Source organism: Helicobacter pullorum NCTC 12824, assembly GCF_017979475.1.
Lineage (GTDB): Bacteria > Campylobacterota > Campylobacteria > Campylobacterales > Helicobacteraceae > Helicobacter_D > Helicobacter_D pullorum.
In genome coordinates this window covers 1-57,671 of sequence record NZ_JAERIT010000003.1, presented here as the reverse complement: position 1 = coordinate 57,671, position 57,671 = coordinate 1, and the positions used below count along the sequence as shown (strand labels likewise).

Annotated in this window: 54 protein-coding genes, 1 tRNA gene and 4 pseudogenes (1 of these 59 running past the window's edge); 32 read left to right on the top strand and 27 right to left on the bottom strand. The window is 35.2% G+C overall.

Annotation, left to right across the window (positions count from 1 at the left end; all coding sequences use genetic code 11):
* From JJQ98_RS02935 to JJQ98_RS02920, 4 genes and pseudogenes are all read right to left on the bottom strand, one after another.
* Nucleotides 1-112: the start of a methyl-accepting chemotaxis protein gene (locus JJQ98_RS02935; RefSeq protein ID WP_151104888.1), read on the bottom strand. Its footprint begins 1,679 nt before the window's first position; only the first 112 of its 1,791 coding nucleotides appear in the window; the start codon lies at nt 110-112; its stop codon lies off the left edge, out of view.
* On the bottom strand, nt 96-1,022 hold the full coding sequence (locus JJQ98_RS02930; protein ID WP_054195380.1) for a cytochrome-c peroxidase: 927 nt from the start codon (nt 1,020-1,022) through the stop codon (nt 96-98). The genes JJQ98_RS02935 and JJQ98_RS02930 overlap by 17 nt, the downstream gene beginning before the upstream one ends.
* Before the next feature lie 99 nt (nt 1,023-1,121).
* Nucleotides 1,122-1,565 (bottom strand): annotated as a pseudogene (locus JJQ98_RS02925) (serine O-acetyltransferase); the annotation flags it as partial.
* Nucleotides 1,516-1,746, bottom strand: a complete 231-nt coding sequence (locus JJQ98_RS02920; protein WP_247596667.1) for a bacteriohemerythrin — start codon at nt 1,744-1,746, stop codon at nt 1,516-1,518. The pseudogene JJQ98_RS02925 and the gene JJQ98_RS02920, both read right to left, overlap by 50 nt.
* Nucleotides 1,747-1,996: 250 nt before the next feature.
* Here JJQ98_RS02920 and JJQ98_RS02915 point away from each other — a divergent pair, with 250 nt between their 5' ends.
* Together JJQ98_RS02915 and JJQ98_RS02910 are read left to right on the top strand one after the other, a co-directional pair.
* Nucleotides 1,997-3,421: a catalase gene (locus JJQ98_RS02915; RefSeq protein WP_054198111.1), complete on the top strand. Its 1,425-nt coding sequence runs from the start codon at nt 1,997-1,999 to the stop codon at nt 3,419-3,421.
* Nucleotides 3,422-3,507: 86 nt separating this feature from the next.
* On the top strand, nt 3,508-3,963 hold the full coding sequence (locus tag JJQ98_RS02910; protein ID WP_151104886.1) for a Cj1386 family hemin-binding protein: 456 nt from the start codon (nt 3,508-3,510) through the stop codon (nt 3,961-3,963).
* Here JJQ98_RS02910 and cysE read toward each other — a convergent pair.
* From cysE to JJQ98_RS02880, 6 genes are all read right to left on the bottom strand, one after another.
* Nucleotides 3,949-4,650, bottom strand: a complete 702-nt coding sequence (gene cysE, locus JJQ98_RS02905; RefSeq protein ID WP_151104885.1) for a serine O-acetyltransferase — start codon at nt 4,648-4,650, stop codon at nt 3,949-3,951. The two genes, JJQ98_RS02910 and cysE, sit on opposite strands and share 15 nt — an antisense overlap.
* Nucleotide 4,651: 1 nt before the next feature.
* The gene (speA, locus tag JJQ98_RS02900; RefSeq protein WP_005021966.1) at nt 4,652-6,505 is read right to left on the bottom strand and encodes an arginine decarboxylase; all 1,854 of its coding nucleotides are present in this window, start codon (nt 6,503-6,505) and stop codon (nt 4,652-4,654) included.
* A 105-nt stretch (nt 6,506-6,610) separates the two neighbouring features.
* Nucleotides 6,611-6,835, bottom strand: coding sequence for a flagellar basal body rod C-terminal domain-containing protein (locus JJQ98_RS02895; protein ID WP_054198107.1), 225 nt, complete (start codon nt 6,833-6,835; stop codon nt 6,611-6,613).
* A gap of 84 nt (nt 6,836-6,919) precedes the next feature.
* On the bottom strand, nt 6,920-9,973 hold the full coding sequence (locus tag JJQ98_RS02890) for an efflux RND transporter permease subunit (protein ID WP_151104884.1): 3,054 nt from the start codon (nt 9,971-9,973) through the stop codon (nt 6,920-6,922).
* Nucleotides 9,973-10,725 (bottom strand): efflux RND transporter periplasmic adaptor subunit, encoded by a 753-nt coding sequence (locus JJQ98_RS02885; RefSeq protein ID WP_054198105.1) that lies wholly within the window; start codon nt 10,723-10,725, stop codon nt 9,973-9,975. Before JJQ98_RS02885 ends, JJQ98_RS02890 begins: the two co-directional genes overlap by 1 nt.
* Complete coding sequence (locus JJQ98_RS02880) at nt 10,722-11,975, bottom strand: TolC family protein (RefSeq protein WP_151104883.1); 1,254 nt, start codon at nt 11,973-11,975, stop codon at nt 10,722-10,724. Before JJQ98_RS02880 ends, JJQ98_RS02885 begins: the two co-directional genes overlap by 4 nt.
* Before the next feature lie 296 nt (nt 11,976-12,271).
* Between JJQ98_RS02880 and JJQ98_RS02875 the strand changes: the two genes are divergently transcribed.
* The 3 genes from JJQ98_RS02875 to JJQ98_RS02865 all read left to right on the top strand — a co-directional run bounded on the left by JJQ98_RS02875 (nt 12,272) and on the right by JJQ98_RS02865 (nt 15,994).
* Nucleotides 12,272-14,287, top strand: a complete 2,016-nt coding sequence (locus JJQ98_RS02875; protein WP_345719224.1) for a TonB-dependent receptor domain-containing protein — start codon at nt 12,272-12,274, stop codon at nt 14,285-14,287.
* A gap of 515 nt (nt 14,288-14,802) precedes the next feature.
* Nucleotides 14,803-14,991 (top strand): hypothetical protein, encoded by a 189-nt coding sequence (locus tag JJQ98_RS02870; RefSeq protein ID WP_060662999.1) that lies wholly within the window; start codon nt 14,803-14,805, stop codon nt 14,989-14,991.
* A gap of 19 nt (nt 14,992-15,010) precedes the next feature.
* Nucleotides 15,011-15,994, top strand: coding sequence for a hypothetical protein (locus JJQ98_RS02865; RefSeq protein WP_151104882.1), 984 nt, complete (start codon nt 15,011-15,013; stop codon nt 15,992-15,994).
* Between the two features lie 21 nt (nt 15,995-16,015).
* Here the strand turns inward: JJQ98_RS02865 and JJQ98_RS02860 are convergent, their stop codons facing one another.
* The 3 genes from JJQ98_RS02860 to tgt all read right to left on the bottom strand — a co-directional run bounded on the left by JJQ98_RS02860 (nt 16,016) and on the right by tgt (nt 19,660).
* Nucleotides 16,016-17,761 (bottom strand): flagellar assembly protein A, encoded by a 1,746-nt coding sequence (locus JJQ98_RS02860; protein WP_151104881.1) that lies wholly within the window; start codon nt 17,759-17,761, stop codon nt 16,016-16,018.
* Nucleotides 17,762-17,773: 12 nt separating this feature from the next.
* Nucleotides 17,774-18,430, bottom strand: a complete 657-nt coding sequence (locus tag JJQ98_RS02855; RefSeq protein ID WP_054198099.1) for a bacteriohemerythrin — start codon at nt 18,428-18,430, stop codon at nt 17,774-17,776.
* Nucleotides 18,431-18,526: 96 nt separating this feature from the next.
* A complete protein-coding gene (gene tgt / locus JJQ98_RS02850; RefSeq protein ID WP_151104880.1) occupies nt 18,527-19,660 on the bottom strand; it encodes a tRNA guanosine(34) transglycosylase Tgt in 1,134 nt (377 codons plus the stop codon).
* Nucleotides 19,661-19,711: 51 nt separating this feature from the next.
* Between tgt and JJQ98_RS02845 the strand changes: the two genes are divergently transcribed.
* A complete protein-coding gene (locus JJQ98_RS02845; RefSeq protein WP_054198097.1) occupies nt 19,712-21,118 on the top strand; it encodes a COG3400 family protein in 1,407 nt (468 codons plus the stop codon).
* On the opposite strand, the gene pseF is transcribed toward JJQ98_RS02845, so the two are convergent.
* Genes pseF through pseB form a run of 3 tightly spaced genes read right to left on the bottom strand, consistent with a single transcriptional unit; the run spans nt 21,099 to nt 23,922 of the window.
* Nucleotides 21,099-21,779 (bottom strand): pseudaminic acid cytidylyltransferase, encoded by a 681-nt coding sequence (gene pseF / locus JJQ98_RS02840; protein WP_151104879.1) that lies wholly within the window; start codon nt 21,777-21,779, stop codon nt 21,099-21,101. The two genes, JJQ98_RS02845 and pseF, sit on opposite strands and share 20 nt — an antisense overlap.
* Nucleotides 21,770-22,930: a UDP-4-amino-4,6-dideoxy-N-acetyl-beta-L-altrosamine transaminase gene (gene pseC, locus JJQ98_RS02835; RefSeq protein ID WP_065828692.1), complete on the bottom strand. Its 1,161-nt coding sequence runs from the start codon at nt 22,928-22,930 to the stop codon at nt 21,770-21,772. The genes pseF and pseC overlap by 10 nt, the downstream gene beginning before the upstream one ends.
* Nucleotides 22,927-23,922, bottom strand: coding sequence for a UDP-N-acetylglucosamine 4,6-dehydratase (inverting) (gene pseB, locus JJQ98_RS02830; RefSeq protein ID WP_065827609.1), 996 nt, complete (start codon nt 23,920-23,922; stop codon nt 22,927-22,929). The genes pseC and pseB overlap by 4 nt, the downstream gene beginning before the upstream one ends.
* 189 nt (nt 23,923-24,111) lie before the next feature.
* Here pseB and JJQ98_RS02825 point away from each other — a divergent pair, with 189 nt between their 5' ends.
* From JJQ98_RS02825 to flgE, 18 genes are all read left to right on the top strand, one after another.
* Nucleotides 24,112-24,354: an HP0268 family nuclease gene (locus tag JJQ98_RS02825; RefSeq protein ID WP_005021944.1), complete on the top strand. Its 243-nt coding sequence runs from the start codon at nt 24,112-24,114 to the stop codon at nt 24,352-24,354.
* A 21-nt stretch (nt 24,355-24,375) separates the two neighbouring features.
* Nucleotides 24,376-25,692: a tRNA (N6-isopentenyl adenosine(37)-C2)-methylthiotransferase MiaB gene (gene miaB / locus JJQ98_RS02820; protein WP_115057145.1), complete on the top strand. Its 1,317-nt coding sequence runs from the start codon at nt 24,376-24,378 to the stop codon at nt 25,690-25,692.
* Nucleotides 25,676-26,332, top strand: coding sequence for a lysophospholipid acyltransferase family protein (locus JJQ98_RS02815; RefSeq protein WP_247596666.1), 657 nt, complete (start codon nt 25,676-25,678; stop codon nt 26,330-26,332). Before miaB ends, JJQ98_RS02815 begins: the two co-directional genes overlap by 17 nt.
* Nucleotides 26,333-26,797 (top strand): hypothetical protein, encoded by a 465-nt coding sequence (locus JJQ98_RS02810; RefSeq protein ID WP_054198091.1) that lies wholly within the window; start codon nt 26,333-26,335, stop codon nt 26,795-26,797.
* Nucleotides 26,798-26,898: 101 nt separating this feature from the next.
* A complete protein-coding gene (locus tag JJQ98_RS02805) occupies nt 26,899-27,972 on the top strand; it encodes a lytic transglycosylase domain-containing protein (RefSeq protein ID WP_151104878.1) in 1,074 nt (357 codons plus the stop codon).
* A gap of 4 nt (nt 27,973-27,976) precedes the next feature.
* Entirely contained in the window at nt 27,977-28,789 is an 813-nt protein-coding gene (locus JJQ98_RS02800; protein ID WP_151104877.1) for a septal ring lytic transglycosylase RlpA family protein, read from the top strand.
* A gap of 3 nt (nt 28,790-28,792) precedes the next feature.
* The gene (hisB, locus tag JJQ98_RS02795) at nt 28,793-29,365 is read left to right on the top strand and encodes an imidazoleglycerol-phosphate dehydratase HisB (protein ID WP_151104876.1); all 573 of its coding nucleotides are present in this window, start codon (nt 28,793-28,795) and stop codon (nt 29,363-29,365) included.
* The gene (locus JJQ98_RS02790; protein ID WP_054198088.1) at nt 29,362-29,856 is read left to right on the top strand and encodes a KdsC family phosphatase; all 495 of its coding nucleotides are present in this window, start codon (nt 29,362-29,364) and stop codon (nt 29,854-29,856) included. The genes hisB and JJQ98_RS02790 overlap by 4 nt, the downstream gene beginning before the upstream one ends.
* The gene (locus JJQ98_RS02785; protein WP_005021936.1) at nt 29,840-30,412 is read left to right on the top strand and encodes a hypothetical protein; all 573 of its coding nucleotides are present in this window, start codon (nt 29,840-29,842) and stop codon (nt 30,410-30,412) included. Before JJQ98_RS02790 ends, JJQ98_RS02785 begins: the two co-directional genes overlap by 17 nt.
* Nucleotides 30,409-30,876, top strand: coding sequence for a lipopolysaccharide transport periplasmic protein LptA (gene lptA / locus JJQ98_RS02780; RefSeq protein ID WP_054198087.1), 468 nt, complete (start codon nt 30,409-30,411; stop codon nt 30,874-30,876). Before JJQ98_RS02785 ends, lptA begins: the two co-directional genes overlap by 4 nt.
* Nucleotides 30,873-31,493, top strand: a complete 621-nt coding sequence (yihA, locus tag JJQ98_RS02775; protein ID WP_005021934.1) for a ribosome biogenesis GTP-binding protein YihA/YsxC — start codon at nt 30,873-30,875, stop codon at nt 31,491-31,493. The genes lptA and yihA overlap by 4 nt, the downstream gene beginning before the upstream one ends.
* Nucleotides 31,490-32,011 carry an N-acetyltransferase gene (locus JJQ98_RS02770; RefSeq protein WP_060661458.1) on the top strand — a complete coding sequence of 174 codons (522 nt, stop codon included), beginning with the start codon at nt 31,490-31,492 and terminating at the stop codon, nt 32,009-32,011. The genes yihA and JJQ98_RS02770 overlap by 4 nt, the downstream gene beginning before the upstream one ends.
* Nucleotides 31,960-32,442: a hypothetical protein gene (locus JJQ98_RS02765; protein ID WP_054195345.1), complete on the top strand. Its 483-nt coding sequence runs from the start codon at nt 31,960-31,962 to the stop codon at nt 32,440-32,442. The genes JJQ98_RS02770 and JJQ98_RS02765 overlap by 52 nt, the downstream gene beginning before the upstream one ends.
* On the top strand, nt 32,430-34,271 hold the full coding sequence (mrdA, locus tag JJQ98_RS02760; protein WP_210670774.1) for a penicillin-binding protein 2: 1,842 nt from the start codon (nt 32,430-32,432) through the stop codon (nt 34,269-34,271). Before JJQ98_RS02765 ends, mrdA begins: the two co-directional genes overlap by 13 nt.
* Complete coding sequence (coaBC, locus tag JJQ98_RS02755) at nt 34,268-35,485, top strand: bifunctional phosphopantothenoylcysteine decarboxylase/phosphopantothenate--cysteine ligase CoaBC (RefSeq protein WP_065838075.1); 1,218 nt, start codon at nt 34,268-34,270, stop codon at nt 35,483-35,485. Before mrdA ends, coaBC begins: the two co-directional genes overlap by 4 nt.
* On the top strand, nt 35,482-36,243 hold the full coding sequence (locus JJQ98_RS02750) for a hypothetical protein (protein WP_104719520.1): 762 nt from the start codon (nt 35,482-35,484) through the stop codon (nt 36,241-36,243). Before coaBC ends, JJQ98_RS02750 begins: the two co-directional genes overlap by 4 nt.
* A complete protein-coding gene (locus JJQ98_RS02745; protein WP_060662985.1) occupies nt 36,244-36,918 on the top strand; it encodes a di-trans,poly-cis-decaprenylcistransferase in 675 nt (224 codons plus the stop codon). It begins immediately after the preceding gene.
* A gap of 144 nt (nt 36,919-37,062) precedes the next feature.
* A complete protein-coding gene (gene flgE / locus JJQ98_RS02740) occupies nt 37,063-39,306 on the top strand; it encodes a flagellar hook protein FlgE (protein WP_151104875.1) in 2,244 nt (747 codons plus the stop codon).
* 159 nt (nt 39,307-39,465) lie between these two features.
* On the opposite strand, the gene JJQ98_RS02735 is transcribed toward flgE, so the two are convergent.
* Nucleotides 39,466-40,029 carry a Crp/Fnr family transcriptional regulator gene (locus tag JJQ98_RS02735; RefSeq protein WP_040499872.1) on the bottom strand — a complete coding sequence of 188 codons (564 nt, stop codon included), beginning with the start codon at nt 40,027-40,029 and terminating at the stop codon, nt 39,466-39,468.
* A 105-nt stretch (nt 40,030-40,134) separates the two neighbouring features.
* On the opposite strand from JJQ98_RS02735, the gene JJQ98_RS02730 reads away from it, so the two are divergent.
* Together JJQ98_RS02730 and JJQ98_RS02725 are read left to right on the top strand one after the other, a co-directional pair.
* Complete coding sequence (locus tag JJQ98_RS02730) at nt 40,135-40,575, top strand: copper resistance protein CopD (protein ID WP_065828683.1); 441 nt, start codon at nt 40,135-40,137, stop codon at nt 40,573-40,575.
* Nucleotides 40,576-40,584: 9 nt separating this feature from the next.
* The gene (locus JJQ98_RS02725; protein ID WP_054198081.1) at nt 40,585-40,968 is read left to right on the top strand and encodes a group III truncated hemoglobin; all 384 of its coding nucleotides are present in this window, start codon (nt 40,585-40,587) and stop codon (nt 40,966-40,968) included.
* A gap of 290 nt (nt 40,969-41,258) precedes the next feature.
* Here the strand turns inward: JJQ98_RS02725 and queC are convergent, their stop codons facing one another.
* The 4 genes from queC to JJQ98_RS02705 form a co-directional block, all read right to left on the bottom strand.
* Entirely contained in the window at nt 41,259-41,930 is a 672-nt protein-coding gene (gene queC / locus JJQ98_RS02720; RefSeq protein WP_151104874.1) for a 7-cyano-7-deazaguanine synthase QueC, read from the bottom strand.
* Between the two features lie 86 nt (nt 41,931-42,016).
* Nucleotides 42,017-42,664 (bottom strand): LutC/YkgG family protein, encoded by a 648-nt coding sequence (locus JJQ98_RS02715; RefSeq protein ID WP_065830009.1) that lies wholly within the window; start codon nt 42,662-42,664, stop codon nt 42,017-42,019.
* Nucleotides 42,657-44,096, bottom strand: coding sequence for a LutB/LldF family L-lactate oxidation iron-sulfur protein (locus tag JJQ98_RS02710; RefSeq protein WP_151104873.1), 1,440 nt, complete (start codon nt 44,094-44,096; stop codon nt 42,657-42,659). The genes JJQ98_RS02715 and JJQ98_RS02710 overlap by 8 nt, the downstream gene beginning before the upstream one ends.
* 10 nt (nt 44,097-44,106) lie before the next feature.
* Nucleotides 44,107-44,832, bottom strand: coding sequence for a (Fe-S)-binding protein (locus JJQ98_RS02705; protein ID WP_151104872.1), 726 nt, complete (start codon nt 44,830-44,832; stop codon nt 44,107-44,109).
* Between the two features lie 249 nt (nt 44,833-45,081).
* Here JJQ98_RS02705 and JJQ98_RS02700 point away from each other — a divergent pair, with 249 nt between their 5' ends.
* A complete protein-coding gene (locus tag JJQ98_RS02700; protein ID WP_005021913.1) occupies nt 45,082-46,716 on the top strand; it encodes a lactate permease LctP family transporter in 1,635 nt (544 codons plus the stop codon).
* A 48-nt stretch (nt 46,717-46,764) separates the two neighbouring features.
* Here the strand turns inward: JJQ98_RS02700 and JJQ98_RS02695 are convergent, their stop codons facing one another.
* Nucleotides 46,765-47,463, bottom strand: coding sequence for an MBL fold metallo-hydrolase (locus tag JJQ98_RS02695; protein WP_104719527.1), 699 nt, complete (start codon nt 47,461-47,463; stop codon nt 46,765-46,767).
* A gap of 90 nt (nt 47,464-47,553) precedes the next feature.
* Between JJQ98_RS02695 and JJQ98_RS02690 the strand changes: the two genes are divergently transcribed.
* Nucleotides 47,554-48,642: a deoxyguanosinetriphosphate triphosphohydrolase family protein gene (locus tag JJQ98_RS02690; protein WP_054195333.1), complete on the top strand. Its 1,089-nt coding sequence runs from the start codon at nt 47,554-47,556 to the stop codon at nt 48,640-48,642.
* 718 nt (nt 48,643-49,360) lie between these two features.
* Here JJQ98_RS02690 and JJQ98_RS02685 read toward each other — a convergent pair.
* The 5 genes and pseudogenes from JJQ98_RS02685 to moaA all read right to left on the bottom strand — a co-directional run bounded on the left by JJQ98_RS02685 (nt 49,361) and on the right by moaA (nt 53,684).
* Nucleotides 49,361-50,125 (bottom strand): complement resistance protein TraT, encoded by a 765-nt coding sequence (locus JJQ98_RS02685; RefSeq protein WP_054195331.1) that lies wholly within the window; start codon nt 50,123-50,125, stop codon nt 49,361-49,363.
* Between the two features lie 141 nt (nt 50,126-50,266).
* The gene (locus JJQ98_RS02680; protein ID WP_065826467.1) at nt 50,267-50,704 is read right to left on the bottom strand and encodes a Dps family protein; all 438 of its coding nucleotides are present in this window, start codon (nt 50,702-50,704) and stop codon (nt 50,267-50,269) included.
* A 102-nt stretch (nt 50,705-50,806) separates the two neighbouring features.
* Nucleotides 50,807-51,171 (bottom strand): annotated as a pseudogene (locus JJQ98_RS02675) (diacylglycerol kinase).
* Between the two features lie 14 nt (nt 51,172-51,185).
* Nucleotides 51,186-52,607 (bottom strand): annotated as a pseudogene (locus JJQ98_RS02670) (phosphoethanolamine transferase).
* 111 nt (nt 52,608-52,718) lie between these two features.
* Nucleotides 52,719-53,684, bottom strand: a complete 966-nt coding sequence (moaA, locus tag JJQ98_RS02665; protein WP_151104871.1) for a GTP 3',8-cyclase MoaA — start codon at nt 53,682-53,684, stop codon at nt 52,719-52,721.
* Between the two features lie 102 nt (nt 53,685-53,786).
* Between moaA and JJQ98_RS02660 the strand changes: the two genes are divergently transcribed.
* The 4 genes and pseudogenes from JJQ98_RS02660 to JJQ98_RS02645 all read left to right on the top strand — a co-directional run.
* A complete protein-coding gene (locus JJQ98_RS02660) occupies nt 53,787-54,350 on the top strand; it encodes a molybdenum cofactor guanylyltransferase (RefSeq protein ID WP_199770030.1) in 564 nt (187 codons plus the stop codon).
* A complete protein-coding gene (gene flhB, locus JJQ98_RS02655) occupies nt 54,343-55,407 on the top strand; it encodes a flagellar biosynthesis protein FlhB (protein WP_054195327.1) in 1,065 nt (354 codons plus the stop codon). The genes JJQ98_RS02660 and flhB overlap by 8 nt, the downstream gene beginning before the upstream one ends.
* A gap of 112 nt (nt 55,408-55,519) precedes the next feature.
* A tRNA-Sec gene (locus JJQ98_RS02650) sits at nt 55,520-55,618 on the top strand.
* A gap of 153 nt (nt 55,619-55,771) precedes the next feature.
* Nucleotides 55,772-57,671: pseudogene (locus tag JJQ98_RS02645) on the top strand (hypothetical protein); the annotation flags it as partial.

Here is a 57,671-nt window from a genome sequence, read left to right as displayed (position 1 = left end):
CATGAGTATTAAAAATAATAAAAAGCAAAAGCAACATAAAAATAAGGACAAAAGCCGATAAGCTAATAAATTGATAAAGGAATGAAAAAGTTTTTTTATTGGAGCTTGTCATTGTATTCTCCTGTAAGACTCTCTAAAAATGCTGTAATATCTTGCACTGTATCATTATTGAGGAATTTTCCTAATTGATAAAATGCCATTAATTGAACTGCAACTTCTAAAGTCTCTACGCTACCATCGTGAAAATAAGGGGCAGTTTTAGCAATATTTCGCAAAGATGGGACTTTAAAGACTAACTTATCTTCTTCTTCTTTTGTTACTCCATATCTGCCGGGATTTCCAGTTGCAGCATAAGGCTCAAAGATACCTATTTTTTGGTACATATTGCCGCCGATATTTTGACCTTGATGGCATGCGATGCAACCATTTGAACGAAATGCTTGAAAACCTCTCTTTGCAGCTGGAGATATAGCATTTTCATCTCCCTTTAACCATCTATCAAAAGGTGAATTTGGCGTAATTAATGTTTTTTCAAACTCCGCAATCGCATCTGTAATATTCTCAAAAGTAATCTCCCCATAAATTTCTTTAAAGGATTCTACATATTCCAAATTACCCTTCACAGCCTCGATGACTTCATCTTCTGTCATACCATGTTCTACTGGATTCAACAAAGGACCGCCTGCTTGCTCCTGCAAATCTTTGGCTCTACCATCCCAAAATTGCACAAAATTAAAAACTGCATTGAAACTAGTTGGGGAATTAGTCGCACCATTTGTAGCGCCTCCAACGCCAAATGAAAAGCGTTCATTATCCACACCATAGCCTGTAAGATGATGACAGGAATTGCAAGAAATAGTTTTATCTTTTGAGAGATTAGTATCCATATATAACATTTTGCCAAGTCTAGCTTTTTGCTCATCAAAAGGCAAAGAATCTGGAATAGGCTCGATACCAATTTCAACAAAATCTGCGGCTTTCATATTTATCAATAGACACAAAAGCATCAAAATGATTCTCATTATATTTTCCTTATTTATGATTAACTAAAAATAAGTGCGGATTTTATTATAAAAAAGTTAAATGTTTCTTTATATATTATAAATTTATATTATTAATAATTAATATTTATTTGTAAGAAACTCTTGATACATTTGGTTGAGTTTTTCAAGGTTTTTGAGTGAATTTTCAGAATAAACCACTTCACTTTCTAATAATTCTAAGCGTTTTTGCAAATATGTAAAAAGCTGTGATTGAATATCTGGAATCTTGTTTAAATCATTACTTTTGCCCTTGATGATTGTCCTTGCTGGAATACCAACAGCAGTAGAATTTGGCGGAACAGAAGCAATTACAACAGAATTTGCTCCGATTTTAGAATTTACTCCAATAGTGATATTGCCCAAAATTTTTGCTCCTGCTCCGATGATGACATTATCTTCTATGGTTGGATGGCGTTTGGTTTTCTCCAAGCTCACTCCGCCCAAACTCACACCTTGATAAATTGTTACTTCATTACCAACTTCTGCAGTCTCCCCAATCACAACTCCAATCCCGCGGATAATAGATAGATTCCATATAGGCTTCTTCATCTTTAAAATGCTCTTGCGTATAGTTTAATAATTCCCTAAGAATAGTGATAATTTCTTCTTTTGTGGCTTTTTTGTTAGTTAGTGCGTAAGCTCTTCCAGCAATTTCAAATAATTTTTTATGTTGCTCATCAATTGCTTCATTATGGACGCTCAACTCTTTGCTCCAAGATGGTAGTATTAGTCCTCCTCTTTCCTAACTTATTTATTTTGACTACCTCACTAAAAACCCTGAAAACATTAAATATTATATACTTTAAAAACAAAAAGGAAACTAAAAACTGCTTAAAAAAATATTTTTGATACTTTATATTAAATAATAAATTTTATTATTTAATATTATTTTTATTTTATATAAGATATTATTTCCTTGTTAATAAATTTTATTTAAAGGATAGGTAATCTTTATGAAAAAACTTACAAATGACTTTGGAAATATAGTAGCAGACAATCAAAATTCACTTTCTGCTGGACCAAAAGGACCTTTACTATTACAAGACTATATCCTACTTGAAAAACTTGCTCATCAAAATAGAGAAAGGATACCTGAAAGAGTAGTGCATGCCAAAGGAAGCGGTGCTTATGGAGAATTAAAAATCACAGCTGATATTTCACAATTTACTAAGGCTAAAGTTTTGCAAAAAGGAGAAGTTACTCCACTTTTCTTGAGATTTTCAACTGTAGCTGGAGAATCCGGTGCAGCTGATGCAGAAAGAGATGTAAGAGGTTTTGCAATTAAGTTTTACACCAAAGAAGGCAATTGGGATTTAGTTGGAAACAACACGCCAACTTTCTTTATAAGAGATCCTTACAAATTTCCTGATTTTATCCACACCCAAAAAAGAGATCCAAGAACAAATTTAAGAAACGCAAATGCAGCCTGGGATTTTTGGACATTATGCCCTGAAGCCTTACACCAAATTACAATTTTAATGAGTGATAGGGGAATTCCAGCAAGTTATCGACATATGCACGGCTTTGGAAGCCATACTTATAGTCTCATCAACGATAAAGGAGAAAGGTTTTGGGTAAAATTCCATTTTAAAACTCAACAAGGCATTAAAAATTTAACCAACAAAGAAGCTGAAGAAATTATTGCCAAAGATAGAGAATCTCACCAAAGAGATTTATATAATAGTATCGAAAAAGGGGATTTCCCTAAATGGACATTCCAAGTGCAGATTTTGCCTGAAAATGAAGTGGATAAATTAGGATTCAATCCCTTTGATTTGACAAAAGTATGGCCCCATAGCATCGTGCCTTTGATGGATATTGGAGAAATGATTCTTAATAAAAATCCACAAAATTACTTTAACGAAGTAGAACAAGCCGCCTTTAGCCCAAGCAATATCGTGCCTGGAATTGGCTTTAGTCCTGATAAAATGCTCCAAGGCAGAATCTTTAGCTATCCTGATGCGCACCGATATAGAGTAGGAACTAACTATCATCTCTTGCCTATTAATAGAGCAAGAAGTGAGGTTAATACCTATAATGTTGCTGGAGCTATGAATTTTGATGAGTATAAAAACAAATCAGCTTACTATGAACCAAATAGCTATGATGATAGCCCAAAAGAAGATAAAAATTATTTGGAACCAGATTTGAATTTAGAAGCTGCAGCACAACGATATGCGCCATTGGATAATGATTTTTACACCCAACCAAAAGCCCTATTTGACATAATGAATGATTCTCAAAAAGAACAACTCTTTAATAATATTGCCTCATCAATGGAAGGTGTTGAACAAAAAATCATAGACAAAGCTCTAATGCATTTTGAAAAAATTAGCAAAGAATATGCAGAGGGTGTTAAAAAAGCGTTGAGTAAATAACTTTTAGAGTGAGAATTCTCACTCTAAAATCATAGCTATTAAAAATCAATTTTTAGATTGACTAATAGATAAACAAGGATAAAATGATGAATGAAATTTCTTTAGAAGAAGAAAAACGATTTGGAGAGCTTTGCAATATGGCTTTTAATTTTGCTAGAAATAATGAATTTGAAAATCTAAGGATTATGATAGAAGCTGGATTAAATGTTAATCTAAAAACACATAGAGGTGATACTCTACTTATGTTAGCAGCTTATAATAATTCTTTAGAAACTGCTAAAATGTTGCTTGAAAAAGGCGCTAAAGTGGATGAAAAAAATGATAGAGGACAAACCCCATTAGCTGGAGTTTGCTTTAAAGGATATCTGGATATGGCAAAATTATTAGTAAGCAATGGTGCAAATATTGATGAAAATAATGGCTTAGGAATGACTCCTTTTTCTTTTGCTATTATGTTTGGGCGTAAAGATGTCGCAAGATACCTTATGATACACTCCAAGCAAAGCCTCTTTAAAAAAATAATCATTTTATTCTCTTCTTGACTTTAGAAATTCATAATATATAAGATTGAGTTTTTCTATACTTGCTTGCAATTCTTCAGAATGAGGAATTTGCGATTCTAATAATTCTAAACGTTTTTGCAAATATGTAAAAAGCTGCAATTGAATATCTGGAATCTTGTTTAAATCATTACTTTTACCCTTGATGATTGTCCTTGCTGGGATACCAACGGCAGTAGAATTTGGCGGAACAGAAGCAATTACAACAGAATTTGCTCCGATTTTAGAATTTACTCCAATAGTGATATTGCCCAAAATTTTTGCTCCTGCTCCGATGATGACATTATCTTCTATGGTTGGATGGCGTTTGGTTTTCTCCAAGCTCACTCCGCCCAAACTCACACCTTGATAAATTGTTACTTCATTACCAACTTCTGCAGTCTCCCCAATCACAACTCCAATCCCATGGTCAATAAAAACTCTATGCCCAATTTTACAAGCTGGGTGAATATCGATATTTGTAATCCATTGCGTGAATCCCATTAAGATTCTTGCTAAAACCCTAAAGCCTTTTAAGTGCAACTTATGTGCTATTCGATAATGCACCAAAGCAATCAAGCCCGGATAATTAAAGAATAATTCAATTTTAGAATTAATGGCTGGATCTTTTTGCAAAATAACGCCAAAATCCTCTTTAATCGTCCCAAAAAGGCTATTAGCGTAATTCAAATTAAACTTCCCCTTGACTTTTGAAGACTGTGCGTAAATAGCCATTTTCACTTAACATCACATAAAGTTGCCCCAAAACCTCCTTTTTCTCATCTTGAGGAATCTCTTCACTCTCATCAAGCTTCTGTTTTAGTCGCCTTTCAATCTCTTTGGTATCAAAATCCAAATCATCTAATACATCTAAAATCGTTTGTGCTTCTAAAAGATTCTCAATCTCAAAACTCCCCTCTTCTTGATTAAAAACAACACTCAATTCAGTTGGGTGCGTAAATAAATTATGACGCATTCCCAAAACCTCTTGGTATGCACCAACCAAAAAGAATCCCAAAAAGTATTCTTCACTATTCACATCAATATCATGCAAAAACAAAGGATAATTTTTATCAAACGCAATTTCTCCATCACTATCACAAGTAATATCCCATAAACTCGCACTTCTTGTAGGTCTTTTATTTAATCTATCAAGAGGAATGACAGGAAAATTCTGTTTTAACCCCCAATAATCTGGCAAACTCTGAAAAAAGCTACAATTTAGCAAATAACGCTCTTGCACCTGCTCTTGAATCCGAATAATATCACTATGATTTTTATGCTTTAAAATCTTAATCACTTTTTTAATAATTAAATGCACCAAAACTTCTGTATTACTTCTATCTTGCAAATCAATATAACCCAAATCAAAAAGCGTCAAAAGCGATTCCATATGCTCTAAGCTATCATGCAAATATTCAATAGCTGAACGCTCATCAATGGTGTTATACAAATCCAAAAGCTCCTCCACAAGCGGCGGATTTTTTTCCTTTAAATGCAACGCCTTTTCATCATATTCTTGTGAAAACAATTCCAAAACAGGACTAATCAAAACCGCATGATTTGCAGAAACATAACGCCCCGATTCAATAAAAATATTTGGCTCTGGCTCTTTTTTGTTTTTGGCAATTTCTTTGAGGGTAAAAATAACATTGCCGCTAAATTCTCCCAAGGTATAATTGCGATTTTGATGAGCTTCATGCTGCGTGTATTCGACTGCCAAACCACCACCAATATTGACATTATTGAGATTCTTTGCACCCATTTTACGCAACTCTGCATAAATATTTCCTGCTTCTCTTAATGCCTTTTTAAGCGGTGCAATATCGCTAATTTGGCTACCAATATGAAAATGAATCATTGTAAATTTATCCAAAAGCTTGTTTTTCTTAAGCAAATAAATCGCCTCTACAAGCTCTGTTGCAGTTAAACCAAACTTAGAATTAATCCCGCCACTTTTTGCCCAGATTCCAACGCCTGTGCTATGAAGACGGATTCGTAATCCGATATTTGGATAAGGTTTGCCCATAGACTTTGAAACTTCTATAATCGTTTCTAATTCATTTAAACCTTCAATGGTTAGAGTAATATCATGCCCCATTTTTGCAGCAATAAATCCCAAAGAAATCATTTCTTTATCTTTAAAGCCATTTACTGTAATGGGGGCATTTTCATTAGTATAAGCCATAGCAATGATAAGCTCTGATTTACTCCCAGCCTCTAGCCCATAGCAACGATTCTGCGTTTGCTCCATAAGAGGCAAAATAAAATTAGGAAAATGATTGACTTTGATAGGAAAAACCGCTTTAAACTTGCCTTTATAATGATATTCTTTAATCGAATTTTCAAAATGAGAAAAAATCTTTTCAACCTGCTTTTTAATCAAATGCGGAAAACGAACAAGCAAAGGACCGCGATAACCTTCTTCTCGCACTTGTTTGACTATATCAATCAAAGCAGGTTTATTGCAAAAATTAACCTTAACCTTGCCATCTTCAATGATAAAATCATCATTTGCCCAATAATTAATACCATAATCAACCATTTTATACCTTTTGTTTAAGGATTAAAATAAGAAAAATTGTAGCATAAGTCTATAAAAATTTGCAGTAATTAATGCGGAAGTTTTTAAAAACTTCCAAAAGAGAGATTAAGCAAGAATATCTAATGCACTTTGCATCATTGAATCTGCAGTTTGAATTGTTTGTGCATTTGCCTCCACACCATTTTGTGCATTCATAGTATTTACCGTGCTTTGTGCAATATCTGTATTAGAAGTCTCCAAAGTCGCGCTACGCATATTTGCATCAATCCCGCTTTGAGCATTTGAAAATGCATCATACCCATAATAAGTACTACCTGAAATAGGATTCATATGATCCTCCTTGTTTATAAATTCTAGTTATATTATACTATGAATCCAAAAAAGATTCCTTAAAAAATTTCATTTTATAAATTTTCATTGATAATAACTTCTCATTTTATCATCTATGGATGCCAAAAGGCTATAAAATGCCGGCACAATAAGCAAGCTAAGAATCATAGAAACCAGCAATCCCCCTATCATCGCAATTCCCATAGGGGATTTTATCCCACTGCCTGCTCCCCCTGCTAATGCCAAAGGCAGCATTCCAAAAATCATTGCAATAGTTGTCATCAAAATGGGGCGTAGCCGAGATTCTCCAGCCTCCAAAATAGCCCTTTTTAGTTCTATCCCCTCTTGCCTTTTTGCATTAGCCACATCAATAATCAATGTAGCATTTTTGCCTACTAGTCCCATTAAAAGCATTAGCCCCATAATGCTAAAAAGACTTAGAGATTCGCCACTTAAAAACAATGCCAAAAAAGCCCCTGTAAAGCTCAAAGGCAATGCAACCATAATAATAAAAGGCTGTATTAAAGATTCATAGAGTGCTGCTAAAATAAAATAAATCAACACAAATGCCATTATCATCGCAGTAACAAAAGCCGCATTCGTTTCTTGCATATATTTAGCATAACCTTCTATTTTATAATGCACACTTTCGCCAAGCCAAGAATCGCGATTGCTTTCCAAAAGATTCGTAGCCTCGCCCAAGCTTACGCCATTTGTCAAGTTAGCATATACCATTACGCTTTTTTGCCTATCATAATGCCTAATAGAAGTTACAGCATCAATCTCTTTTATCTCAACCATTCCTTCTAAAAATATATTTTCGCCCCTTGCATTACGCAATGTAAGCTTCTTTAAATCCTCAATACTTCTTCTTTGTGGCGTCAATAAAACAATATCATACTCTCTTCCATTTTCCCTATAATACGAGATTTCTTGCATTCCGCTAAAAGCACTATTAATAGCAAGAGCGATTTCTTGCGCACTCAATCCATATTGATTTGCTAATGCTCGATTAATGCTTAACCTAAGTTGCGGGGTTGGTGGTTTAATGTTGGTATGAATATCTCGGAATTTTCCGCTTTGTTCCATAAAGCCTATGATTCTCTCCACGCTCTTTTGCAATGCACCATTATCCAACGCATAAAGTGCTAATTGCAAAGGCGAGTCATCTTCTCCCAAACTAATTTGTGGAATCTCAATCAATGCAATCTCTAAACCAAATTTCTCCGCATAAGGCTTATAAACCTCTCTCAAAAATTCTATAATTTCTTGCAAACTCCTCTCTCTTTTATTATAAGGGGATAATCTCACATATATCTTACCTTCATACACTTTTTGTTCAGAAGTATAGCCAATATTCAGCAAACTATACTCCACTTCACTTTCTTGATTTAACCTCTCTTGAATCGCCAATGTTTGGTATTGCATCTCTTCCAATGAGATTCCGGGTTTGGCTGTAAGCTTAATATCAAATTCCGCCTTATCCTCAGAGGGCAAAAATTCTACCCCAAGACGCATAACAAGCAACAAAGAAGCAACAAAAATACCCAAAATAGAAATAACAACAAAAACTCTATGGGCTAATACCCACTCCAAAATACGCACATAAAAAGATTCTAAACCCTTAAAATATTTTTCTGTTTGCAAGTAAAAATTACTTTGTTTTCTTTGAGCGATTCTAGAGCTTAGCATCGGAATGAAAGTAATTACTACAAAATAAGAAATAATAATCGAAGCAGCAAGTGTCAATCCAAATGATACGAAGAATCTCCCTGTAATTCCACTCATATTTGCAATCGGAATAAATACAGATAAAAGCATTGCAGAAATTGCAATGAGTGCAAAACCAATCTCTTGCACTCCCATTAATGCAGCCTCTCTCATTGAGATTCCCATTTCAAGTTTTTTATAAATATTTTCAATCACCACAATAGCATCATCGATAATAATCCCAATAGCTAGGGTAATAGCAATCATTGTAGCAAGATTCAAAGTCATACCAAAAATATACATAAAAGCAAAAGCTCCCATAATAGAAGCTGGGATACTAAGGCTAGAAACCAAAGTAATCGAAACATTCCGCAAAAAGAAAAACACTACAAAAACTGCCAAAAATGCACCCAAAATCAAATCAAATTCCACTGCATCAATCGTATCTTGAATATAAGTTGTCGTATCGCGTAAAAGTGTAAGATGATATTTTGGGCTAATTTGCTCCAAATAGGGCATAATTTCCTTAATGGCTTTTGTGATTTCTATTTCATTTGCACCAGTAATCTTTTGAATCTCTAATAAAATTCCCCCACTTTGAATATCTTTAGAATGCAAATAAGAAAAACTTCTCTGCTCTTGCATAGCATCTTCAATCACTGCAATATCGCTTAATTTAATACCTTTGGCTATCAGCAAATCCCCTAATTCTTGTATATTTTCTGCATCTGCTTTGGTTAGGATTGTCCATTCTTGTTTAGAATCTATAATCCTTCCGCCATCGATTTCTATATTTTGTGCTTTTATGGCTTGAGCCACATCTAAATAACTAAGATTGTATTTACTCAGCATAGTAGGATTAGGCAAGATTCGTATTTCCCTCTCTAAAAACCCTACCAAATTCACCTTTCCAACCCCAGCAATTCTTTGCAATAATGGTTTAATATTCAAATCTGTGTGTGTATTTAACTCCAAAAGCTCTTTGGTACTAGATATTGGAGTTTTAGAAGATACAAAAAGAGAAATTATAGGAGTTCCGCCTACATCAAATTTTTCAATAATGGGAGATTTTACTTCACTCCCAAAACTAATTGTAGAAACCTTATCTCTAACATCATTTGCAGCAATTTCAATAGACTTTTCTAATTCAAACTCGGCTACCACCACACTGACATTTTGACTGCTTGTAGAAGTGATTTTCTTTAACGCATCAATCCCACTAATAGCTTCTTCAATCTTTTCTGTCACTTTGCTTTCGACAATTTCTGGATTTGCCCCCGGATAAAAAGTAGTAATGGTAATAATTGGAATATCAACATTAGGATACAAAGATACACTTAACCGCTTCAAAGCATCTATTCCAAAAAACACTAATGCCAAAACAAACATCAAAGTGGCAATGGGGCGAGAAATTGCAATTTTAGACATTATTCCCTCACAATCAAGCCATCTCCAAAGATTCCAGAAGGTAAATCAATATTTTCAAAAACCGCTTCTGCCTTTGCCTTTTTGGTATCCTTATCAATACTTGGATAAATCTTTGTCAAAACAAGAGGGATTTTTTGTTCTTGATTTTGAATCTTATACAAAAACTTATCCCCCACTTTTACTTGATTAAAATACTGCGAATCAAACTCAATAATTGCCTTTTTTTGCTTAGATTCTAGCACAAAAAGCCTACTTGAAATCGCCCCTACCCCATCACCAACCTCGACAAATTTATCTACAATCACTCCATTAAAAGGTGCATACAAAATAGTTTTATCCAAAAGTTCTTTTTGCAATTGATAATGAGCCTTAGCTTTTTTAAGCCCAAAAACACTGGATTGATATTGAGTTTGGATTTTTTCAAAAGTATTTTTATCAATAACATTTTGAGAATGTTTATAGCGTTGATATTGTGCCTCCAAAAATGAATGTTCTGCTTTGGCACTCTCTAAAGTCGCTAAAGCAATCTTTACATTTTCTTGCAAATCTTTTGCTTTCAATTCTAAAAGCTTTTGACCCTTTTTGACATTGTCTCCAATTTCTACAAAAACAGATTCTACCACTCCACTACTTGCAAGGCTCAAAGTCGCACTTTGCACTGCTTTGATACTAAAAGTAGCATAGATTCCCTCCCCAAAAAGAGAAACACCAAAAATACACAAAGCCATTAGGCTTTTAGCTATCTTTCTCACAAAAACTCCTCCAAATTCTCTCCATTATTGTATAAAAATTCTGCTTTTTTAATCTCATATTCAAAAAGAGATTCATCATAAAAGGATTGAGCCTCAAAAAAAGTCGTCAATGCCCCCAAATATTGCGTGTAATCAATGAGTTGTGCATTAAATTTATCTTTGGCATAGGCATAAGCAATGGATGCAGAAGTCAGGGCAGAATCTGCCCATTTGATTTTTTCTTTTGCTGTGTTTAGGGCATTTTTTGCGATAATTTGTTCGCGTCTTTGAGAATCTTTTTGATAAGAGTATTCAAAATTTGCTGCCAAAGCTTGTAAATGTGCAGCTTCCTTAGCCCTATATGTAGCAAAAGTATCAAACAAAGTCAAAGACACGCTAATCCCAAAAATATTTTGATATTTAGGGTTATCTATAGAAAAGGGAAAGGGGAGCGTTGGGATATTCCTATCATGGTATTCATAGTGCATATAGCGATTACTTAGGGCAATGGTTGGCAAATAAGAATGTTGCATAGGCACACTCTCCAAACTCTTTACATAATGAAATTGTGCCTGCAAATCCGCCCTATCTTTTGGCTTGGTTTGCAAATCTATTTCTTTTATTTTGGTGTATTCTTCCAAACTAGGATTTTCTATCCCGCTTAATAAGCTTAGTTGCTCTTTATAAGATTCTAAAGCAAGTTCTATATTTTCTATTTGATAAGAATTTTGTGCATATTGTGCTTTGATAGCTTCTAGGGTATCTTGGGTTGCAAGCCCTGAATGATAAAGCGTTTCATATTTTGTAATACTTTGTTGTAATTCCTCTTGCTGCCTCAAAACCGCTTTTTTTCGCGACTGCAAACTAAGAGCACCAAAATACTTTTGAATAACTTGCAAAATCAATTGTTGTTGGGTGCTTTGTATTGCAAATTCAGAGGACTTGATTCTATCATTTTGTGCTTTTAGTTTTCCCTCTCTTTTTAATCCATCAAACAAAAGCCAAGTTGCCTCCACAAAGGGACCATTAACATTTGCAGGATAAAAAATATCTGGATTATGTGTATTTTGATAAGCATAGCCCACTTCCACTTTGGGAAGATAAAGGGCATAAAGCCCCTTTTTTTCTTCGTGTAAAGATTGTTTTTGATAAATTTTGGCATTTAACAGAGGGTTGTTTTTGATATTTTCAACCAAAAACTTCAAACTCTCTGCATAACCACTCAATGCAAAACAGCACAAAAACAATAAAATTCTTATGCCTCTTCTCATTTTTTCTCCAAGTAATTTTTATTATTTTCTCAAAAATGAACTTAAAAAGACAACTATAACTTCTCAAGTGAGTTTAAAGATTCTACCAATATTTCAAATTCAATCCAATAAAAACAATGGGTAAAAACATCTTTGTAACATTTCACATAAAATAAATAATATTCATTATTATTTTTATTTATTTTTAAACAAATAGTAAATAGAATTCAATCTTATTATTATTTTTATTATCAAAAGGATTTTAGAATGAAAGTCAAAAAGAACATTAGCTATGTTTCTGTGGCTCTATCTTTAATGTGGAGTGGAATCTATGCCAACGAGCCGAACAATACCTGCTTGATACTTCTGTTGTAAGTGCCAGCGGTTTTGCTCAAGATGTCAAGGACGCTCCTGCTAGTATTTCAGTGATTACCAAAGAAGAGTTAGAGAGTCGCCCAGTGCAAGATATTGCTGATGCAATTAGCGATATTCCCGGCGTAAATATCACAAAAGGCAAAACAGGAACTTATGATTTTACCATTCGTGGGTTTGGGACAGGATACACACTTGTGCTTGTTGATGGCAAGCGTCAAAATACTGTTAATGGATTCCACGAAAATGGATTTAGCGGAGTAGATAATAGCTATTTACCACCTATTTCAATGATTGAAAGAATCGAAGTTATCAAAGGACCTGCTTCTACACTTTATGGTGGCGATGCAATCGGTGGGGTTGTCAATATCATCACAAAGAAAAATCCAGATAAATTCACCGGTTCAATATCTATTGAGACTCAAGCCCAACAACACTATAATCTTTATGGACATGGGAGAGGCGTTACAGGCTACATGGCTTTTCCACTAATCAAAGATAAGCTCTCTCTTGCTTTAAGAGGAAAATATTATGGCAAAGACCATAGCAACTTAAAATGGCCTGCTAAAAACCTCACCAATCCTTATGCTAGCCACAGCCCCGGTGAGTATAAAATCGGAAATGTTGGAGCGAGGCTAAATTGGACGATTAATGATCAAAACAATCTTTACTTAGATGGCGAACACTATTATCAATACTCCGATACAATGAATACAAGTGGAAGACAAGTGCGTTCTACTTCCTCATATAATCGCGATGGGCTTATTTTAAACCATGATGGCTACTACACTTGGGGGACAACAAACACTTATGCCCAATACCAATACACCGACCAAACAAGCAAATCAGGCACGCCAGTAGCTAATGAAAGCACTGTTTATGTGGTGGAGAGCAAAGCTGTGATGCCCTTTGACTTTAATACTTTTGGAAGTGTTATGCTAAGCACTGGTGTGCAATATCAGTGGGAGGGCTTCAGAAACGATAATAAGAACAATATTGATAAAGGAAAAACTTTAGAACAAAATATTATCGCCCCTTATGCCGAAGCGGAATACTCTATCACAGAAGATTTGATTTTAACAGGTGGCTTACGCTACACTTATAGTGATTTATTTGAAGGTGAGATTATCCCTAGAGGCTATTTAGTCTATCACCTAACAGACTGGGTTACCCTAAAAGGCGGTGTTGCAAAAGGTTACAAAACACCTCAAGCAAAACAACTAAGCGATGGAGTATATCGTGTAGATAAGGGCGATATTCATGGGAATTCCAAACTCAATCCCGAAACAAGCACCAACTACGAAATAGGAGCAATTTTTGATGTTTGGGATTATGGAAATCTTAGCATTACTGCTTTCCAAACTGATTTTAAAAATTCCATAGACCAAGATTCTTATGCCGATGGAGAATCTATGCCCAATGGACAAATTTGTAGTGGAGGGGCTGATGGTTGTAAGCTTGTCGTAAATCGTGGAAAAGATAGAGCAAGGGGCGTTGAAGTAGGAATGGATACAGCCACTTGGAATGGATTTAGCGCTAATGTATCTTATACTTATATGGAAAAACACGACAAATCAGGGGATTATACATTTTCTCCTTATGGACGCTATGCTAATCTCCCCCGCCATGTTGCAGTTGTCAAGCTCAACTACACTAAGGGCAAATTTAGCTCATTCTTAAAAGCCACAGGGCGTTATGACACTCTAGCCCAAAGCAAAGGTGGTGGTGGAAATGCGATTCCGGGTATGATGAAATATAAAGATTTCTATATTTTGGATTTAGGATTTAGTTACAAAATGACGAAAAATTCTACAATTAACTTTGTAATCAACAACTTATTAGATAAAGATTTCTTTGAACCTTATCGTTATGAGGGTAGCAAAGGCACAAGCTATGCAAACAGATTCCAAGACTACACTGAGGGTAGAAACTTCTGGATTAACTACAAACTAGATTTTTAAGGCTATCATTGCTAAAGTCTTTTGACTTTGGCATCAATCTTCTTAAATTTAAAAATTTCATTCACTCCAAAAGCTAGATTCAATCTAGCTTTCTCCTTGATTTGTCCCATTTTACAAACACATCTTAAAGCGTAGCATTTGCCAAGCCCTAGCTATTTTGCAGATTCTACCCATTCAAACCAACACTTGCCAAACCCAAAATGAAAATTTACAAAGAGTAAAATCTCTACAAACCAACATTAGCAGGCTTTCATACTGCTTGAAATTATTAAACAATCCAAAGTGCCAAATTCCACCTGTATTTTAGCGTATTATCTCTATTTCCCTATTTTCTAATCTCTCCACACTATCAAGCATAATCCAAAGACACATACGCCTTTTTACTGCGATAATCTTGAGATAAACGCATTGTTTTGCCCCTTTTTGGTTGATTAAAACTGCTCAAATTAATTTTAAATTGCCTTAAGTAATTTTTGCATAAAATAAGAATCAATATTATATTTAAGGAATAAATTATGAAAGCAATATTTTTTACAATTTTATTATTAGCAAACCTTTTAAATGCTGCCCAAATCACAAATAAAACAACCAAATCCACATTATCTAATCATCAAACACACTTAGAAACTTCAAAAATTATCTACCCTAGCCAACCAAGATGCGTCAAAATGAAACTAGGTGCAGTTGTATGCTTCCCAAAATAAAGGATTATAGGAGTGCAAAATGCTTATCCACAATGCCGATAAAATCCTCTTTAGAAAAATCTACTTCGCAGCCAACAATCACAAAGAATCTGCCCTAGCCCAAGAGGAAATACAAAACCTCAAGCCAAACCAAGAATCCCCACAAGATTCCACCAAAATTTCTATCAAAAATAAACTTACCAATGATTCTAGCTATCAGCTTGTAATGTTTGAAGATGGCATCAGTGGCGACAAAGTCCAAGCTCTACTTTCCAAAGAAAATATCCAAAGATTACAAGAAAAGTTTGACAAAAGCGATTTTTATACCCGCGATGATGGCATTTTGCGTCTGAGTGGCAAAGCAGAATCCTATGTCAGTGGCTGGTATGGCGAAATTGCTTACAATATGGGAGCTTTCAATGCAGATTTAAATAAAGATGGAAAATTCTCTCCACAAGAAAATGCCCTCATCAAAGATGATTACACCTTTTTAACAGCAGAAAAAAACACTATTTATGGAGATTCAATCAACATTTATGGAGTGGAGAGCTACATTGCTAAGCCACCTACCAACCAACAAACCAAAACCCTTGATGATTTGCTTGATGGGCTAATTAGTGCAGATATGGATTTAAATGGCAAAGTAACCCTCAAAGAACACCTCAAAAGCACAGAAGGTAGCCTTTATACAGCTATCAAAGAAATTTTAAATTCCCAAGTCAATCCCCTAGAAAACCTTAATCCAACACAAGAAATCAAAACTCCCAAACAAAGAGTTTTAGAAGAAATTTCCAAACAAGAGGCAATGGCGCTTTTAGCCAAAATTAAACAAAATGGCAATCTTGAATCTCTCTCTCCAAAAGAAAAAGAAGCACTGCAAAAATATTTTTCTAACGAAATGCAAAGAATCAAACAAGAAAAAAATGATTTAGAAACTACCAATAAACATCTCAATGAGGCGATTCAAAATTTTAGCGAACAAATCCTCTCCAAAGAGAGCTTAATTTTTGAAACCAAAGCCTAAGTGCTTGTGACTTTAGTTTATTCAAAAACTATTCTTCTCATTTTCTCTAGGAAAAAACTCCGAAATCCAATCGCAATATTTTGGATTGTATTCAGATGAGTTTGCAACGCTAAAGCGACCATCTTTACTAGTAACCTCAAACAAACGATACAAATTCTGTTGATTTAAAGTTGCTTTTAGCGTTTTTTGCACACTATTGCCCTCATAAAGATTAAATCTAATAAGAGATTCTCCATTTGGGAAATTACCACGAATGATAATCCTAGCCCCCAAAGCCATTTCATCAATACTTTTTAATCGCGTTTTATTAGCATAATTAAGATTGACAATATCGCTATATTCTAATAGAAGTTTTTGATAAGTATTCAAAGATTTTTCATACTGTTCAACAACACTTCGGAGATTCTTAGGAAGTTGCTCAATAGAATTATCTTGCAAAATCTTATGCACTTTGCCTTGTGAAATTAGCAAATAAGTATAAATTTCATCCATTCTTTTTCGTAAATGCTTAATTTTTATCTGCAATTGTTTTTCTAGCATCATATATTCCACTCTATCCTTTTTGGCAAATGCGATTCTAGAAGGGTTACACTCAAAAATATTATGCTCCCCTGCTACATTATCTATCACCAAACATTTACGAAAATAAATTTCATTATAAGAGTGTAAATTTTTGATATAAACATAATCTGCGATAATCTTGCCTCCAAGAGAACTATTAATATATGCCACCTTAGCTTCTACTGCTCCTCTCTCCAAAACATCAATCACTACTTTTTGGGCTTGAATATTTCCTCTATGGGAGCCAATATAAGCAATATCTGCTTGAATCTTAGAATCAGAATGCGTAAGACCATCGATATTAAGCACCTTTATAGAATTATCTACTTCTCTCTTCTTAGCATCCAATTCATCATCAACAATAAAAGAATAAGGGCGTATTTCCTTGAGGAATCCATCTTTTCTTGCGTGAAATTTAATATTTGAAATCCCCTCTAATGCCACAATGCTAGAATCCACTTGAATATCATGAATGCTCACGGGTGCAATAGGCAAAATATTGCCTTTTAAATCCCTCCCAATATGCCCTTTGGTTGGTTTAATATAATCAAACAGCAAATCCCCTTTACGCACGACCTTAGTAGATACTTTGGGGATAAATCCTTCACTTTTTTGATGATTAAAATTTATATCTTGCATTGTATGATAAATCTTTAATTCTTCGCTTTTGCCCTCTTGATTTGCAACACCAGACCCAATATCCAAAAAAACGCGGTATGTCGGGTTGTTTTCTTTGATATTGCGGACAAATAAATCAATTTGGGAAGATAATTTATTGTATTCTCTAATCCCAATAAAATACCCTTCTAAAATCATAGTTTTATAAAGCTCTTGGTAAATATCAAACTTCATTCCCTCATAATAAGCAATTCCCCCTCTACATTCCAAACTCGCCCTCAAAAGCGTATCTTGCTGCTCAATGAGTTGAAAACTAAAAGGGCTTTTTTCTTTATCTTTTTTCCTGCAAATCTCTATTTTATAAACCTGCTTAATATCAATATTAGCAATATAGTTGGAATTTTTATTAAAAACATTGTTGTTGTGAACATATTTAAATTGATTTTCATTATGCTTGCTATAGAATGTCTCATAAGCCAATAAATAAAAATCTATCTCTTCGCCATAAACTTCTTTTTGCTCTTCCAAAAGCTGCGAGATATTAGAGACATTTTCAAAAATTTCATATCCTCTTGAAACAAATACCATACATACTCCATATTAATGAAAATATTTTTTCGCTAAGGCATCAAAATGTTTTTCATCATCAAGTTTTATATCTTTAAACACCAAAGGTTGTTTGCATGTTTTGCATCGCAAAAGAGTTTGATTAATTTGCATACTTTTATGAAGAGTATCACAGACTTCAAATTCCTTTAAAGGACAAAGACAAATATAAATATGTTGCTGCTCTTGCTGAACATTATAAGTTTGCGCAAGAATCTGCGTTTGTTGCTCAAGAGTATAAGGTATTTCATTAATATCAATCAAACGACTGCGATATGCTTCGATTTTCTTATCTTCTTGCAAAATATGCTTCAAAAGCCAATTTTTCAAAAAACTATAAACTTCTATGCTATCTTTTTGACTATCCCCCAAATTAGCCCTAATCTTGTGGATAGTGGCAATCATTTTTTGATGAGATTCTTTGTGTTTTTTCAACAAAGGATAATTAATGCGTTGCATATAACTTTCTTCATCTCTAAAATGCTCTTTAGAATACTCTAAAATTTTGTTAATTAGAAGTAATAGAGATTCTTTATTTTTTACACCATTTTTAGTGAGGTTATAAGCATCAGCAACATATTGAAAAAGCTGTTTGTGCTGATTGTCCAAATATGCGTTCTTTACGCTAAATTCATTGCTCCATTCTAGCATAACGCCCCTCCCCACAGCATAATATATAAAATATATTTCAGGTTAAAGAATTTTTATAATTGTAATATTTTATTTTTTAATTTTATTTTAAATAATTTAGTTTTCTAAATCGCTATAAAATCTCTTATAAAATTCTATAAATTTTCCTTGCAGTATCGCCTCTCTAGCCTCTCTTACCAAATCAAGATAATACGCAAGATTATGAATGCTTGCCAATCTAAAATAACTCATCTCCCCTGCCCTAAATAAATGATGCAAATAGGCTCTTGAGAAATTTTGACAAGTGTAGCAATGGCATTTGCAATCTAAGGGATTTGTATCCAGCCTAAATCTTGATGATTTAATGGAGAGTTTTCCAAAATGACTAAAAATCGTCCCATTTCTTGCATTTCTTGTCGGCATTACACAATCAAACATATCCACTCCCCTTGCAATTGCTTCTACAATATCTTGTGGTGTGCCAACTCCCATTAAATAACGCGGTTTATCTCTAGGCAAAAGCGGGGTGGTGAAGTCTAATGTCTCATACATTTGCTTATTTGGCTCCCCCACTGCTAAACCACCTATAGCATACCCATCAAAATCCCCCATAGAAGTCAAATCCCTAGCGCTTGCCTCCCTAAATTCCCTATCTGTCCCACCTTGATTAATGGCAAAAATATTATTAGTTAGCTTTACTCCAGATTCTTTGGCTTGAATCTTTTTAAAATTATGATAAGAAATTGCCTCTCTTGCCCATTGTGTCGTGCGGTTAATGGATTGCTTAATCCTCTCTTTGCTTGCTGGTAAGCCCACCAAATCATCTAAAATCATCATAATATCGCTATTTAAATGATATTGAATATCCAAAACCTTTTTGGGCGTAAAAAAGTGCTTGCTTCCATCAATATGGCTTTTAAACAAGATTCCATCTTCAGAAACTTTTACATTATCACTCAAACTAAAAGCTTGGAATCCGCCGCTATCTGTCAAAAAATTTCTAGGAAATTTGCTAAAATTATGCAATCCCCCTAATTCCCCTATAATCTCCGCACCCGGTCGCAGATATAAATGATAGGTATTTGCCAAAATAATTGGAGCATCTAAAGCAAGTAAATCCGCAAAATCCAACGCCTTCACACAAGCTTGTGTCCCAACGGGCATAAAAATTGGAGTTTGCACCTCTCCGTGTGCTAATTTCAAGATTCCAGCTCTAGCATTTCCATCATTTTTTTGTAAATTAAATTCCATTTTCAACCTTTTTTTGTTACATTTCTAAAATTTTTTATTTAGGGCTTATAGATGCGAAAAGTGCTTTTAATTTTAGATGGAATTGTAGCAAAAGAATTTGCAAGCACCATTACAAATAAATATTTTAATAAAAATTATTATATTTTTGTATCCTTAGATAAGAATCTTTTGCCCACCAACCAAACAGAATACTATGAAACTTATCAATTTGACCCTTGTTCTTCACGCAAGCTAAAAGAGATTCTAAGCCCACAAATCACTGATTGTTATATTATTACAGACCAAAAAGAAGATAGAGAAATTATTTATAACATTATCCGCTCTTATAGCAAAAATATTCAAATCACTATGCTTGGGGAATTTTCGCCACTTACAGAAGACAAACAGCTCAATATGATATGCGAATACAATGTATTGAGTGCAAAACTTTTTGAAAAATTCCCCAATGTCCCACGCACCGCCAAATATATTGGATTAGGGCAAGGGGAGATTATGCAAATTAGCGTTCCTTTTGGAAGTCCTTATGCTTATCGGAGCGTAGGGGCTATTAAACAAAAAAAATGGAAAATCGCCGCTATTTATCGAAACAATGAAATGATTTTACCCAAATACTCCACTACTATTTTTCCAAATGATTCTTTGCTTTTGGTTGGGGACCCAACAACCCTTTGGGATATTTACCATCGCATAAAAGAAGAAATCGGGCAATTTCCAACACCTTTTGGAAGAGATGTTGTTTTTTATTTTGATCTTACGCAATCTGCTTCTTTGGATTCTTACATTATGCAAACTCTATGGCTTTTTGACAATTTCAAAAACAAACGATTGCATCTATGCTTTTTTAACCCCTCATCTTTTGAAGATATTGAAAAAATCAAAAACCTTCCACAATTAGATAAAAAAAATATTTCATGGCATATTGAATTTTATGAAACCTCACTAAAAAACATCATCAATAAAGATAAAAATAGCAAAAATATCGGATTAATTTTGCTAGATAATTTTCTTTTTGACCATCACAAAGGCTTTCTTTTTGACTTAGGAATCCCTTTGCTTAAATTTGGTAATTCCTCATTACAAAACCTTACTCATAGTGTAGTTATCCTGCCCAAAAACCTAGAAGAAGCCGAAAAAATCTCTTCGGTTGTTTTTGATTTTTCAACACAACTTGGATTAAAAATTAGACTTTATGATTTTGACCCTGATTCACACTATCACGAACAAGCCATTGATTATTACCGCCATATTGAAAAAGTATTTGAAAAAAAGGTAGAATTAATCCAATCTGATACAATCAATCCTATTATTTGGCTAAATCGACAAGAACACACTCTACAAATCCTACCGCTCAAAAAAGAAGTTTTGCAAAAATCCCTTTGGTTTTCTCTCACAGAAGTGGAAAACCTAAGCATGCGTCTCTCTAATATACCTCAACTTTTCATTCCTCTTTCTGTTTAAGTAGCTGATACTTCAGCTCTGCCTCATGCCAATCTTGCAAAGTATCTATATCTTGCACTTCTTGTGAGGGTAGCAAAAAACTCTTAGAATCTTCAAAAATATTTTCCCTTTCTTCCCAAATCTTAGCCCTAGCAAAATAAAATTGTCCAGCATCATGATAAACTTTCTCTAAATCTTGAGAACGCTTCATAAAATGCTCTGCAAAAAGCATTTTATTTCTTCCCCCCTCAATCCTAAATGCCCTAAAGGGCGAATAGCTATACTCTAGCGCTGATAAAAGATAGCAAGAATCATCTCTTCGCAAAAACGCTTCTTGCAATCGTGCAGCCTTCAAAAGCGGTGCTGTCGCATAAAGACAACAAACCCATTCCTCTTTGAGATTCAACTCTTTAATACAATGTATTATCACTTCCCTTGTCCCTACAAAATCTCCACTAAGAGATTTTGGACGCTTGAGGGGCAATACGCCTAACTCCTTAGCTATTTGCAAAATTTCCTCATCATCACTAGAAACATAAATTTTGGAAAAAATTTTGCTTTTTTTTGCATTTTCTATACTATAAGCAATAATGGGTTTTCCCAAAAAATCCTTTAGATTCTTTCTTGGGATTCTTTTGCTACCTCCACGCGCAGGAATAATACAAATACAATCTACTTGCATGCAAGATTACTTCTTAATACTTCAATGACTTTGTTTTGTTCTTCTTGTGATAATGTCGGATATAAAGGAAGTGTTAGGGTGTTTTTATAATATTTTTCTGCATTTTTGAAATCTCCCTTTTTAAAACCAAACCTCGCATAAAAAGGTTGCAAATGAATGGGAATATAATGCACTTGAGGGGCAATCCCCGCTTCAATAAGCTTTTGATAAAGCTCTCTTTGCTTGATGCCAGACTTTTTATTGAGCAAAATCACATACAAATGAAATGCACTATAATTATAAGTTTCTACAAAAGGTAGAGTAATCTCCAAATCTTTTAGATTTTTAGAATAAATCTTGGCTAACTCATTACGCCTTTGAATATAAGAATCCAACCTCTTAAGCTGAGAGATTCCCAAAGCTGCATGCAATTCACTCAAACGATAATTATAACCCAAAATCTGCTGTTCATAATACCATGGGCTTGGCTTTTTTTTGTTTTCAAAATCTATGACTTCTTTTGTGATTCCATGGCTTTTTAGCATTTGCATTTTCTTTGCATATTTGGGATTGTTTGTCGTTGCTACTCCCCCTTCTGCTGTTGTGATAATTTTCACAGGATGAAAACTAAAAATCGTAATATCGCTAAACTTGCAATTCCCTATGGGGTAAGTGCGGTATTTCCCTCCCAAAGCATGTGAAGCATCTTCAATCACCTTAAACCCATATTTTTTAGAAAGCTCCCAAATCTTCTCCATATCACAACTTTGTCCCCCAAAATGCACTGCAACTAATACTTTTGGCAATTTATGCTTTTTGGTTCTTTTGAGCTTTTCCTCTAATAACTCCACACTTAAATTATAGGTTTTTTTATCAATATCTACAAAATCCACCTTTGCACCACAATAAAGCCCACAATTACTTGAAGCTACAAAACTAATAGGCGTCGTCCAAAGCCACTCCCCCTCCCTTAATCCAAGTGCCAATACCGCACAATGCAAAGCAGAAGTAGCACTATTAAAACTTACAGCATATTTAGCATCAACTTTTGTGGCTATTTTTTCTTCAAATTCTATGGCTTTTGGTCCTTGAGTAATCAATGGGGATTGTAATACTTCTACTACGCTATCAATATCTTCTTTTAAAATTTCTTGTTTGCCATAAGGTATCATTCAATTTCCTTTGTAAGCTCTAAAAATTCTTCTTTGCTTAGCCACTCTGTATTAGAACCAGAATTATATTCAAAACCTCTTTGAACTAACTTCCCGCTTTCTCCTAGGGCATTTACACTAAAATCTGTAATAAAACTAAACTGAATAGTTGGTGCAATTACGAAATAATCTGCAAACTCATAAGTAATATGGCTATCATCACTAGGACACATTGTTTCATGAATCTTCTCTCCGGGGCGGATTCCTATAATTTTATGTGGAAGATTTGGAGCAAGTGCATTTGCTACATCTATGATTTTCATCGAAGGGATTTTGGGGATAAAAGTCTCGCCCCCTTTCATTCTTTCAAAATTCTTCAAAACAAAATCCACCCCTTGCTGCAAAGTTATCATAAAGCGTGTCATTTCTATATCTGTAATAGGAATCTCCCTAGCTCCCTCTTTAATCAATTTCTTAAAAAATGGCACAACCGAACCTCTTGAACCAATCACATTTCCATAACGCACCACCGAAAAACGCGTTTTTCTACTCCCTGCCATATTATTTGCCGCTACAAATAATTTATCGCTTGCCAATTTTGTTGCCCCATAGAGGTTGATAGGATTTGCTGCTTTATCTGTGGAGAGTGCAATAACCTTTTCTACTCCATTTGCCAAAGCCGCCGCAATCACATTTTGTGCTCCATAAATATTAGTCTTAATACATTCAGTTGGATTATATTCTGCTGCTGGCACCTGTTTTAGTGCTGCTGCATGGATAATATAATCAATCCCATTAGTTGCCTCTTTGAGTCTTGATTCATCTCTAACATCTCCCAAAAAATACCGCATACATGGCTGATTATAAACTTGCGCCATTTCATATTGTTTGAGTTCATCACGCGAAAAAATAACAATCTTTTGTGGTTTATATCGCTCCAACAAAGTTTTGGTGTATTGTTTGCCAAAACTGCCTGTCCCACCTGTAATTAGAATATTTTTACCATTAAACATAATTTTCTCCACTAAAAATTACTTAAAATTGTGCCATAAATATCTTTAATTAAGTAAAGAAATTTAAATTTTATCAAGCTTTATTTTGCATTGAGTTTAAATCATAAATATAATTTTATAAATGATTATTTAAGTAAAAAACATATATAATTACCTATTTTTCTAAAAAGTTTCTTAAGGGCAAAAGTTATGGATATTAAATTAGTTCGCGAACACATTAATGACAAACCTCAAAAAATTGCAATCAAAAAATTAGAGGAAATGCTAGAAAGCAAAAAGGGAGATATTTTCTATTGTGACAAAGAAAATTCCCACAAAGATATGATGGCATTGATAGAATATTTCGAAAAAAAGGGCAAACATGTTTATTTTAGAGAAGTTCGCTATGGCTTAGATGAGGGCGACTATATGTATGAATTTCATATTTTATAAATTCGCCACAAAGATTCCATTTTGAGCAAAAAACTCTTTATTGAAACTCTAGGTTGTGCGATGAATGAACGCGATAGCGAGCATATCATTGCCGAATTAGAGGATAAGGAAAATTACACCTTAACACAAAATCCTAAAGAAGCCGATTTGATACTCATTAATACCTGCAGTGTGCGAGAAAAGCCAGAAAAAAAGCTTTTTTCTGAGATAGGGCAATATGCAAAAATCAAAAAAGAAAATGCAAAAATTGGGATTTGTGGTTGCACAGCCAGCCATTTAGGGGAAAATATCCTAAAACGCTCCAAAGCGGTTGATTTTGTGCTTGGTGCAAGAAATGTCTCCAAAATCTCACAGATTCTCCATCAAGGACGAGTTGCGTGGGTAGATATTGATTATGATGATAGCACTTATGTTTTTAGCAACAAACAAAATTCTAGCCTAAAAGGCATGATTAATATCTCCATTGGTTGCGATAAACAATGCACCTATTGCATTGTCCCACATACTAGAGGCAATGAAATCTCAATCCCCGCACATTTAATCTTAGATGAAGCAAAAAAGCTTGCAGATAAAGGCACGAAAGAAATTCTACTCTTAGGGCAAAATGTCAATAACTATGGCAGAAGATTCTCCAGCCCTCATCGCAAAATCAATTTTACCCAGCTTTTACGCGAGATTTCAGAGATTGATGGGATACAAAGAATCCGCTTTACTTCCCCACACCCTTTGCATATGGATGATGAATTTATTGAAGAGGTTGCCAAAAATCCCAAAATTTGCAAGGCTATCCATATGCCTTTGCAAAGCGGCTCTACCAAAATCCTACAAAAAATGAAACGAGGTTATTCCAAAGAATGGTTTTTAAATCGCGTTGAAAAAATGCGCTCTTTGATTCCGCATTTAAGTATTAGCACAGATATTATCGTGGGATTCCCAACAGAAAGCGAAGAAGATTTTTTGGAAACTTTAGATGTTTTAGAAAAAGTCCGCTTTGATACAATGTATAGCTTCATCTATTCTACTCGCCCACACACACAAGCTGCCACTTGGCTAGAAAATAACGAAATTTCTCTTGTTGATGAAGAAATTGCAAAAAATCGTTTAGCCATTTTAAAAGACAGGCACAAAGAGATTCTTACACAAGATAATGCCAAACAAATAGGCAAAATCCATTCCGTGCTTTTTGAAAGCTATGATGCACAAAATATGCTATTAGAGGGCAGAAGTGATACAAATAAACTAATAAGAGTAAAAGCAGGTAGAAATCTTATTGGGGAAATCCACTCCATTAGAATTTCAGAAACAAAGGGAGCGCAACTCATTGGCGAACTTCTTTAAAAATCGTATGAAAATTTTAACCCGCAAGATTCTCCTTGCTCTTGCCCCACCTTTGATATTTCTTCTTATTAAAACACTTTATTTTTCTTGCAAAATCAAATATGAAATCCCAAAAAAAACTTCCGACTTAATCACTTCTAATCAAAATTTCATTATTGCTTTTTGGCACGGAAAGCTTTTAATGCAGCCTTGCCTCTTTTCAAAACTGCTCAAAAAAAAACAAAGAAAAACCTATGTGCTAATTAGCCAACATTTTGATGGAGATATTATTAACCAAACTATGCGATACTTTAAAATCGATTCATTGCGTGGTTCTAGCTCCAAAGGAAATGTCAAAGTCTTGCTCTCTAGCATTAGAAAATTACAAGAAAATAATTTTGTAGCCATTACTCCAGATGGACCAAGAGGACCTTATCATAGTATTGCTGATGGAATTATTGTGCTTTCCCAAAAATCAAAAAAACCAATTGTAATCTCTCAAATTATCTATCATAATGCTTGGCAGCTCAAAAGTTGGGATAAATTTGAAATTCCAAAGCCATTTAGCAAAATCACATATGTCCTAAAAGAACCTCTTTGGGTAAAAGATTTGGATTTAGAAAATGCAAAAAAATACATCCACAATCAAATGGAATCTTGAATGAAAAAATGGCTATTTTTCGTTGTTTGCAGTCTTATTCTCATTTGGGCATATTTTCAATTCTCCCCCTCTTATAGCTTAAGTAGAAAAGCCAAAGAAGAATTTGCCAAAGGCAATTATCAAGAATCTTATCACCTAGCCAATCTAGCTTTAGAAAAAAACCTTTACAACAAAGCTGCTTTTAGTGTTGCTAATCAATCCAAACAAAGATTAAACATTCAAAATTTTCTCAACAAAACCAAAGAAAACTACAATATTCTTATCCAAATTCTCCAAAAACCCAAACTCTCCCCGCAAGAGTTTTTGCAGATTCAATGGATTTATGAAGCTTTTATTAGAGAATACCAAACCCTTTTTTTCTTTAATCACCCCACCAAACAAGAAAAAGAAGAAATTGAATCTTATGCACAATGGTTTAAACAACTCAAGCTAAAAATAGATTCAGCAAAAGCAATCAAACACTAAGAAAGCCTAAATTTTAAGCAGAATCACGATAAAATTTTGCTAAAATCTAAAACTATACTTTTAGCTAAAGAAAAATTACTTTATTTCCAAGGTTTAATTGAATGAAAATATTTTTTGCATTATTGCTTTTTTGCTCTTTTGCTTTTGCACAATTTGATTCTATTTCCTATGATACAAAGAGCGAGGAAGTTTTAAAAACTTTTGATGTAGAGCCAGATTTCTTAAACAACTCGCATTTTATTGATGTTAAAAATACCTTTTTAAACGATATACAACAAAATTATTTAATGCAAAAATTCAAAAACGGCTATGAATTTATCCCCACCCTAAAAGAAATGTTTCTCAAAGCCGGCATTCCTCAAGAGTTTTTATATCTTGCTATGATTGAATCAGGATTCTCACTTTCTGCAAAATCCAATAAACGCGCAATAGGAATGTGGCAATTTATGCCAAAAACCGCTAAAGCTTTGGGGCTAGACATTAATTCACAAATCGATGAACGCAAAGACCCTATTAAATCCACAAAAGCCGCTATAATCTATCTTAAAGACTTAAAAGAAAGATTTGGCAAATGGTATTTAGCAGCCATTGCTTATAATTGCGGGGAAGGCAAATTAAAAAAGGCAATCAAAGAAGCAGGGAGCGATTCTTTGAGTGTGCTTTTGGACGCAGATAAAAAATACATTCCTTTTGAAAGCCGAATGTATATCCGCAAGATTCTTTCTGTTTCTTTATTGTTTCATAATATCAATATGCTAAAAACCAATGATTATGATTACTTTTTAAATAGAGGTGCAACTTCACTTTTGGCAACTATTGAAGTAACCCCTGCAACTCCTCTTGCAAAGATTGCCAATCAAGCCAATTTAAGTCTAAAAAAACTCAAAGAATACAATCCTCAATTTAAACGCAATATCACTCCCACTTATGCAAAAATCTATTCAGTTTATTTGCCCTATCAATTTTTAGCAACTTACAAAGAAAAAAACCTCAATCAAACCAATCTTCACACCAAATCCTACCTACTACACCGCGTTAGCAAAGGCGATACCCTCTATTCTATTTCCAAGAGATATGGCATTTCATCTAAGAAGATTACACAATACAATGCTATTAAAAACGCTCATGCTCTCTCTATTAACCAAGAAATAGTTATCCCCTTAGAAAAAGGCTAAAACAATGAAAAAATATTTTATTTTTACAGCAAGTTTTTTACTTTTAATCCTTAGCGGTTGTAGCAACAAAGCAAGCAATTCTTACTACTATAGCAGCAAAACACCTAATTATGGCTCTATGAATAATAGCCAACAAGCACATAAAGCCACTATGCGCCCCTATCAAATCAATGGCAAATGGTATTATCCAACCATGGTAGCATTAGGCGAAACATCAGATGGGATTGCAAGTTGGTATGGACCAAATTTCCATGGCAAAAAAACTTCTAATGGCGAAACTTATAGTATGTATGCCCACACTGCTGCACACAAAACTCTACCCATGAATACAATCGTGCGTGTAACAAGCAAAGAAAATGGAAAATCAACCATTGTAAGAATCAACGACAGAGGACCTTTTGTAAGCGGTAGAATCATAGATTTATCTAATAGTGCTGCAAGGGATATTGATATGATTGCCAAAGGCACAGCAAATGTCCGCATAGAAGTAATTGGATTTAATGGTTCAATTTCAAGCTCTATGCCTCTCACCAAAGAAGCTTTGGCAAAAAGTGAATACAAAGTAGCCAACACGCAAACTAGTATGCAACTTTCAAGATTCTTAGTCCAAATTGGTGCTTTTAGGAAGAAAGAAGGGGCGCAAAAATACCAACAAATGCATTCCACTTCCCATGGTTATCAAGCCATTATTAAAGAATATATGCTAAATGGATACCCTATTTATCGCGTTATGCTTAGCGGATTTAAAAGTGAAGCAGAAGCAAGAGATTTCATCACAACACAAAAAGTTACAGGCGCATTTATCGCCACGGAGTAAAATATGGAAACAATCACTAGAAATACAAAAGAAACACAAATTCAAGCAAGCCTAGAAGTCTATGGCAAAGGCACAGCAAAAATCCAAACAGGAATTGGATTTTTTAACCATATGTTAGAATCTCTTTGCAAACACGCTTATTGGGATTTAACGCTAGAATGCAAAGGGGATTTGGAAGTGGATTATCACCATAGTGTAGAAGATTGTGGTATCGTCATTGGCGAACTTCTCAAAAAAAATCTTTTCCCTATCCAAAAAATTGAAAGATTTGGCAATAGTGCAGTGGTAATGGACGAATCTTGCGTAGAGTGTGATTTGGATATTAGCAATCGTCCTTTTTTGGTTTTTGAAGTGGATTTAAAAGGCAAAGTGGGAGAATTTGATTGCGAGCTTGTAGAAGAGTTTTTTAGAGCACTTGTTTTTAATGCGGGATTATCCACTCACCTTATCCAAAAAAGAGGCAAGAATCAACATCATCTTATTGAAGCAACCTTCAAAGCCTTTGGTGTAGCTTTACGCAGGGCTTGCGTCAAAAATGATACAATAGAGATTCCAAGCACAAAAGGCATTTTATGATACAACTTATCATACTTGATGTTGATGGCACCCTCACTAATGGACAAATCATTTATGGAAATGATGGCAATGAAATCAAAAGCTTCAATGTCAAAGACGGATTAGGAATAGCAGCATGGATCAAACTAGGCAAAAAAGTCGCCATTATCACAGGCAGACAAAGCAAGATTGTAGAAAATAGAGCTAGAGAACTCAATATTACTTATATCAAACAAGGCATTAGCAACAAAGCAGAAGCACTCAAAGAAATTTTAGAAGAATCCCAAATCCCTCTTAATGAAGTGGCTGTTATCGGCGATGATTTAAATGATCTATCAATGTTTAAAATGGTGCATTATTCTTTTGCACCCAAAGATTCAGCAAAAGAAATCAAAAAACATGCCAAAAAAGTTCTCAAAAACAAAGGTGGCGAAGGCGTTGTAAGAGAGATGATTGATTATCTTATCAAAAAAGAAAAATTACAGGCAAAACTCTATGAGATTTTCCTCTAACTCCAAAAAATCCTTTGCCTCTAACCTCAAAAAGGGAAATATCGTTGTTTATTTTTTTCTTTTTTTAATGATCTTTAGCATTTTAATGGTTCTTTCTCTAAGCCATTATCAAGAATCCAAAAGGCAGATGAATGCCAATGTTTCTCGTTTTGAAATGTTAGATTTTGAATATTACAAAATCTCCCCTCTTGGTGTTGAAACCTTTGTAATTGGCAAAAATGCAAGAGAAATAGGAAAGGATGCGGGACAATTAGAGCACATTAATGTTACTCATTATTTATTTGATGAATCCACCAAAGAATTTTTGCAATCTAGCCTTGCATTTTATGATGGAACAAAAGTCATTTTTCCAAATGGCATCAATTATTCACGCGATTCTATTAAATTTTGGAGTGAGCAAGCCAACTATTACCCTGATAGCAAAGAGATTCTAGGTCAAGGAGATTTTATGATTTTTAGTGATAATTACAACATAAAAGGCAAAAATATTCTCTATAAAAATGGTAAAATTTACGCAAAAAATATTGATGGAAATCTAAAAACGGATAAAAAATGAAATATTTATTTTTAATATTGTTTTTTGTTTTGCACCCATTATTTGCTGATGAAATTGTAGTCAATGCTCAAGAGCTTATTGCCGATGAAAAAAGCAAAATCACACAATTAAAAGGCAATGTCCAAGTAATACGCGGGGATGATAAATTAGAGTGCGATGAAGCCTACATTTACCTTGATAAAAACAATCGTCCAGAAAAAATGCACGCCATAGGAAAGGTCCATTTTTGGCTCACATTAAAAGACAATAGAAAGATTCAAGGAAATTCTGATGAAGTGATTTATCTACCCAATACGCAAGAATATCAAATCATCGGCAATGCCTTTGTGGAAGAACCTGCAAAAAACAACAAAGTAAAGGGCGACAAAATCATTATACGCTATGAAGATGGCTATATTAATGTATTAGGGAATGATAATTCTCCAGCGCGCCTTATTTTTAAATTAGAAAAAGAAAAGCAATGATTGATTTTACACTCTCTAAAGCCTCTTTTTTTGTCTCGGCACAAAACCTCTCTCAATGCCCTCCTCCGCTATTAAGCGAAATTGCATTTCTTGGGCGCAGCAATGTGGGCAAAAGCACCTTTATCAATCTACTATGCAACCAAAAAAACCTTGCCAAAAGCTCACAAACACCGGGCAAAACTCAATTAATCAATTTTTTTATAACTCACTGGAAACAAAAATCTACTCAAGAAACTTCACAGATTTATTTAGTTGATTTGCCCGGATTTGGCTATGCAAAAGTTTCCAAAACACAAAAAAAATTATGGGATAAGAATCTCGTAGAATTCCTCCAAAAACGCGACAATATACGATTGTTTGTGCATTTAGTGGATAGTCGCCACCCTCATTTGCAAACCGATAAAAATCTCATAGATTTTATTCATCAATTTCTAAGAAAAGACCAAAGACTCCTAAGAATCTTTACCAAATTTGATAAACTCAATGCAAGTGAGCAAACCAAACTCAAAAAAGAATTCCCAAAAGCACTCTTTTCTAGCTCTCTTCAAAAATCTAATCACAGCTTAATAGGGGATTTTCTCATTAAAAACACACTTGGGATAGGAGATATGCAATGATTATTACCCAACCTACACTCAAAGATATTCCAAAAATGCGTGAGATTCTAAAACCAGAAGTAGAAAGGGGCGTTATTTTAGAGAGACCTTTAGATACAATGGCAAATATGATTCGCTCTTACCATTTGGCATGGGAAGAAGAAGATTTGCTTAATTCGCAAAACAAACTCACCTTAGAAAACAAAAGCATACAAGATTTAAAAAACCCTGTTTTACTTGGTTTTTGCGCTCTCCATATCCATTCTTTAGATTTAGCAGAGATACGCAGCCTCATTGTCTCACCCTTTGCACAAAGAAAAGGAGTAGCCACACAACTTATTTTGGATTGTATAAAAGAAGCAGGTTTTTTAGGCATTAGTGAAGTTTTGGTTTTGACCTACAAAAGAATATTATTTGAAAAACTAGGCTTTCATGAAATTAGCAAAGAAAATATTCCTAATCAAAAAATTTGGGCGGATTGTATCTTATGCAAACATTTTCCTCTATGCGACGAAATAGCACTGATAAAAAAAATTTAACAATTTTTTTTATTGTTATTGGCATTGTTGTTTATGTCTCTATTAGCGATATTTTCTATCTTTTACCTCCGCTTTTTGGGGTTGCTTATATATTAACACAAGAAAAATACGAATCTGGAGATTTTGGAGCATTTTATTTTTTAGTTCCCTTTTTTATCTTTTTTGAAGCAAGCAAAGGTTTGCCTTTTTTAAGCACTATCCTTTTTATGGCGTTTTCTTTCAAAGTTATCTTACCAAAATTCCGAAAATTCTTTGGTTATAGTCGGATTTTGACTCCTTTGTTTATTTTATATGGTTATTTTGGCTATTTTGCTTTTTTAAATTTTTTTGGAGCAATCTTTGATTATAATGTCCCTGAATTTTCATGGATACTAGGCTTTTATGCCTTGATTGAAATTATTCTTGTTTGGCTATTTTTATGGATAATATAATCAATAAGCGTCTTATTTTTATTTTTTGTATTTTTGTGCTTTTTTGGCTTATTTTACTAGTGCGTATTTTTAATCTTAGCATCATTGATAATAAACACTACCAAGAACAAGCCACAAAAAATGTTTTAAGAGATGAAGTGATTGCACCCATTAGGGGGCAGATTTTTGACCGCAATGGAGAACCATTAGCAACCAACAATATAGGATTCTCCCTCACTTTTCCTCCGCGACTTTCTTTGCCTGCTAATTTGCCAATTTTAGAACAAGAAATACAAAAACTCATAGAATTTTTTCCTCAATACACCAAAGAAGAACTGATTGCAAAATATAAACAAAAAGATACCTCTTATAACCACGATTTAATTTCTGTTATTGACTTTGTAGAACACAGCCTTATCCTCAAATACTATCCCCAACTATCCCAAAGTGAATTTTTAAGAATCACACCTCTAGCAAGACGCTACTATCCTCACAATCAAAGTGCCTCACACATTATAGGCTATATAGGCAAAGCTAATTCACAAGACATTGACAAACAACCCATCACAAAATACACCAAAAACATTGGCAAAGAAGGGCTAGAGAGACAATATGATATATTTTTGCAAGGACAACTTGGAAATCGTATCGTAAAAATGGACGCTCTCAATAGAGAAATAGATATCATATCCCACAAAGAAGCCATTGAAGGCTCCAACATAACCACCACATTAGATATCCAACTTCAAAAATCAATGGATAAAATCTTTGAAGGCAAAAATGGTGCAGCAATCATTATGGACGCCACTAATGGAGAAATTTTAGCCGCAGGAAGTTACCCAGAATACAATCTCAATCACTTTGTAGGCGGAATCTCTTATAAAAACTGGAATGCCTTGCGTGATAGCCCCTATAAGCCACTTATCAATAAAATCATCAATGGGTTATATCCGCCGGGTTCTGTTGTTAAAATGGGAATGGGACTAGCGTTTTTGGAATATGCCAAAATTGATGAAAATGAAGAGATTATAACACCCGCTTTTATCGAATCTGGTGGAAGAAAATTCCGCGATTGGAAAAAAGAAGGGCATGGCAAATCAAATCTCTACAAAGCCATTAAACGCAGTGTAGATGTATATTTTTATCTCTTATCACAAAAAGTTGATTTTGAAAATGTAGCTGATGTCCTTAAGCAAATGGGATTAGGCGAAAAAACCGGGGTGGATTTACCCAACGAATCCAGAGGCATCGTCCCTTCACCTAGTTACAAAATGCAACGCTTAAAACAAAAATGGTATGATGGGGATAGCATTATAAGCTCCATAGGACAGGGAATGTTTTTAACAACCCCTTTACAAATTGCAAATTACACCGCACTCATTGCTTCAGGCAAACTTCCTACACCGCATTTTGCAAAACAAATTGGAAATGACAAACTCAAATACTCCCCAAAAGATGTTCTAAATGACTTCCAAAAAACAAAAATGGAAGTTTTAAGAGAAGGTATGAGGCAGGTTTGTAGTCAAAGTGGTGGGACAGCCTATTATGCCACAATGGAAAGCAAGGCGTATTTGGCTTGCAAAACAGGAACTGCACAAGTAGTTGGAATCTCTCAAGAAGATAAAGAGCGAATCAAAGAAGAAGAAATGGATTATTTTCATCGCTCACAAGCGTGGATTACAGGATTCTTGCCCGCAGATAATCCAAAATATGTTATTACTCTTTTGGTTGAACATGGAGGAAGTGGCTCTGGCACCGGCGGTCCCATTTTGGCAAAACTTGCCAACGCTATGGTTGATTTAGGCTATGTTCCAAACAAAAATACAACACAAAAAAAGGAAACGCGATGAATCCAAATCTTCCGCCTTTATTAAAAGATAAAAAAATTGCCCTTGGAGTTTGTGGAAGTATTGCTATTTACAAATCCATAGAAATTTTGCGTAACCTTCAAAAGCTAGGTGCTAAAGTGCGTATTGTAATGAGTGATAAGTCTCAAGATTTTATCCGCCCGCTTTTATTTGAAACACTCTCTAATTATGAAGTTTTATGCTCCCAAACACAAAAATGGTCTCAATCTCCAAACAATCACATTGAAATTGCAAGTTGGGCAGATTTATTCCTTATTGCCCCATGCACTGCAAATTCTATCAACAAAATCGCCTATGGAATTGCGGATAATATTCTTTTGGAAAGTTTTTTGGCTTTTGACAAAACAAAACTCATTGCCCCAGCTGCCAACACCAAAATGCTAGAAAACCACGCCACTTTAGAATCTTTAGAAATCCTCAAACAAAGGGGAATTAGCATTATAAACCCCCAAAGCAAAGAATTAGCTTGCAAGCAAATAGGCAATGGTGCATTAGCAGAACCTTTGGAAATCACTTATCAAGTGATACGCGCATTTTATCAAAAAGATTTTTGGCAAGATAGGCAAATAGGCATTAGCAGTGGGGGAAGTAGAGAAAAAATCGATAGTGTGCGTTATCTCTCCAACTATTCTAGTGGCAAAATGGGGGCTTCTTTAGCCTTAGCAAGCTATTTTTTGGGGGCTAATGTTACTTACATAGGTAGCCTTTTGCCTTATACACTTCCCCTTGCAATCCAAACAATCCATACAGAAACTTCACAAGATTTTCTACAATCTATACAAAAATGGCAAAATTCTAGCACCTCCAACAAACGCCCTTTTTTGTTTATGAGTGCTGCTATTAGCGATTATATCCCCAAAAATCCCCTTAATTACAAACTCAAAAAAGAACAAATCGGCAAAGATTGGAATCTTGCTTTGAAAAAAAATATTGATATTTTACAAAGCCTCTCCCCCAAACAATACACCATAGGTTTCAAACTCGAAAGCCAAAATGGAATCCAAAATGCTACAAAAGCCTTACAAGAAAAACACTTGGATGCAATTTGCTTAAATGAAATCACACAAGACTTTACCCCCCTTAATTCACAAAAAAATCACATTGTTTGGATTGACAAAACAGGCAAAAAAGATTTGGGGGAATGCGATAAGTTTTCTTTGGCACTAAAAATCTTACAAGAGGCAGAAAACCTATGATTAAACAAATGGGACAAATCGCTCAAGTGCAAAACCAACTCCAAAATGCTGCAAGCAAACCCACGCAATTTAATGCTGCCTTGCCTATGCGTTTAGAAGTAATGGAAAAGCTCCAAGGTATCCGCTATATGATAAAGGTTGGCAACATTGCAATGGAAACCAAAAGTATCAAAGAATTAGAAATCGGAGGTAAATACTGGGCGATGATGGGCAAAAACTCTAGCGGTTCTATCACGCTTTCAAATCTCATCAAACAACCTCATCTACTCAAAGATCAAAATATGCCATTGAAATTAAGCTCTGAAGTTTTACAGGAATTTTTGCAAGATGGGACAAATCCCTTTGATACAATGAAAAACTTTCTTAGCGATAGATTAGCCAATGCAGAAAGCAAATGGGAATTTACCTTTCTAAGCCATATGCTAATGTCCTTAAGGCACAAAGTTTTAACACTTCCCCTACATTATGATGACGAAAAAAAAGATGGTTTAATGCAACTACGCAAAAAAAAATTCGAAAACCAAAATGCACTTGAATTTTATTCTGTATTTGCCAACCTAGGTGCTACTTGGGGAATCTTAAGAAATATTGAGGGCGAAATTAGACTTGATATTAGTGTAATGTATGAAAGTGTTGCAAGACTTCTCAAAAATAATCTACACGAACTTGCCTTTATCTCTCAAGCCCATATTAATGTAGATAGCAAAATCGCTCCACTTTATGATTTCAATGATTTTTTGCTAGATTTAGAGGGTTAAATGCTAAAACATCTTGCAATTATTATGGACGGCAATGGAAGATGGGCAAAGAATAGATTTAAACCGAGATTCTTTGGACATCAAGAAGGTGCAAAAACAATCCATTCTATCACAGAAACTTGTGCAAAAAAAGGCATTAGCTATCTAACTCTTTATGCCTTTTCCACAGAAAACTGGAATCGCCCCAAAAGCGAGATTGATTTTTTGATGAATCTTTTAGACAAATACCTCCAAGAACAAGAGCAAACCTATTTAGATTCAAATATTCGCTTCAAAGTCATCGGCGATATTTCTACATTTTCGCCAAAATTACAAGAAAAAATCCACTATCTACAATCCATTACCCAAGAAAAATGCAATGGACTTACTCAAATTCTTGCATTAAATTATGGCTCCAAAGATGAACTAAGACGCACTTTTTTAAAAATACAAGCCCAAAAACTAGAAATCACTCAAGAAACTATCTCCCAAAATCTCGATACCGCGACAATCCCAGAAGTAGATATGCTAATTCGCACAGGAGGGGAACAAAGACTTTCTAACTTCTTACTTTGGCAAAGCGCCTATGCAGAATTATTTTTCACCAAAACCTTATGGCCAGACTTTTGCCCCGCAGAATTAGAGCAAATGCTACAAGAGTTCTCACTGCGTCAAAGGCGTTTTGGGGGAATCTAAATCTTATTAGCTTCAAATTATTTCAATTCCTTTAGCTTTGCAAAATCATTAAGCCATTAAATTACTTACCAAAATGTATGATTATCAAAAGTGGAATAATATTTGCTTTACATAAAACAAATATTTCTTAATAAAGGATTACAAATGCTAAGATCTTTATGGTCAGGTGTAAGCGGTATGCAAGCTCATCAAGTCGCTCTTGATGTTGAATCAAACAATATTGCAAATGTTAATACCAATGGTTTTAAATATTCTCGTGCAGATTTTTCTACAATGGTTAGCCAAACCAAACGCTCAGCTACGATTCCTTATGCAGGATATGGAGGAGTGAATGATTATTCTGTTGGACTTGGAACGGGGATTGAAACTACTACAAAAGTATTCTCACAAGGTTCTTTGCAAAACACCGATAGAAAAGCCGATTTAGCCCTAGAGGGCAATGGTATGTTTGTTGTAAGCAACAATGGTGGTTTTACTAATATGTATACAAGAGATGGTGCATTTAGTTTTGATGCAGTAGGAAATCTTGTAACAACAAGCGGTTATATTGTGCAAGGTTGGGTAAGAGACTTATCTCAACTTAATTGTAATTGCGGAAGTGGAAATATCAACCGCGTAGATTCCACAGGACCTGTTGGAAATATCACAATCGATCCTCGCCTTACTATCCCAGCAAAAGCCACTTCAAGCGTAACAGGAAATATCAACCTCACAAGCGGAACCAAAACAGAAAACACAACTTGTCCAAGTCCGCTTGATACTGCAGCGGATAATAACTATATCGCTGGAGGATTAGATAGAATCTATGATACTACCGACAAACAAATCGAAGTTGCTCAAGATATGGGGGTAATGTTTAATGATGCGGGTGAAGCCTTGCAACTCCAAGAAGGACAAGGGATTTGGGTAAGCTACCAAACTGCTACCACAGAACCATTACAAATTGATGCAACCCATAATGGAACTTCAAGCATTACGATTAATGGAGTAACTATCACATGGACAAATGACCCAAATACTTCAGGATCTTCCAACCTCTTAGCTGCTCAAGTAGCAATTAACAATTTCAAAGACACCACAGGGGTAGAAGCTCTCACAAGAGGGGATACACTTATTTTGCAAAACACCAACCAACTGGATGGAGATGGAAGCAATAAAAATATCCGCGTTACAGGTAGAAGTGGTGCTGCACTAGGATTTGGTGAAAACCCCAATCAACTTGATAGTGCTGTTACAGTTACTACAGCTTTTAAATACACTTACACACTCCAAACCGATGCTGATTCTACTTCTGGACAATTTAGAACGACAGAAGATTTGCGTGCGTTATTGCAACAAGATGCTAATAAAGTCAAAGAGTTTGGCGGAGATTCTGCTGCAGCTGCTAATGGTATGCAAGGTGCAGGTGCAACATTCCTCCAAAGTAACTACACTGTAAGCGTTAAACTAAATAGCACAGGGCAATTTGAAATCAACAACAAAGATGATGGAGTAAATGTAGCAAATGGCGTGCAAGGTGCAGCCTTTGATAATCTCAATATCTTTGTTTCAGCATACAATGACGATTTAACCACCACCAATGTGCTTTTCAAAAACCAAATGAAAGCAATGAATACAGGTGTTTTGGTAGAAGGTGGAAATGTAACAAGCACAGCGGGCTTACGAATGGCAACTTACGCACAAACACTTGATATTTATGATAGTTTGGGGAATAAGCATGAATTTTCTATTGAATTTACCAAAGTTGCTAGCAATCAATGGGATTGGCGTATCATCGTGCCAGAGCCAGCAGAAATTATCGGTGCAAGCGCACAAAGACCTAATATCTTAGAGGGCGGAAGCGTAACCTTTGGGGAGCAAGGGGAGATTCTAGGATTTAACCCTTCTACCATTCAATTTAAACCCAATAATGGAGCGGCATTCCCACAAAGCATTGATTTAGACTTTGGGACAAGCGGAGGATATGACGGACTAACAAGCACCGCAGCAGAATCTCAAGCTAATAAAGTTACGGGTGATGGTTATGCCTCTGGCATGCTACAAGATTTCTATTTTGATGCCACAGGGACAATGATAGGGAAGTTTGACAATGGGCAAAATCTTGCTTTAGCTCAAGTAGCAGTAGCAACCTTTGCTAACTATGAAGGTTTGCAAGAATCTGGAAGCAACCTCTACTCCGAATCACCAAACTCTGGTCAAGCAACTATCGGAACTGCAGGGACAGGGGGAAGAGCAAATATTCAAGCTTCTAAACTAGAGATGAGTAACACCGACTTAAGCCGCGGTTTAACACAACTCATCGTAGTGCAAAGAGGTTTCCAAGCAAGCTCCAAATCCATTACGACTTCTGACCAGATTCTAAACACTCTTCTTGGATTGAAACAATAATAATCCAAATGCCCTTTGGGGCATTAATGAATTTATAGAAGTATAAATCCACTTGATAAACCCTCCAAAATTACAAATCTTTTAATAACCACAGCAACGAAATTCCAAAAACTATTATGTGGTACCAAATCTCACTTTATCGGTTTTGATTTTGCCTCATCAAACTATGATGATTTTCCCTTTTTGTGTTTTGATGAAACCTGCGTTTTTAAGCTCTTTTAGGATTCTTGAAAGTGATTCTGGGCTTGTATTGAGTTTTTGTGCGATTTGTCTTTGGGTGAGCTTTTGTAATTCTTCTTTGTTTTCTAACGCAAACTTTTTAACTCTTTCTTTGAGGCTTTGAGAGTTTTTTGAAATGTGATTTTCCAAAATTTTGATTTTTTGACAAAGGGAGGCAATAAAAGGGAGACAAAAATCCACATTCCCTATGCACTGCTTTTTAAAAATTTCTAAATCAATCTCTAATATTTCACATTCATTCATACAAACTGCACTTGCAGGATATGGAATCTGCAAAAAACTAGGCATTTCAGCGATAAAATTAAGAGGTTCTATATAATGCAAAGTTTCTTCTTTGTTTTGTGTGGTTTTATAGATTCTTACCTTTCCTTTTAAAATTACTAAAATTTTCTTAGGAATCTCCCCTTCAAAAAATAAAATTTCATTTTTGTTATAAAAGCGTTTATAGCCAAGCCCATAAAGCATTTTAAAATAATCTTGCATTTCCAAAATCCTAACCATTTTCTTGAAGTATAGCAAAACTTAACATATATCAATATTTATTTTTATGGCTTATGCTATCCTTTTGCTAAATTTTAAAGGATTCTTATGGATATGCTTTACCCTTATTTTTTAACAATACACTTGATTTGCGCTATTATTTTTTTGGGTTTTATCTTTGTTGATGTAGTGCTATTAACCCCCATTAGAAAGATTCTAGGCGATGAATTTGCTAACCAAATGTGGAGTGTGATTAGCAAGAGAGGGGGCAAAATTATGCCTTTTTGTTTGCTTGTTTTGGTGCTTAGTGGTGGGGCAATGATAAGTCGGTATATAGGAAGTGAAATAGGATATTGGAATACAACTTTGCAACAACTTCTAGTGATAAAAGCCTTTTTGGCTTTGTTGATTTTCTTTGCGGTGCTTGTTTCGCTCACTTTTCATTATCTTTTAAAAAAGTCAAATCCGCTAGCAAAGATTATTCATCCTCTAGCATTGATTTTGGGGCTTTTTATTGTGATTTTAGCAAAATTCGCATTTTATTTATAAGGAGATTTTATGCAATATCAAGAAATTTGCACAGAAGCAATCAATCAATTAATGGATATTTTCTATGCAAAGATTCGCGTAGATAAAAATGGGCTTGGCGAGATTTTTAACAATGCTATTGGCACAAGCGATATAGAGTGGGAGGCACACAAGAAAAAGATTGCAAACTTTTGGCAGGGAATGTTGCTTGGAAGTGGAGACTATAAAGGACAGCCCCTCAAAGCACATTTGGATTTACCCCCCTTTCCTAGAGAGTTTTTTAGCCTTTGGCTTAGTTTGTTTGAAGAATGTTTAAACAAAATCTTTTCCCCTAAAATTGCAAATGAAATCTTGCAAAAAGCACAGATGATAGCAGAGAGATTCCAATATATGCTCTATGAAAGTGGGCATTAGCGCTAAAGTGGTGGTAAATTTACCTCAATCTATCCTTTGGAATTAAAGGATTAGGGATTTAAGGGCAGTGTTCCGCTTCTATTGCATTAACCCCACAATAAATGCCCTTGTCCTCTTAGAAATTTTGGAATTTTGCCATTGCAAGAATCGATTAAAAATATGGCAATCCACAATTCAAATCACATTTGATTTGGCTATGTGGCTACCCTTTGTATTATTTAATTTATGGATTACTTTGCTTACAATGACGCAGTAGAATCTTGCAATTTCGCTCTCATCAAAATTCTAAATTATTCATACTTGATAGGATCTTTCATCCCTGCAAGTTCAAACCCCCTCAAGCGTAGCTTGCAACTCTCACACACTCCACAGGCTTTATTTTCATTTTGATAGCAGCTCCAAGTGAGGTGCAAAGGTGCTTCTAACTCTATCCCTTTTTGCACGATTTCTTTCTTGCTTAAATGGATTAGTGGAGTTAGAATCTCCACTTCATTTTTTGGAGATAAGCCGACCTTGAGCAAATCATTGAATTTTTGATAAAAAATCTCTCTACAATCAGGATACCCGCTAGAATCCTCTTCCACAGCACCAATATAGATTTTCTTCGCCCCGATAACCTCCGCCCAACTCACCGCAATAGAAATCATATTAGCATTTCTAAAAGGCACATAGGTTGAGGGAATCGCACCCTTAGCACTTGGAATCGTATCCTCTTCAATAGGCATTGAAGAATCCACAAGCGAGGAACCTCCAATTTGCCGTAGATAGCTAATATCTACAATCAGCTTTTGTGTGATTCCATAGAAATCTGCAATATCGCTAAATGCCCTATCTTCACGGTTTTGCGTCCTTTGTCCATAATTAATATGCAAAAGACAAACCTCATAACCATCCTTTAATGCACAAGCAATACTCACGCAACTATCAAGCCCACCACTTGCTAGAACAATCGCCTTATCCATTTTCTCCCGATTCTATAAATAAACACAATTTTGATTCTAAATCAATTCTCAAAAGAGCAATTCAAAGCTCTTAGCCTTGAATCATTCTAATACACCACCACATACACCACGCGTGGTCCATGCACGCCAAACACCGTTTGTAGCTCAATATCTGCTGTTCGTGAAGGTCCTGCTACAAAAATGATATTTGTAGGCAGGATTTCCTTGCCACTTCGCTCTCTCTCATAGGCTTTGATAGATTCTATCCCTGCATAGAGATTTTCGACGATAGTTTCTTTTTTCAAAAGATAAATGCAATTATTGGTGATGAGTGAAGAGAGACGTGGAGCATTTGGGTTAGCACTTAAGCCCACGATTCCTAGATTTGCCACACCACAGCGCGCCTCCACGATAGAGGTATCAATCCCAAAAAGTTCCTCACGAGCCAAATCTACACTTTGTGTGTAGGGGATTAGCTTAGATTCCACACCTGTAAGCTCTAGCTTCACATCGGTATTATATAGCACTTGTTTTGCTTGCACTTCTTTGAGAATCTGCTCTATGGTAGATTCTAGACTATCCACGCTAGATTCACGCACGATTGCTTTATTGTTGGTTTGGTTAAGTTTGTATTCTTCCAAAAGCTCTGCGTGTGTGTAGTTCATAGGATTAGCATAATGCACCTTGGGGCTAGGAATATGTGTGTTTGCCTTAAGAGAATCTCGCACGCGTCCTAAAATTTCACTTTTACTCATAAATCACTCCTTGCATTTGGGATACTTTTTTGTGGAGATTGCCGCTAATTTGTGGAAACTCGCGGTATTTCACCCAAGATTTTAGCAATGGCACAAAGGGTGCAAACACCTTGCCAAGTGGTGCGAAAATCCCTGCCATAGTAAGCACAAACCGCCATTTGCTAGGATTTGTCGCTAGACTTGCAAATTGTCGCATTGCTTTTATTTCAGCTGGATTTTGCGTGCTAGAATCTGTCCCTACCACGCTTTTACGCCCCTGCCCCACACGCTCACTACGCAAATCCCTAATGAGTTCAGCAAGTGGGATTTTTACCGGGCATACTTCGCTACACCGCCCACAGAGTGAGCAAAGATCAAGCATAGGGCTAAATTTGTTTAGCCCAAAGATTTGTGGAGAGATTACCTCGCCAATAGGTCCGGGATATGTGCTTAGATAAGCGTGTCCGCCGATTTTGTCATACACCGGGCAGTGGTTTAGACAAGTGCCGCAGCGAATACAGCTAAGCGCGCGATAATAATGTGAATCGCTAAGCATTTGGGAGCGGTTGTTGTCTAATAGAATAATATGCACTTCTTTGGGTCCATCAAGTTCGCCCTCTTTGCGTGGAGAAGTGATGATATTATTGTAGCAAGTTACCGGTGCACCAGTGGCAGAGGGGATAAGCAGGGCATTAAGCGTGGAAGCATCTTCAAAGCTTTCAATGACTTTTTCTATCCCACAAAACGCGATATGAATATCGCACGCCGTGGTGCTCATACGCCCATTACCCTCATTTTCTAAGAGCCATATCGCCCCTTCATTAGCGATGGCAAAATTCACCCCACTAAGCCCAAGCCTAAATTCCTTAAACTCTTTGCGTAAATGCACACGCGCAATTTCATTGAGTTTTTCAGGCTCGGATTCTAGTGGTGCGCCAAGCTTTTGGTGAAAAATCTCGCCAATTTGGTAGCGGTTTTTGTGAATCGCTGGGGCGACGATATGCACGGGCGGCTCATCGATAAGCTGGATAATAATCTCGCCTAGATCCGTCTCAATTGGCTCTAGCCCTTTTTGCTTCAAAAACGCATTGAGGTGGGTTTCCTCACTCGCCATTGACTTGCCTTTGAGAATCTTTGTAATGCCATTTTTTTGCATCACTTCAAGCACGATTTGGTTGGCTTCCTCGCTGTTTTTTGCCCAATGCACGATAAAGCCATTTTTGAGGGCATTAGATTCAAACTCTTCTAGTAGGCTATCAAGCTTAGAGAGGTTTTTTTGCTTAATCTCTTTGCCCTTTTGACGCAACGCCTCCCAATCCAAAAATCGCGTAGAAATGAGTTTTTTGCGATTGCCTTTAAGCGTGTCCATCACGCTTAGGAGGTTTTTGCGAAGTTGTGCGTCCTCTAGTTTGGTATGCACGATATCGTGGTATTGCTGTTTGATACTGCTCATATTTCCCTCCTTATAGTCCGATTCGCTGTGCTAAGAAATCATAGAGGTGCATAGGTTTGACATTCACACCTTGCTTTTTCATCGCACCAGAGATATTGAGCAGACACCCAGAATCTGCACTCAAAATATACTCCACGCCCCTTGAGGCAATATCCTGCACTTTTTGAGTAACCATAGCATTAGAGATTTCAGGCTCTTTGACGCTAAAAGTCCCGCCAAAGCCACAGCATTCTTCCTCGCGTTCTAGCTCGATAAGCTCGACATTGCTAAGGCTTCTGATGAGATTTTTTGCAGAATCTATACATTTGGCTGTCCGCAGCGCGTGGCAGTTGCTATGCCAAGTAACCTTAGTAGGTGCGCCCTTATCTTCATAACGCACCTTTAGCACTTTGTCCAAAAACTCGCTAAGCTCGTAGATTCTGCTACTAAATTCTCGCGCTTGAGATTCATGCTCACTTCCTTCAAAAAGCTCGATATAATCGACTTTCATCATTCCTGTGCAAGAACCACTAGGTAGGATAATAGGCTCATTGCCTTTAAAAAGATTCATATTATGGAGGGCGATTTTTTTGGTCTCCTCATAATACCCAGAGTTAAAGCTAGGCTGTCCGCAACAAGTTTGGTCTTTTTTGAAGATAACTTGCACGCCTTCTTTTTGCAAAAGCTTTATGCTATTGACACAGGTATCGGCAAACGCTGCTGCACCGATACAGGTCGAGAAAAAATACACTTTCAAGATTGGCTCCTTCTTACAAATTAAAAACTTAATTCACTTAAAAATCTATCACAAAATACATATTTTCCCATTAAAACACATCAATAAGTCCAAAAAATTTTTACCCTACAAAGAAAATTTGTAACACTTTTTGTAACATTTTAGGTTAAAAATAATTTCATTTTTACAAAACTATACATATTTTCAAAAATATTTTTTATAATGAATTTGACACAAAAGTCAATTCACTAAATTTATCTAGGAGTTTGAATGGAATGGACACAGGTTTATAATCCGCTTAATAGCCTTTGGCTAAGTGCATTGGTAGCGTTTTTACCCATTGCACTCTTTTTTGTATCTTTAGTTATTTTTAAAACCAAAGGACATACAGCGGGAGCTTTAACTGTTATTTTGGCGGCTATTATTGCAGTATTTTTCTATGGTATGCCATTTGACAAAATGCTTTTTAGTTTCGTATATGGTGCATTATATGGAATTTGGCCTATTGCGTGGATTATTGTTGCAGCAATTTTCCTCTATAAGCTTACGGTAAAATCGGGATATTTTGATATTTTACGCGAATCCATCATTGCTATCACGCCCGATCAAAGATTACAAGTTATTCTTATAGGTTTCTGTTTTGGGGCATTTTTGGAAGGTGCGATTGGATTTGGTGGTCCTGTTGCTATTACTGCTGCATTGCTTGTTGGTATGGGCTTAAAACCTCTCTATGCAGCGGGATTATGCTTGATTGCAAACACAGCACCTGTGGCATTTGGTGCTGTTGGAATTCCAATTATCGCTATGGCAGGAGTTGTTGGCGTCCCTGCGATTGAAATTTCATCTGTTGCTGGGCATATGCTTCCTCCACTATCACTTTTTGTACCATTCTTTTTAGTATTCCTAATGGACGGCTTTAAAGGCGTAAAAGAAACTTGGCCAGCACTTTTTGTGGCAGGATTTAGCTTTGCTGTGGTGCAATATTTAACTGCAACACATCTAGGACCAGAATTACCCGATATTGCTTCAGCGGTTGTATCTATCGCAGCAACAACTATTTTCTTAAAATTTTGGAAGCCAAAAAATACTTTCAAATTTGATGAAGAAGTGGGCGGCAAACAAACTATTGAAGCCAAACAATATTCTGCCTCTCAAATCACACTTGCATGGTTGCCTTTTGTTATTTTGATTGCAATGATTATTATTTGGACACAAGGTTGGTTCAAAGAAGCGTTAGCCTTTACTACATTGAAATTTAACTTTGATAGCCTAATGGGACTTATCCAAGTGCCACCAGCTGTTAATGAAGCAAAGGCAGTTAATTCTGTTTTCTCATTACCGCTTGTTTTAAATGCAGGGACTTCAATTTTCATCACCGCATTAATCACAATGGCACTCTTAAAAGTCAAAGTTTCTACTGCTGTAGCGACTTTTGGAGAAACTTTAAATGAAATGAAATTCGCACTTCTCACTATTGCTTTGGTTGTTGGTTTTGCATATATTTCAAATTATAGTGGTTTATCTGCAACCCTTGCTTTAGCTCTAGCACAAACCGGCGATGCTTTTGCATTTTTCTCACCCATTGTTGGTTGGCTTGGAGTATTCCTAACTGGTAGTGATACAAGTTCAAACCTTCTTTTTGGGACATTACAACAGCTCACAGCTAGACAACTTGATATACCTGAAGTGTTATTCTTAGCTGCAAACTCTGTAGGTGGAGTTGTGGGCAAAATGATCTCTCCACAAAGTATCGCGATTGCTTGTGCAGCGGTAGGATTAGTCGGCAAAGAATCTGATCTCTTTAGATTTACCGTAAAATATTCTATTGTATTTGTAATTGGTATTGGTATTTTCACTTATGCATTAGCATTTATCTTCCCAGATTTAATTCCAATGTCCAAATAATTCTACTCCCCCCTTTTGGGGGCTAGAATCTTTATTTTGCTTTTAACATTAGATTCTCATAAGCCAATAAGGAATATTAGCCTGCTCTTGTTTAATACTTGTTTGTTTGCCATGTCCGGGAAATACAGGCATATCTTCATCATTTTCCAAAAAAGCTTCCAAACTAGCTTTCATTGTCGCACTATCTGAATAAGGAAAATCGCTTCTACCAATTGAACGATAAAAAATAAAGTCCCCACTAAACATAGTTTTTTGTTTTGATTTTTTATGGGATATTATTATCACACTACACCCCGGAGTATGTCCGGGATAGCACACAAATTTTACTTCAAAATCTCCAAAATAGTAATTATTTTCTCTTTTTAAATTTGCAGTATTAGCAGTTGATTCTATAGGGGATTCATCTGCTTTGGCACCCACTAAAATATCGGCTTTTGATTCTGTTAAACCTGTGCTAAAACAATCACTTTTTAGCATAAAAGCATCTTCTAAAGGACACAATAATGGAGTATTAGGCAACTTTTCTTTTAATTCTGCATTACTCCAAACATGATCAAAATGCCCATGAGTATTGAGAATCGCTAAGGGATTCTTTGCATTTTCTAGCACCCATTGACTTGCACCAATACCCGGATCTATTATCAAAGATTCTTCTTTTTCTTTAGATAATACAAGATAACAATTTGTCTGATACTCTCCAAAAGGTTTTGCAACAACCTTATAAAATTCATCTTCAAAAACTATCATAGAAATTCCTTAAAATATTTTTGAAAATCTTAGCACAAATGTATGGTAAAATACTCGCATTTAAGCTAAAATCTAAGGCAAAGGTTTATAATGAATCCACACCATCGCTTTTTTCAAGTTAATCCAGACTTTAGAAATCCCTTTAGAAGAGATAGAGATAGGATTATCCATAGTTCTTATTTTAGGCGATTAGAGTATAAGACACAAGTATTTTTAAATCAAAGTGGAGATTATTTTCGCACAAGGCTTACTCACTCGCTAGAAGTAAGTCAAATTGCAAGAACACTTGCTGATCATTTAGGATTAGATGAAAATTTGGCTGAAGCTATCGCTCTAGCTCATGATTTGGGGCATACTCCTTTTGGGCATGCAGGCGGTGATGAACTTGATAAAATTATGAGGCACTATGGATACCATTGCGGATTTGACCACAATTTCCAATCTTTTAGAGTTGTTACAAGCCTAGAGAAGCGATACAAAGAATTTGATGGCTTAAATCTCACTTTTGCCACGCTAGAAGGGATATTAAAACATTCCTATCCCTATGAAAAAGTCTTTTTAAATCAATGGCATAAAGATACTTTTAAACCAGAATTTCACCCAAGCTTAGAAGCAATCATTGTGGATTTGTCCGATGAGATTGCCTATATTAGCCACGATATTGATGATGGGGTAAAATATGGTTTGATTAATTTTGAAATTTTACAAGAGAGCAAAATTGTTCAAGATTGCCTTAATTATGTCCAAGAAAAAGAAAAAATCAGCCCAAATGATTCGATTTTCCGCTACCGCTTCACTTCAAGATTAATCACAATTTTGGTTTATGATATTATCCAAAACAACAAACCAATTCAAAGTTCCACGCAACATTTCAAATACAATGCAAAAGATTCTTTGCCTATTAGCCACACACAAGAAATGCAAAGGGAAATTAAGATTCTAAAGAAAATCCTCTTTAAGAATCTCTACCGCCACGAGGAAATTTCACGAAAAATGTTTATGGGCAAAAGATGTGTAAGGAAACTCTATGAATGCCTCAATAATGATGTCAATCTTCTCCCCAAAGAAATGCAAAAAAAGATAGAAAATGGGGCTAAGATTCACCGCATTTGTGCGGACTATATCGCCTCTATGACTGATAGATATGCTATTGCACTTTATCATGAGTTGGGGTTTTAATTCCAAGCTTTAAAAATCCTTGCCCTTGCCATAAACTCCCCCAAAAAGACTAAAACAAAAGCCAAAAATGCATTTGGCAAACACATCAATCTTTTTTAGAATTTGTGATATAATTTTCTATCCATTTGGCAAGATGGATAGAAATGAATGCGTTGAAATCCATTATGGACTTCTTGTATTTGGTTTGGCTCAGTCTCTTTGGAGGCTGGGCTTTTTTTTGGCTATTAAGTTGGGTGTGGGGAGGAAACCGTAAATAAGAAGTCCATAATGGATTTCAACGCATTCATTGCAATTATTTCTTTGCTTATTACTCTCTTTAGAGAAGAAGTGAGAAATTTTCTTTTTAGGAAAAAGGAATAATTGCCTAACTCTTGCTTTAAGGCCACAAGGATTTGCCACCCTTGTGGTAATTATCACCTCAATCAATCATCCCTCTTTCTCTTCTATCGTTACGATACTGCCCAACATGATTTTGCATTAATGCAATCTTTATAAAACATCATAGCAAAATAAACCAGCCGATGATAAAAGCAGTCAGCACGCCAACAATTTACAATACCAAAATCAAGCTTTTCACCAAACCACTAACACTAAACCCTATAATCAACCACCAAGCAAAATGCCCCAACTAGCAAACTAAGCACAATGGCAATCAGTCTTAAAGTGGCATTTATTTGATTTCAATCCTTTTGCTAATACCCTTTATACTAGCAGTATCTTAAAAGATTCCACTAATTTGCGTAGCGATTTTATCCTCTAGCACCGGGATTGCTTCATCAATATTCAAATTTAACTTGCTTGCTTCTGCTAGGAGTGTTGTTTGCTTCTCTGAATATTCGCCTGTATAAATTTGCTCATTGTAATTTGTCCTATTATCACTTAGCCTTCCACCACCTTGAGTATTGCCAAGTTCTCCACCAAAACTATTAAGCAGCCCTGCTCTTCTACCATCATTTACATTAGCTTGCCTTGAAGCAGAAGAATTCGTATTGATTGTGCCACCTTTAATTTTTTGTCTAATATTAATATCAACTTGCATTTGAAATACCGTATCTTCTGTCAATTTACCAGCCAAAGCACCAAGTGCAGCACCTGCCAATCCACCAACTACAGCCCCTGTTGCTGAATTATGATTATATGCCCCTACTCCGACACCTGCCATACCGCCTACTACTCCAGCTCCAACAGCATTATTTTCTTGCTTAATATCACAATACAAAACATTAGCTTGTAAAATGAAATTTGCCTTTTGTGGATCATCTACTATCGTATAGCCCTTACTCTGAAGCAAGGCAATAATTTTTGGTTGCAAATTAATATTCTGCCCACTTGTGTTTCGCATCGCAATAAAAATCGTCTGTTCAGATTTCGCCACAGGGTCGATAAACACACTTTGGGACATTGTTGCTTTAGTTTGCATTGTCGTAGTCAAACAGCCACTGAGCGCAAAAACACACAATAAGGGTAATATCAACTTCTTCATTTATTGAATCCTTATTCAAATTTATACTTTAATTGAATTTTACTCAAAATTAATAAAATCTTTGTTAATTTTTATTGAAAGATAGATATAAGATAAATTTTAAAATAAAAGCAAATTTTTGGATTCCGAAGAATCCAAATTTTATGCAAGTTGTGCTTTTAGCATCCAAATTGCCTTTTCAAGATTTGCCACTTTCTCATCTGCTAGAGCAATTGTTGCTTTGTCATTAGCTTCATTTGCAGTATCTGAAAGCTCTCTAAAGGCATTGAGGAAATATTCATATTCAGGCAAAATAGCTTTAATAATAGTCTTTGAATCAAAGCTAGTAGCACTTTCTTCTTTGATTTTAGCCGCTGCTAACATATCTTTCATTGTTACATAGGGTTTATCTCCGATTTGCAATACACGCTCTGCTACATCATCCATCAAATCCGCCATATCATCATACATTCCTTCTAACGCCTTATGGGTTGGGTGAAAATCCATACCTGTAACATTCCAGTGATAATTGTGTAATTTAATATAAAAAACTGCACTATCTGCTTGAATTTGTTTAAGTTGTTGGACAATTTTACTCATTTCGTCTCCTTTTGGTTTTAATATTCTAGTATTATACTCTTTTGTTTTCAAAAAAGCTAATGGAATTATACATAATAATTCTTAAAAGAAAATAATTATTATTTAAAATATTTTATTATAATTATCAAAAAGTATCCACCCCCAAACAAAAATCGCCAAAATTACACTAAAAAACACTCCAGCAGAAGCACAATCTTTAGCTATTTTGGCTTGTTTATACCAGTTATCTACACTCAAATCAACACACGCTTCTATGGCTGTATTAAAACTATCTGCAATAAAAATCATAAGCAAAACAGAGACTAGCAACAAATGCTCAACCAAAGAAACCGGTAGAAAAAAACTGCAAATTATTGCAGGAATGATTATTCCAAACTCTATTTTAAAAGACATTTCATTTTTTAAAAGTATCGATATCCCTCAAGTGCATATTTTGCGTTTTTAAAAAGATGATATTTTGGCTTCATATTATTTCTCCATTTTAATTACTCAATAAATCCAAAGTAGAATCATAAATAGGTGTTTTTACTTTAAAATATCCCAAAATTGTATGAAAAATATTATCATGCGAGAATTCCAAATCTTTTTTGCCATCTAATTTTTTCATCAACTGCCCATCATTACTCCAAAACATCATTGGGACATGCGTTTGCTCTTTTGGTGCTAGTGGATAGGGCATACCATGCAAATAGATTCCATTTTCCCCCAAACTTTCTCCATGGTCTGAAATATAAAACAAAGCACTTTGGTAATCCTGCTTTTGTTTCAATAAAGCAATGATTTTAGAGAGGATAAAATCCGTATAAAGCAATGTATTATCATAGGTATTCACCAAAGATTTTTGGGAGCATTTTTCTAATTGATTGGTTTGACAAGTAGGCTTGAATCTCTCAAATTCTTGTGGATATCGCTTATAATAAGAGGGTCCATGAGAACCTTGTATATGCAGCACAATAAGTTGTTGATTTTTTGGTTTTTGTAGCCTTTTTTCAAGCTCTTTTAAAAGCACCTCATCATAATCCTCTTTCAACCAAACGACATCATCTAGCCTCGCACAAACCCCTTTACATCCGCCGGTATTGTTACTAAGCCACGATATGCCCCCCCCCCCCTCTGACAACACATCTAACACATTTTGTTGGTATTCACTGCTAGAATATTCACTTCTTTTAGAAAAAGAAAACATGCAAGGTAGAGAAATAGCAGTTGCTGTCCCACAAGAAGAAACTTGCGAAAAATAAATCATCGATTCTTGTTTAGTAAAAAAATTTGTATCATTTTTAGAATAACCACCAAGAGAATAATTCGCAGCTCTTGCGGTTTCTCCCACTACCATAACAAGCAGTCTTTTATTAGCATCTTCTATTTTAACCTCTTTGGTAAGGACTTTAAATTCCTGTTTGGCTATTAGATTTTTTGGTAATAGCGGAGCAAGGCATAAAATTGATAAAAGGGCGTATTATAAAGTCGAATTTGATTGTGTGTGCGGAAAAATGGAACATAAATTTTGGCAAAAGGCAAAAAACAAGCCACAAACAATACCAAAGCCACCGCAATGCTAGAAGTCCTAAACAAAATTTGCCTCTTTAATGGAGCATAAACAATGTTTATTTTAGCAATCAACCAGCCAAAAACAATAACCAGTAAAAACACCGCTATCAATCTCCAATTAAGCAATTCTAAAACTTCTTTTGAATCTGTTTCTGTTACATTTTAATCATATCAGAATCAATTAAAACCCCATAAAAATAATCATAAAAAATTTGGTGAGATATTTCACAAAAAGCAAGGCAAAAATAATATACACCAAACAAAAATAAGCCACCACAAGCAATAAAGTTGCTAGAAAATTGCTTGATGAAAGATTATTATAAACATACTCAAATGCCCTATAATTAAGCATTGTAATAACTATTGCATTCAACAAAGTAAAAGCAAACCAAGAAACACTCAAACTTGTCTTTTTAATTTATTTCATAAACTCTCCTAATTTTTATTTTGATGGACTATAAGATTAACCGCCTGTTTTATAAAATGCTCTTGTAGAAACCATATTTTCATTCCAATCATTTTTCTCTGGCTTAGTTTGGATACACAAATTCAGCTTACTTAGAATCTCATCAGCATTGCCACGCAACATAGCCTCTTTGATATCCACTGCGTTTTCATGGTATAAACAAGGCACGAGCTTGCCTTCACTATTTAAGCGGATTCTATTGCAGGTTTTACAAAAATCATCATTATGGGGAGCTATGATTCCAAACATATAAGAATTTTTACTAGGTATTTCAAACAAAGTTGCTGGTCCAAAAATATCTTTTTTTAGTAGATTATAAGAATATTTTGTCCCAATCTTAGCAAGAATCTCATCACTTCTAAGCCCTTGTGTGCCATTTTTTGCATGTGTATTTTCCATAAACTCAATAAAACGCACTCCAATGCCAAGCCCCATTCCATATTCCAAAATATCCACAATTTCATCTTCATTAATATTTTTGAGTGGCACCATATTAAGCTTAATCAAAAACCTTTCTTTATGGGCTTTTTCTATGCCAAGCAGAATCTTCTCTAACCCATCTCGCTTAGAAATACAAACAATTTTTTCTTTTTTCAAAGAATCCAAAGAAATATTAATGCGTTTCAAACCAGCTTGCTTTAAATCCTTTGCAATAGGAGCCAAAAGATAAGCATTAGTTGTTAATGCTATGTCAATATTTGGACTATATTCATAAATCTTACCAATAAAATCCACAATCCCTTTTCTCAATAATGGCTCCCCGCCTGTGATGCGGATTTTTTTCACCCCCTCATCAATAGCAACTTTAATGAAGTTTAATACACCCTCCAAAGGCACATCATCTTCTTCCCTGCCCAAATCCATAGGAGTGTTTGGCATACAATAGACACAACGAAAATTACACCTTTCTGTAACGCTTATACGAATATAATCTATTGTGCGTCCAAAACTATCAACTAGCAAATGTTCTCCTAAATTCTAAAGATTTCTTTGCAATCATACCCAAGAAAAGCAAAAAAAGCTATAATTCTATTTTTAAGTATTTATTCGGTTTAAGGCAAAGAGTTGGAAATTGAAAATTGTATCATTTTGTGTGGTGGCAAAAGCTCAAGAATGGGCAAGAAAAAGGAAACTTTGGATTTTTTTGGACAAAGTTTAGCTGATTTTCAAGCAAACAAAATGCAAAAAATTTTTAAAAAAGTTTATTTTTCTAGCAAAACTGCTATCCAAAATTCTTACAAGATTCCAACTATTTTAGATTCTAGTGCTGAATTTGCCGCTATTTTTGGATTAGAAAGTTCTCTCAAAACGCTCTCTCAAAGTCTCTTTGTAGTTAGCATTGATTCTCCCTTTCTTACCCAACAAAGCATTGCCAAACTCCAAGAATCTTATCAAAAAACAAAAAAATCCACTTTTGCCAAAAACAAAAAAATTCACCCTTTGCTTGGAATCTATACTTATGATTCTTTAATTCCCATACAAAAACAAATCTCCCAAAAAAACTATCGCTTAATGGAGCTATTAGGGATTATAGGGACAAATTTCATAGAAATCGAAGAATCTCAAACCCAAAACCTCAATACCCCTTATGATTATTTACAAGCAACACAAGGCTTTTTAAATGGCTGATGAAGAAAAAACCGAAGCCCCCTCCGCCCGTAAAATTGAAAAAGCACGGGAAGAGGGAAATGTCCTAAAAAGCCCTGATGTCAATGCCTTTTTGGGATTAGTAGTTGGTCTTGTTTTGATTTTTTTGTGTTTTAATTTTTGGGTTGATGGCATTAGCAATATTTTTTTTCAAATTTATAATTCATTCAACCAAGATTTAACGCGTTCTGATGCAATTTCTATCACCATTTCTTTAACTTTCCAAATCCTTTATTTACTCGCACCTATTTTTGGTGCATTAGTTTTAACTGGGATTGTTGCAAACATTTCTCAAAGTGGATTCTTGCTTACCACAAAAGCTATTCAACCCAAACTACAAAAGCTTAATTTCATCACCGGCATAAAAAATATCATCTCTCTTAAAAAATTGCTCGATGGCTTTTTGATTACTTTTAAAGTGATGACTGCATTTATCATTGCATTTTTTGTTTTTTTGGGCTTTATGAAAGAGCTAACCACCGTTTCTTTATTCCCCATTGGGGATCAAATGATTTGGCTAAAGGACAAAGCCCTTATACTCATTGCAATACTTCTAGCCTTTTTCTTAGTAATGGCAATCACAGATTACCTCATCAAACGCTATCAATACTTCAAATCTTTGCGTATGAGCAAACAAGAAGTCAAAGATGAATTCAAAAACCAAGAAGGGGATCAACAAATCAAAGGCAAAATCCGCTCTTTAATGTTTCAAGCAGCCAAAAAGCGTATGATGCAAAATATTCCTAGTGCCGATGTTGTTGTTACCAACCCTACGCATTATGCTGTGGCTTTACGCTATGATTCTACCAAAGAAAGAGCACCAAGAGTTTTGGCAAAAGGCGTGGATTTTCTTGCTCAAAGAATCAAAGATATAGCCAAAGAGCACGAGATTCCAATCATCGAGAATCCTCCACTAGCAAGAGCGCTTTATAAAGATGTTGATATTGACAAAGAAATACCAGAAACCCTCTATCAAGCAATGGTTGAAGTCCTCATTAAAGTCCAACAAATCAATGATGAAAGAAAAAAGGCATCTTAATAACTTAATCTTAGAAATATTTCACGCTTGATTTGAGAAATTCTACGCATTTTTAATTCATAGTCAAGTAAAAATTAAGTAAAATTACACTAGATTCAAAAATTTAATTTTTGGAGGGTATATGTCACTGGTGGGCATCATGGGCTTCAAACCCATTTGAGCGAATAGGTGTCTATTTGCTGGGGAGTTCGATTCTCTCACCCTCTCGCCATTATTGAATATTTTTTAAGGAATCAACATTAAAGCAAATTTTTTAAAAATTAATCAAAAAACACTTATTATTGCAACCCTTATAATACTCGGATTTTTATCAATTATTGGTAAATTTGGCTGGCTTGGGAGTCTTGGCATTTCTTATGCAAATTTGCATTTTTATTTATTTGGCTATCTTGGTTATATTTGGCTTTTTTGGTTAGCCTATTTAGTTTCCAAACACCAAAAGACAACCCCGCGTTTGATAGAAAAAATACTCGGAGCGACTATCGGCGCACTTGCTTTTTTGGTGCTTCAAGGTGTATTTATCAAAGATTCTGGATTCTTTAGCACTGCCTTTGTGAGCATATTACAACCCCTAATTACTCCAACTGGAACTTTCATTCTTGCTTTATTTTTATTCTTATTAAGCATAATGCTTTATCGCAACAAATCTATAAAAGAGCTTCTTTTTAACTTCAAAAAAGAAATCAAACAAGACCTAGAGCAAACCAAAATAGACAAAGAAAAGTTTCAACAAAAAAACAAAAATATCTTACTATCCATCAAGGCTTTTTTTACTCCCCCTTCCAAAAATGCTCCACCCAAACACACTCCGCATCCCCTAACACTTGAAGAATTAGCAGAATTTAGCAAAAACTCTTCTCATGCGGACACACAAGAAAACCCCAATGAAACCCAACAAGAAGATTCAGCAAACACACAAGATGAGAACACCGAGAATCCTCACTCTAGTTTGCCACAAACCACTCAAGATACCTCTCCACACAAAATTATAAAACTCCAAAACAATGCAAATAATTCCCCACAAAAAGAAATAAAAATACGCCTTATCCCAATCAAAGAAGCCAAACAACAAGAAAATCATGATTTACGCCAATTCCAAATGGAATCTATGATGAGCCTACAAAGGCTTAAAGAATTTGACAAAAATGGCTTTTTTGCCAAAGAAGAAGAGGAAGATGAGAATCCTATTAAACTCATCAAAAAACCACAAACAGAAGAACTAACCACACAACAAACCCCAAAAAATACAACCACAGAAAATAATCTCCCTACCCAAAAAACAATCCCAGACACACCCAAAGAGCAGCCAAAACCCATTAAAGCCTATCCAAAGAATCTCTATTCCGCCAAACCCTTTAGTGCATATTACGACAAAGAACCAACAAATTCTACTCACGATTGCCTTATCCATCCCAATGCAAATATACCACAAACTATCCAGCAAGAATCTAATAATGAAATGTTAGAGATTAGAGAGGCACTCAAAGATGAGATAGACCAAATCCAAAAAAATCTCGATGAAGAGGAAATGAAAGATATTCGCTACGCCATCCAAGATGAACTCAAAAAAGCACAAGAAATGCTAGATCAAAACGCTTCTAATGAGATAGAAGAATCCATAGAAGAAGTTATTTTGGAACAAACACAATCTGATATTATTCCACAAACACCCCAAAAAACCCAAAATTTAGAGGATTCTATAGATTCTATTGAAATTTCAAAAACCCCTCAAATATCCCCAACTCATCTAGAAACCCCAAAAGAAGAAACTCCGCTTGACACACAACCCTTGCCACAACCTACACAAGAGGCAAATCTCTCTACACAAATGCACAATATTAGCTTTCCAAGCTATGGCTATGGAGATTCTTATACTGCTCCTCAACCAAGATTCAAAGCACAAGAGCCTATACAAGAAGCACCCTCCCCACAACCAAATATCTCCAAACAGCAACAAGAACTTATACAAACACTTCAAGAATCTTTAGAACAAAAAAAAGATATAACCTTGCAAATTGCCCCACAAAACCAAGAAACAATTGAAATTCAAGAACCATTCAATCCAATAGAGCTACCACAAGAAAATCCAAACAACAGCTCTACACTAGATTCTACCTCTACAATAGAAAATGTAGAAGCCGCAGAACAATCCCAACAATCCCAACAATCCCAACAATCCCAACAATCCCTAGAAAACCTAGAAAACCTAGAAAACCTAGAAAACCTAGAAAACCTAGAAAAACCTCATTCAACCCAAGTGCAAA

What these genes read in the sequence shown, in the direction of transcription:
- JJQ98_RS02930 (WP_054195380.1), bottom strand. Translation starts at nt 1,022, where the DNA reads ATGAGAATCATTTTGATGCTTTTGTGTCTATTGATAAATATGAAAGCC.
- JJQ98_RS02915 (WP_054198111.1), top strand. Translation starts at nt 1,997, where the DNA reads ATGAAAAAACTTACAAATGACTTTGGAAATATAGTAGCAGACAATCAA.
- JJQ98_RS02910 (WP_151104886.1), top strand. Translation starts at nt 3,508, where the DNA reads ATGAATGAAATTTCTTTAGAAGAAGAAAAACGATTTGGAGAGCTTTGC.
- speA (WP_005021966.1), bottom strand. Translation starts at nt 6,505, where the DNA reads ATGGTTGATTATGGTATTAATTATTGGGCAAATGATGATTTTATCATT.
- JJQ98_RS02895 (WP_054198107.1), bottom strand. Translation starts at nt 6,835, where the DNA reads ATGAATCCTATTTCAGGTAGTACTTATTATGGGTATGATGCATTTTCA.
- JJQ98_RS02890 (WP_151104884.1), bottom strand. Translation starts at nt 9,973, where the DNA reads ATGTCTAAAATTGCAATTTCTCGCCCCATTGCCACTTTGATGTTTGTT.
- JJQ98_RS02880 (WP_151104883.1), bottom strand. Translation starts at nt 11,975, where the DNA reads ATGAGAAGAGGCATAAGAATTTTATTGTTTTTGTGCTGTTTTGCATTG.
- JJQ98_RS02870 (WP_060662999.1), top strand. Translation starts at nt 14,803, where the DNA reads ATGAAAGCAATATTTTTTACAATTTTATTATTAGCAAACCTTTTAAAT.
- JJQ98_RS02865 (WP_151104882.1), top strand. Translation starts at nt 15,011, where the DNA reads ATGCTTATCCACAATGCCGATAAAATCCTCTTTAGAAAAATCTACTTC.
- JJQ98_RS02860 (WP_151104881.1), bottom strand. Translation starts at nt 17,761, where the DNA reads ATGGTATTTGTTTCAAGAGGATATGAAATTTTTGAAAATGTCTCTAAT.
- JJQ98_RS02855 (WP_054198099.1), bottom strand. Translation starts at nt 18,430, where the DNA reads ATGCTAGAATGGAGCAATGAATTTAGCGTAAAGAACGCATATTTGGAC.
- tgt (WP_151104880.1), bottom strand. Translation starts at nt 19,660, where the DNA reads ATGGAATTTAATTTACAAAAAAATGATGGAAATGCTAGAGCTGGAATC.
- JJQ98_RS02845 (WP_054198097.1), top strand. Translation starts at nt 19,712, where the DNA reads ATGCGAAAAGTGCTTTTAATTTTAGATGGAATTGTAGCAAAAGAATTT.
- pseF (WP_151104879.1), bottom strand. Translation starts at nt 21,779, where the DNA reads ATGCAAGTAGATTGTATTTGTATTATTCCTGCGCGTGGAGGTAGCAAA.
- pseC (WP_065828692.1), bottom strand. Translation starts at nt 22,930, where the DNA reads ATGATACCTTATGGCAAACAAGAAATTTTAAAAGAAGATATTGATAGC.
- pseB (WP_065827609.1), bottom strand. Translation starts at nt 23,922, where the DNA reads ATGTTTAATGGTAAAAATATTCTAATTACAGGTGGGACAGGCAGTTTT.
- JJQ98_RS02825 (WP_005021944.1), top strand. Translation starts at nt 24,112, where the DNA reads ATGGATATTAAATTAGTTCGCGAACACATTAATGACAAACCTCAAAAA.
- JJQ98_RS02810 (WP_054198091.1), top strand. Translation starts at nt 26,333, where the DNA reads ATGAAAAAATGGCTATTTTTCGTTGTTTGCAGTCTTATTCTCATTTGG.
- JJQ98_RS02805 (WP_151104878.1), top strand. Translation starts at nt 26,899, where the DNA reads ATGAAAATATTTTTTGCATTATTGCTTTTTTGCTCTTTTGCTTTTGCA.
- JJQ98_RS02800 (WP_151104877.1), top strand. Translation starts at nt 27,977, where the DNA reads ATGAAAAAATATTTTATTTTTACAGCAAGTTTTTTACTTTTAATCCTT.
- hisB (WP_151104876.1), top strand. Translation starts at nt 28,793, where the DNA reads ATGGAAACAATCACTAGAAATACAAAAGAAACACAAATTCAAGCAAGC.
- JJQ98_RS02790 (WP_054198088.1), top strand. Translation starts at nt 29,362, where the DNA reads ATGATACAACTTATCATACTTGATGTTGATGGCACCCTCACTAATGGA.
- JJQ98_RS02785 (WP_005021936.1), top strand. Translation starts at nt 29,840, where the DNA reads ATGAGATTTTCCTCTAACTCCAAAAAATCCTTTGCCTCTAACCTCAAA.
- lptA (WP_054198087.1), top strand. Translation starts at nt 30,409, where the DNA reads ATGAAATATTTATTTTTAATATTGTTTTTTGTTTTGCACCCATTATTT.
- yihA (WP_005021934.1), top strand. Translation starts at nt 30,873, where the DNA reads ATGATTGATTTTACACTCTCTAAAGCCTCTTTTTTTGTCTCGGCACAA.
- JJQ98_RS02770 (WP_060661458.1), top strand. Translation starts at nt 31,490, where the DNA reads ATGATTATTACCCAACCTACACTCAAAGATATTCCAAAAATGCGTGAG.
- JJQ98_RS02765 (WP_054195345.1), top strand. Translation starts at nt 31,960, where the DNA reads ATGCAAACATTTTCCTCTATGCGACGAAATAGCACTGATAAAAAAAAT.
- mrdA (WP_210670774.1), top strand. Translation starts at nt 32,430, where the DNA reads ATGGATAATATAATCAATAAGCGTCTTATTTTTATTTTTTGTATTTTT.
- coaBC (WP_065838075.1), top strand. Translation starts at nt 34,268, where the DNA reads ATGAATCCAAATCTTCCGCCTTTATTAAAAGATAAAAAAATTGCCCTT.
- JJQ98_RS02750 (WP_104719520.1), top strand. Translation starts at nt 35,482, where the DNA reads ATGATTAAACAAATGGGACAAATCGCTCAAGTGCAAAACCAACTCCAA.
- JJQ98_RS02745 (WP_060662985.1), top strand. Translation starts at nt 36,244, where the DNA reads ATGCTAAAACATCTTGCAATTATTATGGACGGCAATGGAAGATGGGCA.
- flgE (WP_151104875.1), top strand. Translation starts at nt 37,063, where the DNA reads ATGCTAAGATCTTTATGGTCAGGTGTAAGCGGTATGCAAGCTCATCAA.
- JJQ98_RS02735 (WP_040499872.1), bottom strand. Translation starts at nt 40,029, where the DNA reads ATGCAAGATTATTTTAAAATGCTTTATGGGCTTGGCTATAAACGCTTT.
- JJQ98_RS02730 (WP_065828683.1), top strand. Translation starts at nt 40,135, where the DNA reads ATGGATATGCTTTACCCTTATTTTTTAACAATACACTTGATTTGCGCT.
- JJQ98_RS02725 (WP_054198081.1), top strand. Translation starts at nt 40,585, where the DNA reads ATGCAATATCAAGAAATTTGCACAGAAGCAATCAATCAATTAATGGAT.
- queC (WP_151104874.1), bottom strand. Translation starts at nt 41,930, where the DNA reads ATGGATAAGGCGATTGTTCTAGCAAGTGGTGGGCTTGATAGTTGCGTG.
- JJQ98_RS02715 (WP_065830009.1), bottom strand. Translation starts at nt 42,664, where the DNA reads ATGAGTAAAAGTGAAATTTTAGGACGCGTGCGAGATTCTCTTAAGGCA.
- JJQ98_RS02710 (WP_151104873.1), bottom strand. Translation starts at nt 44,096, where the DNA reads ATGAGCAGTATCAAACAGCAATACCACGATATCGTGCATACCAAACTA.
- JJQ98_RS02700 (WP_005021913.1), top strand. Translation starts at nt 45,082, where the DNA reads ATGGAATGGACACAGGTTTATAATCCGCTTAATAGCCTTTGGCTAAGT.
- JJQ98_RS02695 (WP_104719527.1), bottom strand. Translation starts at nt 47,463, where the DNA reads ATGATAGTTTTTGAAGATGAATTTTATAAGGTTGTTGCAAAACCTTTT.
- JJQ98_RS02690 (WP_054195333.1), top strand. Translation starts at nt 47,554, where the DNA reads ATGAATCCACACCATCGCTTTTTTCAAGTTAATCCAGACTTTAGAAAT.
- JJQ98_RS02685 (WP_054195331.1), bottom strand. Translation starts at nt 50,125, where the DNA reads ATGAAGAAGTTGATATTACCCTTATTGTGTGTTTTTGCGCTCAGTGGC.
- JJQ98_RS02680 (WP_065826467.1), bottom strand. Translation starts at nt 50,704, where the DNA reads ATGAGTAAAATTGTCCAACAACTTAAACAAATTCAAGCAGATAGTGCA.
- flhB (WP_054195327.1), top strand. Translation starts at nt 54,343, where the DNA reads ATGGCTGATGAAGAAAAAACCGAAGCCCCCTCCGCCCGTAAAATTGAA.